We start from the raw sequence: 50,071 nt of genomic DNA on the forward strand, positions 1-50,071 counted from the left end.
AATTAGACAATTAGACAATTAGACAATTAGACAATTAGACAATTAGACAATTAGACAATTAGACAATTAGACAATTAGACAATTATTAACATTTGAAAGAATGCATAATTATTTGAAGCTCAGGACTAAATAAAGCCTAAATACAATGTTAAAATATGCGGACGTTTCAGGTAAATATCTTTACCTCTAATCACTATGCTTCACTACCTCTGTTTCATAATAAAAGATATATTATGTAGCGGTGAATATATAACCTTTAAAATGGATTTTATAAAATGAAAAACATAATAACTTACACTGAAAATTTAAAAGAAAATAAGTGGGGTGATTTTCACTTTGATTTAATAAAAATAAATACACTGCCTGAGTTTGAAAGTTTAGATGGCTTTGATGCTATGGATATTTTTAGCGAATCTATTTTTAAAGAAATATATAATCTAACAGCAAAGAGTACGTTAAAGTTACTCATTATTACTCCAGATACAACGTCTGAAAAAGCGTATGGTATTGCTTTTTTACAGGACAAAGAAATTTTAACCATGGAAGTAGAAGCAACGCCTCTATTTAATCAGTGGTTTAGCTCAATTAATGACGATGCCTCTACACCTAAAGTATATACGTTTACAAGTAATAGCAGCTCAAGTCGCTCACTTTTTAACAACGAAAAAGAGCTCACTCATAAAGGTATGGGAGAGTTTATTTGTAGCCAAGTTCCAAATAGCTTTATTGCTGAAAAGTTAACTAAAGAAAAAGCTGACTTTTTAACGCCTTTTATACAGCTCAATGCATCTGATAACTTTGAATTAATTGAACAGTATTTTAAAGCGTTGGTAAAACAAAATAACCTCAATGTTATTGAGCCCAAAAACAACGATGCTATTTATGCTGAATTTGAAAACGAAGCCGGCTTTGCATTCCCAGCTATACTAAAATCGTTTTTAACACTTCATAATGGTGTCGAAAATACAGCATTTATGGGCGTTCAACGTATTTTAAAAGAATGGCGCGACTGGCAGTCTATTTATAATGAATGGACTCAAGAAGAGTTATTCGACACCGATAATGAAAGTAATATAAAAACCGTACCTATGTACGTTACTCCGTATTGGGTGCCATTTTTTAATTTGGGAGGTGGTAATTTTATAGCGCTAGATTTTGCACCAAACAGCCAAGGCACAGCTGGGCAAGTAATATCATTTGGCGCGGATGAACAAAGTGCCATTTACGAAGCTAAAACATTAAGTGAGTTTCTAAAAGGCTTTATTACTGCCGATAGCTCTGAATAACTCCAATAACTAAATAACTCTAACAATTAAAGTATTTACCTTATAGCACCTCCCCTTAAATAAACGCTCTTATAGTTACTTTAAGAGCGCTTACTTAATTTATTAAACACTTAAATTACGCTCAAAGTTTACAATATCAACGCCTGCTTTTACTTTGTACAGCTGAGCTAAGCGTCCGCCCGATTTAACTTTTTCATCGAGTATTTCAAACATATCAGCAGCTTCAATACGTCTAATAATACTTTTACGCTGAACAGGCTTGCCTATAATGGTTTCAATTACGGACTTAAACTGTCCTACGGTAAAATGCTCTGGCAAACAATATACCGGCGCCATTGAGTACAATGCTTTTTGTTTTAAACGCGCTTTAGCTTGCTCAATAATATACTTGTGATCAAAAGCCACTGGCAAATTATTTACTTCATCTATATCTATCCATTTTGCATCATCAACCGTTTCTATATGGGTTGATACTTGCGCCTCTGCAATTAAAGCAAAATAAACTAAAGTGACACTAAACCCTCTAGGATCTCTATTAATACCTGAGTATGTTTGCAACTGCTCTAAATATTGAGGTGCCACACTGGTTTTTTCTTTAAGCTTTCTAAGCGCAGTCATACTTACGCTATCATCAATATCTACGTCAACAAACCCACCTGGCAGCCCCCACCGACCTGCAAATGGCTCGCTCGCACGCTTAACCATCAGTACTTTTAGGGCACCGTTTTTAACAGTAAATAACACACTGTCGACTGTAAATAATGGATTTTTGTATTCGGTAATATCGTAATGGTTAATCACAGCGTGCTCACATTAAGTTAAGGTCTTAGTGACACAATAAATTAAACACATCTCAATTTCAACCTACAGTAAAATTACAGACAATTTATAAGTTCAGCTAGTTAGTTTAAAAAATAACTTGATTACTATAGGAACATTTGATAATTTAATTGTGTCGCTAGGACACAAACATTTAAAGGACAAAAAATGAAAGTATTTAGCTATGACTCAACAGGAAGTAAATCGTTAGTTGATTATGAAAATTTTACTTTTTCAGGTGGTGAAGAGCATATCAGGTTTAACGCCGCTAATTTTTCAGACTCTATAAAAATAGAGATTTTTGAACGCCTAACCAATTCATCAAAAATGGTTAGATTAATGATTGCTGTCGATGCCTTAAAAAGATTAACAAATGAAAATGCGCCTATCGAACTTGTTATTCCTTATTTTCCTTATGCACGCCAAGACCGAGTATGTGTTGAAGGAGAAGCGTTAGGCGCAGCTGTTATGGCAAATTTCATTAATAGCTTAAACTTCTCAAAAGTGACTATTTGGGATGCGCATAGCGATGTATCCCCTGCTTTAATTAATAGAGTCACCAATATTGAACAAATTTCGTTACTTGCACGCTGCGAAGAGCTAAGCCAACGCTTAGCAAAAGGCGAACTAACTCTTATTTCTCCAGATGCTGGGGCGAGTAAAAAAACCATTAAAATTTCAGAAAAATTCAATGGTGTACCTGAAGTTATTCAAGCTCAAAAAGTAAGAAACTTAAAAACAGGCGAAATAGTAAAAACAGAAATTATTGGCGATGTTAAAGGTAAAAGCGTACTTATTGCTGATGATATTTGTGACGGAGGCAGAACCTTTATCGAACTAGCCAAGGTACTAAAAAGTAATGGCGCTGTTGAAATTTCTCTTTTTATAACTCATGGCATTTTTTCAAAAGGGCTTGATGTTTTTGAAGGTCTAATTGATAAAATTTACACAACAGATTCGTTTAAACCGGCTAATGCGTTTAAAAATAGTAACAACATTAGTTTACAAATAATTGAGATGTAAGGAAAACACCATGACTATTACAGCTGCAAGTATGCAAAAAGACGTTTATAAAGAATTTCATAGCCGCGCTTATCACCCTGACGTAACAGAGGTATATGCAAATTACACCTCTCGTAGTGGCAAACTAAGTAACATAGAAAATAACGATAAAGTCGCGTTTGTTGGTCTTCAATACTTTATTAAAAGTTACCTTCAAGAAGAATGGGATGAGTTTTTTAAAGTAGATAAAGCGACGGCTGTTGCTAACCATAAACGTATTATGAGCTCAATGCTTGGCTATACTGTTGATGTAAAGTACTTAGAAGATTTACATGACTTAGGTTACTTACCATTAAAAATAAAAGCATTGCCTGAGGGGACATTGGTTCCTTACTTAGTACCGCCAGTGACTATAGTGAATACAAAAGCGGGTTTTCAATGGCTCACTAATATGATTGAAACGGTATTAAGCTGTGAAAACTGGCCAATTCAGACAAGCACTACAACGGCTGTCGCTTATTTAAAAGTATTTAAAGAATTTGCAATTAAAACTGGCTTAGATATGGATTTTGTACCATTTCAAGGTCATGACTTTAGCTTTAGAGGCATGTTTGGTAAACATGCTGCAGCAATGAGTGGCTTTGGTCACTTAGCATCGGGACTTGTTGGTACCGATGTTATTACTGCGGTTTTATTTGCTGAAAAATATTACGGTGCAAATGTAGATAACGAACTTGTTGGTTGCTCAGTAGATGCAACAGAGCACTCGGTTACGTGTTCTTGGATATTGGAAGGCGAAATTGAGTTTTTTAAATACTTAATGCAAGAGCAGTCACCTAAAGGAATTTTAAGTGTTGTTTCTGATACTTGGGATTTTTGGACTCTAGTAACTGATTATTTACCGCAGTTAAAAAGCGAAATAATGGCACGTGATGGCACGCTAGTTATTCGCCCCGATTCAGGGGATCCTGTTAAAATGTTAACCGGATATAATGTTTCGCCTGTATCTGATTACAGTGAGTTATTTACAACTCAAAATGAAGCTGAAGCCGACGTTATTAATAAAGGTTATGAAGCGTATTACTTTAACGGTCAATATTTTGGGTTTGAAGACAACAACACTATCGAACTCATGGAATGCGAAGTTAAAGGGCTTATTGAATGTCTATGGGACATATTTGGTGGTACAACAACACCTAAAGGTTACAAGTTACTTGATGAGCATATTGGTGCTATTTACGGTGATGCAATTACTTTAACGCGCCAACGCCAAATTTTACAAAGACTTATGGATAAGGGTTTTGCATCAAAAGTGGTTTTAGGTATGGGTTCATACAGCTATCAATATGTTACACGTGATACTCACGGCTCAGCAGTAAAAGCAACTAGCATAGTAAAAAGTGGTAAGCGTGTTGCTATATTTAAAGACCCAAAAACTGATTCAAAGAAAAAGTCAGCTAAAGGGCTTTTAAAGGTTGAACGCGTAAACGGCGAGTTAACTTTATTTGATGACGTAACCGAGCAAGAAGAAGCACAAGGCCTATTAGAAGTTGTTTTTGAAGATGGTAAAATAACAAAAGAAACCACGCTAAATGAAATAAGAAGCTTAATAGATCAACAAATTTAAAGCTTATTCGCTCTAAACAAAAAGCCGCTGTAGCAATACAACGGCTTTTTGTTTGGTAATAAATTTAATGAGAATACTGGTCTATAACAGATTTTGGGTATTAACTATTTACAGCCGTGTATTTGGTTTTTAGGCAAAGCAGATCCTATTTAGTGGGGTTATTCCCCATAAATAGGCGATAAAAAGGCACAAAGAGCATACACGCGCTAATTATGCGTCTTGCTCTTGATTTGTTATATCCCCAATTCGATTATTTAACTCTTCGTCACTAACATCTTCTTTGTGTGTACCAATGATCCATATATGACCAAATGGGTCTTGTAGAGTGCCGGTCCTATCCCCATAAAACTGGTCATGTACGGGTCTTATTAGTGTTGCACCAAGCTCAATTGCTTTTTTAAATACGGTATCAACATCTTCAACATAAAGCATAAGGCTTAGCGCAGTACCACCGAGTTCTTTTGGACTTTTTAAATACTCTTCAGAACCAATATCTGAAAGCATAATATGCGAATCACCAATTATTATTTCTGCATGGGCTATTCCACCATCAGGTAAAGGCATTTGCATTACGTGTTCTGCACTAAATGCATCACAATAAAAATCTATCGCTTTTTGTGCGTCATTCATAGTTAAATAAGGTGTAACTGAATGAAACCCTTTTGGTATTGCTGAGACTGCCATAATATTCTCCTTTACTTACGCGGTGATTTTTAATATTTAATTAACTAAATATGCGTTTAATTGCCCCTAAATTTAAGCTTAGCTCATACAAAAAATTGCGTTACTTTTCGAGGTTTAAACGCTTATGCCAAGCAGCAATACTTTCATCAGGGTACTCTTCAAATTGCTTGTCACCTTCATTAATTGGCGCATTTACCCAATTTGCTTTACTACCAAGCATTAAATGAGTGCGCTCTGGCGGTATGGGTAACTCACTATCTATTGCACCTGCAAAGGGGTGAACTTGCTCAGGCCAACGTGCATCGTATAACCACAAGTTAGCGCTACAATGCTTACAAAAATGACGCTCTGCTGGGCTGATTTTATCGCCTATTTTTGCATGATAAATAGTTATGTGTTCACGCCCTGTGACTTCAAGCGTGCTGTATTGCGCGTTCAAGTTAATAGCAAACCCGCCGCTCCCTGCGGTTTTACGACAAATAGAGCAGTAACATAAATTGTAAGGATAAGGGTGTTTTGAGTTGACCGTAAATACCACTTTGCCACAGTGACAAGCGCCATTAAGCTTCATAATATATCCAATTTTTTTGTTGGCTTGAACTAATACCTTAGCTAGGTGAGCTTAAAAAAACCACAACACTTACATGCTGTGGTTTTATTTATCACTAACCCATATCGACTAGCGCTTCCAATATCTTAAATTACGCAATGTATTTATAAATTTATCGGCTGAATGTGCCTCTAAATCTATCCAACCATCATCTGCTTTTCCATCAAGACCTGCCGCTTTAAATAATGGCTTAGCCTCATTTGTAAAGCCTATAAATTTCATGTGTGCATATGCATCACTTACAAAGTCTTTGGCTTCTGCAATGGCAGCTAGTTTTTTAGCTCCCTCTTCGGTGGTTAGTACAAGTACCGCATCATATAAAACCGATGGACCACCATTAATAACCTGATCTGCTTTAAAGTGCTTACCTTTACTGCATTTAGCACCGCCGACTTGTGGGGCAATAATTTCAAAGTTTGCGCCTTCACTTTCAAGTGCATTAGTAACCGATTCAAAAATATCAGCATCAAACCCGTCACTCACTAAAATACCTAACTTACGCCCTTTAAATGTATTTGGCGCATTTTTTAAAATACTTAACGCATCAGACACAGGTAAGTCTTTACGTGTTGGCATAGCAGCTTCTGCTGGGTCTGGCATTTCTTGCAAGCCAAGTCCTTCGGCCACTTTATTTGCGAGGGTTTCGTCAATATTTAACAAGTGCGATACCAAGCGTTCTCGTATTGGTAAATGCTCAACTTTAGAAAGCTCAAACACGTACGCAGATTGAATATGCGCCTGCTCTACCTCTGTTTGGCTTAAGTAAAATTGGCGAGCTTGACTGTAGTGATCGCTGAATGTTTCTGAGCGATAACGCAGTTTATCACCGCCGCTTACTTCAGGTTCGCTTGAGCTCTTAAAGCCATGTACTGGGCATTCGCGCGGGTTATTTTCGTCGCCGCTCCACGAGTTTGGCTCGTAATTAACACGCCCTTTTGGATTGTGCATTGCCATGTGGCCATCTTGCTGAAAATGACGCATTGGGCATTTAGGCGCATTCACCGGAATATGCGTAAAGTTAGGACCACCTAAACGCTTAGTTTGAGTATCTAAGTATGAAAAGTTACGACCTTGCAGTAGCGGGTCGGGAGTAAAATCGAGCCCTGGTACAATGTTTTGAGTACAAAATGCAACTTGCTCTGTTTCTGCAAAAAAGTTGTCGACAACACGGTCAAGCACCATACGGCCAACAATTTGTACTGGTACTTGTTCCTCTGGTATAAGCTTGGTGGCATCAAAAATATCAAATTCAAATTCATCAGCAAACTGCTGATCAAACACTTGCACACCTAACTCCCATTCAGGGAAGTCGCCGTTACCAATTGATTCCCACATGTCTCTGCGATGAAAATCAGGATCGGCGCCGTTAAGCTTAAGTGCTTCGTTCCATACTACCGATTGCATACCGCCTTTTGGTTTCCAATGAAATTTAACGAATTTTTCATCGCCTTTGGCATTAATAAATTTAAAGGTATGAACGCCAAAACCTTCCATAAAGCGTAAAGAGCGCGGAATAGCTCTATCAGACATTGCCCACATAACCATGTGCATTGACTCAGGTGACAAGCTCACAAAGTCCCAAAAGTTATCGTGTGCGGTTTGCGCTTGCGGAAAACCTCGGTCGGGCTCTGCTTTAGCTGAATGAACTAAGTCTGGAAACTTCATTGCATCCTGAATAAAAAATACCGGTATATTGTTACCCACTAAATCCCAGTTTCCCTCTTGGGTATAAAACTTAACCGCAAAACCGCGTACATCACGGGCTAAATCTGGCGATCCTTTATTACCTGCAACCGTAGAGAAACGAGTAAACACTGGCGTTTTTTCACCTTTTCGCTGAAAAATATCTGCACAGGTTAAATCTTCAAGTGTGTCGTAAGTTTCAAAATATCCGTGTGCACCATAACCTCTAGCGTGCACTACTCGCTCAGGAATGCGTTCGTGATCAAAATGAAAGATCTTCTCGCGCATTATATGATCTTCTAATAATCCTGGGCCACGCTTACCTGCACGTAATGAGTTTTGATCGTCGCTTACAGGGCAGCCCTGCGCGGTGGTCATGGTAGGGTATTCGTCCGACGCCTTTTGATGCAATTCGCCGCCATGCCCTTTATTACCTGAGTATTTAAATGATTCAGCCATGTTTAGTCCTTCATACAGTTTGATTTAATGGGTCAATAGTTTTTATGAGCTTTAAAGCTAAAAGCGACTATGCAAATGCAAAATAAAGACCAGCCATCCAACCTAGTAAGAAAGGGCTGTACAGATAACAATGTAGTATTTGAGGTGGTTTATAAAAGAAAAAGTTACACAGGTATGTAACTTTTTCAGACAAAAAAAGAGCACTTAAAAGTGCTCTTAGATTTAAATCATTTTAAATTTAGTTAATCTTTGCTTTCGTTAACTAAAATAACTTTACGATGTGGGAAAGGTATTTCGATGTTGTTTTCATCTAGTGCTTTTTTAATTAACTCTGGCACTGTGTAAAGAATATCGAAGTAATGCTCGCCCTTACAAAAAGGTCTTACTAAAAAGTCTACTGAGCTGTTGTTAAGTGTTTCTACTTCAACAAAAGGAGCTGGGTCTTTTAGTATGTGTGGATGCGCTTCAAGTACGGCATCTATAACTTTACGTACAGCCGTTGTATCTTCACCGTAAGCAACACCAAAATGCATATCCACACCACGAATTGGATGATGTGAATGGTTTATAATTTGCGCGCCCCAAATTTGACTATTTGGAATAATAACCTGTTGGTTATCGAACGTTTGTAAAATAGTAGTAAACATATCGACCTCAGTTACTTTACCAAAGCGCCCTGCTGCCTCAATAAAGTCATTCACTTTATAAGGTCTAAATATTAGCAACATAACGCCTGCTGCAAGGTTCGACATTGCACCTTGTAACGCCAAGCCTATAGCAAGTCCCGCGGCACCGAGTAAAGCAATAATAGAAGCTGTTTGTACACCAAAGCGATTTAACACAGCAATAATAACGAACGCTAATATGATGTATCGAGCCATGCTGCCTAAAAAGCGAAAAAGCGTGTCATCAAGGTGAGTGTATTTGTGGCATAAGCCAATAATTAAATTGCGTACTTTGCCTGCCAACCACAAGCCCGCAAGTAAAATTGCAATCGCCAGTAATATGTTGGTTGCCCACGTAATTGCAGCGGGTAAATATTGATTAATATCAATGTTGTTTATTATGTCTTCCATTGTTTTTCCTGTTTTAAAAACTTTTAACTAGCTTCAATCCATACCAAACGCAACAGTTTAACAAAAAATTAACTAAAGTACGACTATAGGAGTAATTTAAAACATAAAGAAAGAGCGTTACCCTCAATACATGTTATCGCTCACGTAAATCTTTCACCCATAATTTTGCTTTCAATCCTTGGTTTATAGCTTAAATAATTAAACTTCAACTAGTTCATAAACAAAGCTAATACCCGAGATAAATCTCGGTTAACTCTCTTAATTTTCTAATTATTACTGGCACTCATCTATAAATTTACCGATAATCTCACCTAAGCGCGCATATATTGGCGAGACAACACAATTGGATGAAATTAAAAACAAAGGATTATTATGAAAAAGTACTCAATTTTACTTACAGCGGCAGCACTTATTGTACTTGCTGGTTGTTCAACATCTGTTGCAGTAAGAGACTTTGAACAAAACCCTATTCCGCAAACATCAACAATTACCAACAGTGAAGCTGACGTAGAAAAAGGTATTCTAAAAGCATGTATTCAGCTTGGTTGGAAGTGTACGCCTATGAGTGAAGGTAAAATAAAAGGTGTACTGGATATTCGCACACACCAATTAACAATCGATATTGCGTATGACAAAACGGCATACTCAATCAACTATAAAGACTCAATTAACTTAAACTACAACGGCAAAAAAATTCACCGTCAGTATGTTAATTGGGTAACAAACCTTATACGCCATATAGACGCTGAAATGATTTAGCAGCGCGTTAATCTGCTTTAAACATTATAAAAAGCACTAAATATGAATAATAAAAATGGAGAAGCTACCTATAGCTTCTCCATTTTTTAGTTGAGTTTTAAACAGTAATAATTACGTCAAAAATATTACTAACGTTCAACTAGCTAAAAGGCAAAAAAGCACCAAACCTAACACTATTAGTAAAAGTACTCTCCCGTATTTTCACTCTATGATGAATGAGTGATTTTTTACTTATCCCCCTTCGTAAAAACATATTTTATATCTTGCTATAACGCAGCTTCGCTCATATAGTCAGCAAATTATCACACCTTTATTTTGAACACCTTTGTTTATGAAATCTTCTGCTCCTGCTAGTGATTTTGGTACCTTATTAGGTTACGCACCTGGTAATGTTGCTGTGTATTCATCTGATTATGATACGGCTGACGAAAGTATTTATCCTAATCGTAGCGCCTTTCGTAGTTACCTTGATGGCATTTACATGGGCTATAAATGGCAATGCGTTGAGTTTGCACGTCGATGGATGTATCTCAACCATAGTTATATTTTTGATGATATTGCTATGGCTTACGATATTTTTGAGCTGCGTTCTGTGCGCGATGTAAATAGTCAAAACAGACTGCCACTAAACGCGTTTAAAAACGGTGCTAAACATCATCCTCAGGTAGGTAGCTTACTTATTTGGGAAGAAGGCGGCGAGTTTGAAGAAACAGGCCATGTTGCTGTCGTTGTTGAAGTATATGAAGATAAAATACGCCTTGCTGAGCAAAATGTAGGACACCAAATATGGCCAAAAGATCAAAGCTGGTGTCGTGAACTAAAAGCAAAAGTAACTAAAGATGGCGACTATTGGATTGAGTGCTCTTACAGCGACGCCACTATTTTAGGCTGGATGACACAAACTGATGAAACAGAATATGCTGAGCCAACGTCAGAGCTAAACACCGACTTATTTATTATAGAAGCCCATAAAGCAGTAGATACAGGCCAAGCAAACAAGTCATGGTTAAATATTGCGAATGACGATGAAGCTGCCTACGTAGAAATGATGCAAGGCCATAAACTTACATCAGTAGCTGAGGATCAACATAATTACTTTGCGATATCTCAAACGGCGCAGCAAAGCATTGAGCATGCTACAAATGAGCTACATGGCTTATTTATGCATGCAACCGACTATGTACTGCAGCACCCTGAGTTATTAAAAAAGTTCAATTTACCCGATGTTGTGCTTAATAAAATTCGCCAATCGTGGGATAACCGCTTAAACCAATTAATTACCAGTCGGTTTGACTTTGCTCTAACCACAGCAGGTTTAAAAGTTTACGAATACAATTGCGATTCGGCATCGTGTTATATGGAAAGCGGTAAGGTTCAGGGTAAATGGGCAAAACACTTTGGTGTTAAAACAGGTGTAGATGCAGGCCAAAATTTATTTAAAGACCTAGTAAAGGCATGGCGTAAAAGTGAGGTAAAAGGTCTTGTTCATATTCTGCAAGATGATGAACCAGAAGAGCATTACCATGCATTATTTATGAAAGAAGCCATTGAAGCAGCTGGTTTTGAGTGTAAGTTAGTAATTGGCTTAAGCACACTTCGCTGGAATGAATCGGGCAACATAATAGATGCAGATGGCGCACAACTGAGTTATGTATGGAAAACGTGGTCGTGGGAAACCGCACTTGATCAAATCCGTGAAGAATGCGAAGCCGATCAATCATTAGGTGATAACTTTGAACCACAATTCAAAATTGGTGAAACGCCACGCTTAGTTGATGTATTACTGCGTAAAAATGTCATGGTGTTTGAACCGCTGTGGACATTAATTCCTAGTAACAAAGCTATTTTGCCAATACTGTGGAGCTTATTCCCTAATCATAAATATTTACTTAATACCGCGTTTGATCTTAACGACGAGTTATTACAAACCGGATATGTAGTTAAACCAATAGTAGGACGCTGTGGCGCTAATATTCAACTTGTTGATGAACAGCAGCAAGTTATAGAAAAAACAACTGGGCACTTTGCAGAGCAAGACCAAATATATCAACAGTTATTTGCACTGCCCAAAGTAGATGATTACTTTGTACAAATATGTAGTTTTACAGCTGCCGGAAAATACTCTGGTGGTGGCGTACGCGTTGATAAAAGCATGATCATAAACGGCCATAGCGATTGTATGGCACTGCGTATTAAATAATACTAAGCCCGCAATTTTGCTGCGGGCTTAAGTTTGTGTAACCCCCTTCCCTCTTTTAAGTTTTATAGCTATCTCAAGCGAGTTACTCCTGATAGAGTAAATTTATCAAACACCACAAATTAAGGTATTTCATGGCGAATCAATTTAATGTGCTTGGCACACGTTTAAAACTATGTTGCGGTAATGGTGGTTACACACGTGAAGGGTTTTGTTATGTACCAGAATCAGATCTTGGCAATCACAGTGTATGTGCAATTATGACTGATGAGTTTTTACAATTTTCAAAATCGCAAGGTAACGACTTAATAAGCCCAAACCCTCTTTACGATTTTGAAGGTTTAAAAGCCGGTGATAAATGGTGCTTATGTGCAGTAAGGTGGCTGCATGCAATTTCGGCTAATGTCGCGCCGCCAGTGGTACTTGAAGCCACAAATAAAAAAGCGCTAGAAATAGTACCGTTCGATGTTTTAAAAGCGAATGAATATATAGCCAAAACTTAAATTCACTTAAGCGTTATTAAAATAAAGTCTGCAGATTTTACAAATGTATGCAGGCTTTTCAAAAATCAAATGCTCCCTTCATCACCTAAAACCTCAAAAAAAACATAAAATCATGTTTTTAAAGTGATTTTTAAAAAGTTCACTTACGGCATAGCAGTTGCTTCATTAAGTTTAAGTCACGCTCATAACGCAACATTTTATATGAGCAACACATTACTTAAGTAGGAGAAATTATGAGTAACAATAACGAATCAAACAAAACAACTAAATTTACCGCGCCAGGTATGAGTGACGAATCAGCTCAAAAAACAATAGCAAAGCTCGATAACCGCATGGTTGCATTGATAGACTTACAGCTTACTTTAAAGCACATTCACTGGAACGTAGTGGGACCAAACTTTATTGGCGTACACGAAATGATAGACCCACAGGTAGACATTGTCCGCGAAATGACAGATACCATTGCAGAGCGAATTGCGACTCTTGGGGGAGTACCTGTCGGTACGCCTAAATCTATTGTAGATCGTCGTACATGGAACGAATACTCAGTAGGTAAAGGGTTAGTAACCGAGCATTTAGCCGCACTTGACGCCGTATACAACGGCGTTAATGCCGATCATCGCAAAGCAATTGAGACTCTTTCTGAGCTAGATCCAGTGTCTGAAGATATGATCACCAGCCAATTAGCTGACCTAGAGCAATTTCAGTGGTTTATTAGAGCCCATTTAGAATCATCTACAGGCGAGCTAAAAAGCTAATATATTAAATCTAAGAAAGCCCAGCATTAATATGCTGGGCTTTTTTTTGCGTAAAAATCATTCTATTTATTATCATATATAGATATGTATCAGTAAGCTCTAATACAAAATTAATATAAAAACAATAGAAAATTGGTATTACCAAAACAAATAACCAATAGAAAATTGAATGATTTTATACTCCTCACTATTTCGTAAATTTATAAGCCATACCCAACCTTCAATGAACATATTATTATTTTAACATCACTTAAAAAACAAACTAAATACGTATAAAAGTACGACATAAAATTTAAAAACAGTACTAAAAAATGTATTTAATAGTACAAATAATATAAAAAAACGCCTTTGGTAAACATACTTCAATAAAATTCACTCAAAATATAAAAAATAAAAATACAGCATAAGCCATTAAATTTATTAAATATAAGCAAAATAAAAGAACACTTTGTAATACACCTTGTGAATTTCTGGTAAACAAAGGTTGTAATAAAAGCTGAATTGGACTAATTTCAACCATACCACCTGTATGACACACTACAGGGAAACAGCAGTTAAATTGGTTAACCAAACCAAGTAACAACACACACAATGACGTAAGTCGTACCCAAACGGGAGAGATACATGAAACTCAATCAAATTACTTCAACATTAATTAATAAACATAAAAGAAGTAGCTCTACAACAATCAGTGCAGCAGCCCTTTTATTAATGGCTTCTTCTACTATTGCAGCGCAAGAGGCTCCGACAGCTTCAGAAACAGCAGCTGCAGATATTGAAGTTATTGAAGTAAAAGGCATGCTAGGTAGTATGAAAGCCGCCGCTATGCTTAAGCGTACTGACGGACGTATTGTAGATGCGATTGTTGCTGAAGACATTGGTAAGTTACCTGATAATAATATTGCAGAAGCACTGCAACGTATTACTGGTGTATCTATTAATACCGATTTTGGTGTGGGTGACAGTGTTTCGATTCGTGGCTTACCTCAAAACCGTGTTGAATTAAATGGTCGCTCTACTATTGGTGACTCTCGTGACGGTATTAGCTTACAGGATTACCCATCAAGCTTCTTAAAAACGGTAGAGGTTGTTAAGTCCCCTACTGCCGATATGATTGAAGGCGCATTAGGCGGAACAGTTAGTCTAAAAACGGTTCGCCCATTAGAGTTAGATAAACTAACTGGTGCTGTTTCATTAGATGGTGAGTACGCTGATAAAACAGAAAAAGTAGCGCCTATTTTTAGCGGTTCACTTGGTAACAATTGGGATTTTGATGAAATGGGTACCTTTGGTGCCATTGCTATGTTTTCGTTTCAAGATCGCGAAATTCGTCAAGATGAAACGTCTAGCCGTGTTAAACCTCAAGACATCGAAATTAATGGCCAAGAAGGTAATACACCAAGTGGCAACGCTATCGTACGAGACGAGCACAGTGTTGAGCAATACGTAGAACAACGTAAACGTACTGCTGTAAATTTATCACTTCAATGGGCACCGCAATCTGGTAATGGCATGGTGTATCTAGATTTAAGTGGCACTAAACGCTCTGGTGAGCAAAGTGGTAACTCTATATTAGGTGTTGCAGGTTCACTATCAACAGATGCAAATACAACTCAAGATGCTAACGGCGTAAATAATTACACGTTAACCAACGAATTTGGTATCCCTAAAACATACAGTGACTTTCGTGAAACCGACTCGTTTTCAAATGCACTTGGCGCAGAGTGGAACCTTACTGACAGTATAAAAATCTCTGGTGAAATTGCGGTAGCATCATCAGAAAGTGTAAGACCAGATTCTGAATTTACACTTCGCCCAATCGAAAAATCAACATTTGAAGCAAGCGGCGGTGTTGATTTAGTAAACCATTTATATGATGGTGCATTTTCTCAAAACGGTAATAAATTACCAAGCATCATTCATTCAGATCCAAATGCATTTACTGACCCACAAAACTTAGCACTACGTACGTTTAAAAGTGAAGATAGAAGAACTGATAATGACGAAACAGCTATTCGTTTTGATGTTGAAATGTTTGAGCCACTCAGCAGCTTGAGCTGGGTGTCTAAAGTAAAAGCAGGTGTACGTGTTACTAACCGTGATTACGAATACGAGCAATACAAAGTAGAAATTAAAGACATTTACAAAAATGCATTTAACGACTCAGATGGTTCATTAGCTACTTTATGGGTTGATGACTACAACGCCGCTTTTTCAAATAGCTTCACAACAGTTAGCCACGACAACTCATTTGACCAATTAGGTCATTCAGGGCAAAACGACCTACTAACGTTTTTAAGCTACAACGGTTTGTCTAACCCAGCAAATACCTATGCTCAACTTCAGCAGTTACTTGCAGGCACAAACCTAGCGTCAACAGGCAGTCTTTCAGATAACCAAGAGTTCCAAGAAAGCGCATACCGTAACGTAGTTGAAGATACAGCTGCCGTGTATATATCAGCGTACTTAGACTTTGATAACATTACTGCGATTGTGGGTGGTCGTTATGTGACTACAGATTTAGAATCAAGCGTGTTCCTTAACGGCGAAAAAGTAACTGGCGACAATGACTACAGCGACTTTTTACCAAGCTTAAACGTTACGTATAACTACTCAGACGAAACATTATTCCGCTTTGCTGCTGCAAAAGTTATGCGACGCGCTGACTTTAGCGAGCTAAGCCCTGCGTTTGACGTTAATAACGACATTACAGGTGCAACGCAAGGCTCTATTGATTTAGAACCATACCGCGCAACACAATACGACTTATCTGTAGAGCATTACTTTGATGAAGGTAATGTACTTTCTTTCGCTGTATTTTATAAAGATGTTGAGTCTTTCTTAAGTAACGAGAGTAGCTGTCAAGCTGCATCAAGCACTTCAACAGGTCAAAACGTAACTCAGTGGAACCAAGTATGTCAGCTTGACGTTGCAGGTGTATCACAAGACAACCTAGTTTACTCAGATGCAACTGACTTCCCAGTAGATGCTGATGGCTTTAACCATGTTGCAGGCTTGCGTGATGCAGGACTAACGGGTATCGATACAGTTAAAAATGTAAATGGCGAAAACGGCTCAGTACAAGGTTTTGAAGTTGGTTACCAACAGTTCTTCACAAGCTTACCTGGTGCATTTTCTGGCTTAGGTATTAATGCAAACTACACGTATGCAGACAGCGAACAACCAAACGGCAACCCGTTATTAGATATTTCTAAAAATACGTACAACTTACAAGTATTTTGGGAATACGAAGGGTTCTCTACTCGTATCGCTTATAACTACCGTGACAGTTTCTTAGATACTGAAAACGAGAAACGTGTAGAAAACATTAACTCAGACGGCAGTATTTCAGCAGAAGGCACTGTTTACGGTAATAACTACCGTGACGACAGAGGTCAGTTAGATTTCTCTGCAAGCTGGGATATTAACGAAAACATTACGCTAGTAGGTAATGCGACTAACTTAACGGGTGAGCCTTCTATCTACCTATCTGAACTAGGTGGTGCTTGGAAGTACACTGAAGCGGATCGCCGTTACAGCTTTGGTATTCGCGCTAAATTTTAATTTTCCCTAGAAACTAAAGCCTGCTTTTATGCAGGCTTTTTTACGTCTATAAAAAAATGACACTTTTGTTAAAACACAACACAATTTTTATAACTGAATATTTATTTAAAGCAATAAAATTATCATTGAATAATACTCCAAACTAAAATTTAGCTACCGTGTAAACAATATCAACCTCCTGCACATCACCTTTAGCGCACACCATAAAAATTCCACCAAAACCAAGTAACCTTGCGACTTGGTTATAAAGTGTCTAGTATTCTAAATGCCGTACTCATAATTGGTACGAAAAAGGATTAACAATGTCTCTAAAATATATAACAACAATATCAATCACATTATCATTACTATTATTAACAGCATGTGGCTCTGGGGGAAGTGAAACAAAAGTGGCTGTAAATACTGAAATAATAAAATCAACAGCAATCATTAACAACAGTCCCCTAAATGACTACAAAATAATTATCTATGGAAATAGCCATAGTTCGCAGTTAGGGGGATTATTAAATACGATTATTACAGCGCAATTACCTAACACTTCAGTTAAAACGATGACTGTCAGTGGCAGATTTTTAGATGAAATAGTCGCCGTAGATGCGAATGTCGATAAATTAAAAAGTGATAATTGGAGTCATGCTATTTTTCAAGGACAAAAGTACTCACAATCAGGTTCGACTGACTACCCTACGAGTGCAACTGAGCGATTAATCTCGAACGCAAAAGAGCATAAAATCACACCAATTTTATTTCCGGAGCATCCTCAAAAAGGGGATCCCACAGAAGCAAAGCTGGTTTACGACATCCATTTATCAATCAGTAAAAAACAACCTAGCTGCATAGCGCCTGTTGGCTTTGTATGGAATCGAGTATTAGAAATAATGCCTAGTATAAACCTTCATAGTGCCGACGGTAATCACGCATCCTATGCAGGCAATGTCCTTACAGCGATGACCTTTTATCAAATCATTACCTCAGAATTAACAGACACAATGCCATTTATACCTGCTATAGATTTAACACAGCAAGAACAAGCCTTATTTGCACAAGTAGTAACAGAAGTACTTGAGTTATATCCGGCATGTGGAGCTAAATAACCTTAAAAAATTTAAAAACTAGATTTTAGATTTGGTTATTTCCAGAGGCGTTCGATATCAGTAGATTAATACCATGCACATAATCTGACTAAAAAGACAAACTCCTCAGGAGCATTAACTCTTATAATTAACTTTTCTGCCAAATTATAAATTTAATATCTTGATAAATAATCACCTGCAATTTACTAAAATAACCACCGTCCTAGCTATACTTATTTTGTTATTAAATTTACTATCGAAGCGTTACCACCAACAGGAAAATTGCAGTGCTGTCGCGTTTATATAATTTTATGCCGGGTTTAGATACATTGCTGCACTACGAGCGACAATGGTTTGCTGATGATGTAAGAGCGGCGCTATCGGTAGCTGCCGTAGCTTTACCTGTTGCCATTGCTTACGCACAACTAACCGGTGTTAACGCCGCTGTAGGGTTATATTCTTGCATACTGCCAATGATGCTATATGCTCTTTTTGGGACTTCCAAACAACTAATAGTTGGCCCTGATGCCGCAACCTGCGCCGTTATTGCAGCCGTAGTAACCCCTCTTGCTGCAGGTGACAGCTTTAAACATTGGCAACTTGTTGTCACCATGACCGCTATGACCGGCTTTTGGTGTTTTATAGCTAGTAAATTTAAGCTAGGCGTATTAGCCGACTTTTTATCTAAACCTATTTTAATGGGCTTATTAAATGGCGTAGCCATCACTATTATTGTTGGTCAATTTTCTAAAGTATTCGGTTTTACCTTTGACGAGCGCTACCTACTTGAACGCCTAGGTGGTGTACCCACATACCTAGCGCAAACACATGTTCCCACCTTGTTAATGGCCTTGTTCACATTGGCGGTTTACTTTGCCATGAAACGCATAAAACCCACGTGGCCGGCATCAATGTTTGCCATTGCATTTGGTGCGATTTTGGTATGGATTTTTGATTTAAAACAACTTGATATAAAAACTATTGGCACCGTAACTGGCGGACTTCCCGTTTTTAATACTCCTGTTTTTGATTTAGGAATTATTCGTGAGCTAGTGGTACCCGCACTTAACTTAGCCATCGTGAGCTTTGTAAGTATGATGCTAACTGCCCGCAGCTTTGCTGCTAAAAATGGCTACGACATAGACGCCGATAAGGAATTTAGAGCGCTAGGTATTGCCAATATAGCGTCAGCTCTTTCGCAAGGTTTTGCAGTTAGTGGCGCCGACTCACGCACCGCAGTTAACGATGCAACGGGTGGTAAAACGCAGTTAGTATCAATAATTGCAGCAGCTATTATTGCGGTCATAGCCGTTTTTTTAACAGCCCCGCTTGAGTTTATTCCAAGCGCAGCGCTGGGTGTTGTACTTATTACTGCTTCTGTTCATTTACTCGATTTAAAAGCTGTTTGGCAATTAAAACGAAAAGATAAACAGGCATTTTATCTCGCCTCAGCCACCTTACTTGCGGTGTTATTTATTGGCGTTATACCAGGGATCACACTTGCTGTATTACTGGGGTTATTTCAATTTATTCGCACTGTTATGCGCCCAACCGACAATATACTCGGCGTAGATGTTAACGGTGTAGTAAGAAGCTTAGACGCCACAGATAAAGCAAAGGCAGTGCAAGGCGTGTTTATTTATCGCTTTAATTCACCTTTAACTTACTTTAATGCCAGCTACTTTAAACGCAGATTACTTGAGCAATACGCAAGGCAAAAAGGCGACACCCAATGTGTAATAATTGACGCTGTGCCCTGCTTTACTCACTTAGATTTAAGCGTAATGGCCATGCTTGCCGACCTCGACGTTATATTTAAAAAGCGCGATATAAGGCTTGAACTTGCAGGTAGAAAACGCCAACTACTTTCGTGGTTTGATATTGCAGGAATGAAGTCGGGAAAAGAAGGTATATATATTCACTCAGACCTATACATCGCCCTAAAAAGAAATAGCGTAAGCCAGCATACAGAGGAAGTTAATTTATTCGTGGCAGATGAAAATAAAGAGGCGCTCACACATCCATAAAATACTAAACAGCAGATCAGCTAGCTGGCTCTGCTGTTTGTATTAAGTACTTTTTATACTTTTGGGTAATTTGAAGGGAAAAACGCTTTTTTAGCGTCTTCATCAAACTCTTTTTTAAATGCTACATCAGTACCAATTACGCGTGCACGTGCAACCGCTGGGCGGCTATCAATGCTTTCAAACCAACGCTTAAGATTTGGATACGGTGCTAAACCTTCTTCACCTAATACAACCGGTGCTTTATCAATCCAGCCCCAAGCAGAAACATCAGCAATAGTGTATGTATCACCCACAATAAAGTCGCGACCTTCAAGATGTGTATCAAGTACTTCGTAGTGGCGCTGCGCTTCACGTAAATAACGATTAACCGCGTAATCAAGCCCTTCTGGCGCCATATGTCTAAAGTGAACACTTTGCCCTGAATACGGGCCGAGGCCAGATGCGATAAACATTAACCACGACAGCATTTCAGCGCGATCATCGCTCTTACCTTCTAGCTTTCCATATTTTTCAGACAAGTACATTAAAATAGCATTCGAATCGAACACACGCGTTTCACCATCAACAATTGCTGGCGCTTTTGCGTTTGGGTTAATTGCTTTAAATTCAGGTGTATGTTGCTCACCTTTTAAAGTATCAAGAGGAACAAGTTCAAACGGCAAGCCTGTTTCTTCTAAAAAGAGTGCAACCTTCATTGGGTTAGGAGTATGGTGAAAATAAAATTTAATCATGTAAAGTTCCTCAATAATTGAGCAACGATTAAAGCACAGCTTGAGCGAGTGTTCAAATTAAGTTTTCAATAAGTTAAATATGGAGTTAAAACGTGATTCAATTGTGAGTATTTCGTGATACTTCATTCGTAAATATCATTTAGGCTGAATGCAATATCAACCTTTGCGAGAAGTAACATGCCTTTTAAAGCACTATCCCGTCCATTTTTTATCTCACTTGTTGGGTTAATAACTTTTTGCTTTCAAAGCCAAGCTGATGAGCAAGTAACTATTTCAAGTACAGTTAATCCGACTACCTTTTTAGAGCTTTACACATCGCAAGGTTGCAGTAGTTGCCCACCAGCAGAGCGCTGGATTTCAACGTTTACAGATGATGAAAAGCTATGGACTGATTTAATCCCTATTAATTTTCATGTTACTTATTGGGATTACTTAGGATGGAAAGACCCGTTTGCCTCTGCTATTTTTAGTAAAAGACAACGTACTTATAAGGCACTCGGTAAAAGTAGGATTGTAGCAACCCCAGGGTTTATGGTTAACGGCAGCGGGTGGCAAGGTTGGTTTTATAAGCAAGCTATTCCTGTAGCTAAAGCCCCTTATTTGGGTAATTTAAAAGCGACTATAAACAACAGTAAAATTAATCTCGAATACAATACTGTTAATACCAAAGATAATACTAACCAAAACTTAATAGCCCATGTAGCTCTGTTAGGCTTTGGCATAGAAACACAAATACACAGCGGCGAAAACGCAGGCCATAAGCTAAAACACGACTTTGTGGTTATTGGTTACGAGCAAAGTAACATGCAAACTAAGCAGCAATTATCATTAACTGACTTAACCCTGCCTCGCGCTAATAATGTATCGCCAACAAAGCAAGCCTTAGTATTTTGGGTATCTGAAAAAAGCGACCCTACCCCACTACAAGTTGCAGCAGGTTGGTTTTAATATGGATAAATAAACAGCTGAAGTTTAAAAATAGGCCACCATTACACCTTTAACTATACAGCTTGCTAGTAGTCCGCTCATACCCATATACGTAAACATAAAGCGTTGTTCAGAATCTGTTTTAAACACGAAAGCGACTAAATAAAGAGAAGTAATAATAGCGACGCTTAGCATAAGCCCATAAATAAATGAGCCGCAATAGTGTGGTAATACAGCTAAAGCGAGTGCGATTAAATTAGTGCCAAAGAATGCTACGGGCTTTTTAATACCGCGTAAAATGGCAAATAGCGGTATAACAAAAGTAAGACAATACAACCAAATAATATGAGTAGACCATTCGTAACTTAAGGGAGCTTTAACTTCAAAAGTAGAAAGCTTAAAATTACTCGAAAAGGTTAATCCTGTATTAATAATTACACTTACAATAAAAGCCCCAATAAATAGAGCGACTAACACCGCAATTGCACCGCCTGCGGTAGCCCCTGCTTTCTCTTTTTCTATAATTAAAATAATGACACTTAACAGCCCACTTAATTGTAACCACTGCCAATAGTCGCCCGTAAAGAGAGGGATAGCAGCTAAAACGATCGTAGTTATAATTAACTTACTTCCATCATTTGAGCGCAATAAATAAAAAGCCATAATAGCAATATAAAATAGAGCAGTTACATCAGGCATATCAACAACTTCCTTGTAAGAATTTAATAACAACCAATAAACGCAGCAATTATACCTATTACTGAGCCCCTATAAAATCCGATAATTGTGTTTACTTTTTAGCTGTGCAATATTAACTCATTATAAAACACAAGGATCGCTAAACCTATCTACAGGTTCGGTATAAAAACTAAAAGGGATGAATATGATTAAGCCATTTTACGCTAGCTGTTTGTTAGCCCTCACGCTATTAACACCCAGCCTTGTAAAAGCAAACCCAACGGCCTCGCAATATCAGCAAATTCTTAACGAAAACCTTGCTGAAAATGAGCCTGGGGTATCTGTAATTATAAGCAAAAATGGCAAAGTACTTTTCAAAGGAACGCGCGGGCTTGCCAACCTTGAGCATAACATTGCACTTAACGAGCAAAGCGTTTTACGTTTAGGTTCTATTTCAAAACAATTTACTGCAGCTGCAATTATGATGTTGCAAGAGCAAGGTAAGCTAGCGGTTACCGATGATATTCATAAGTATGTTGCAAGCTTCCCCACCGAGGGCAACCTCGTCACAATCGAAAACTTATTAACCCACACTTCAGGCATCGCCAACTACACAGATGATGACGATCTCTTTGATAAAGAAATACAAGTGCCCACCAGCGTTGACGATACGTTAGCGCGATTTGCCAAACACCCAATGGTGTTTAAACCCGGCGAAGCAAAGGCTTATTCGAACACTGGCTATTCACTGCTTGGTAAAATAATCGAGGTAGCAAGTGGCCAGTCTTATAAAGACTTTATTGAACAAAACATATTTAAAAAGCTAGAAATGAACCAGAGTAGTTATGAAGGCCAAGAAATTGTTGCTCACCGTGCAGCCGGATATGAGCAAACAGAGCAAGGATTTATCAACACCAGCTACATTAATATGGATTGGCCCTATGCCGCAGGTGCGCTTATATCTACTCCAACTGACTTAAACATTTGGTTTAGTGCGTTATCGTCTGGCAAGCTTATTAGTAAAGCAAGTTATGAGAAGATGGTCAGCCCTTTTAAACTTAACGACGGCAGCTTTTCATCCTACGGTTACGGATTAATTATTAAGCCTTTGAATGAATACACCGTAATTAAACACACTGGAGGAATAAATGGCTTTTTAGCGCACGCACGCTATATTCCAGAGCAAAAGCTATATGTGGCAGTACTAGCTAATTCAAACCACATAAACCCTATTTTTATTAACGAAAAACTCACAGCCAGAGCACTAGGTATTGCACTTCCCGAGTTTAAAAAAGCAGATGTAACAGAGCAGCAATTAGCGCCCGTATTGGGTGATTACCGAATTGATGAAAACACCTTACGCAGCCTAATTTTTGAAAATAACGTTTTGTATTCCAAGCGCTCTGGTGGCGATAAAACAAAACTTATTACGATGTCTAAAAATAGCTTTTACTACCCTAATTCAAACAATTACTTAGTAATAGAGCAAAACAGCCAAGGCCAATTGGTAATGAAGTATTTTAGTGGATTATCAACAACGCCTACTGAAGCGATTAAGATTTAACTTCATAACTCTCCCAAAAAACAATGCCCGCAGCTTTCGCTACTTATAAGCTCGGGTGTTTTTATTTTTAATCCTCGTTAACGCAACAATATATTATAAAATTAGTATGTAATGTGTGAAAGGTAATAAATATGTTACTTTCTATATGCTAATTTTATACTTGACCTCTTTAGAATAATTTATAAACCGAAAATAAGGAATAAGCATGCTTTTTCACCCTCACGGTAAATCCTATATTTTCGCGCCTTTGCTCATTATTTTGCTATCTGCCTGTACTTCAAATCCAGCTTTAATGCCTACACCCAATTTATATGTAAGTACGCCTTATTCAGAAGCCCAAGTACCTAAAAACCTGCTTACTACAAGTATGGAGTTACTCTATGTTACAGACCGAGCAGTTTCTGAGAAAGAAGGCGTTATGTATAACGCAAGTCGCTCGCCATCAATTGCATACGGTGTGGCAAAAGTAAATTTTGGTGATAAATCCTTGCTGTGGGGGGAGTTATTAGAGCAAAGTAATCTTAAAAATCGCTCCGCAAATTTAACTTACGTAATGGAAAAAGCGGATGAATTAGGTCGCTTTCCTTTATCGCCTTATAAATTTAGACGGGTAAAAAATAAACTCCAAATTGATGAAGATATTTTAGAACGCAAAATTTTTCACGAAACCCAATTAAACAAAAACATTAATCAGCGTTTAAAAAGCAGTAATAATAAAGACGTTATTTTGTTCGTGCATGGTTTTAATAATACCTTTAACGAATCGGTGTTTACCCTTGCCGGTATTTGGCATTTTTTGAACCGACAAGGCGTACCTATTGTTTACTCTTGGCCAGCTGCCGCCACAGGATTAACCGGCTATTTTGAAGATAAAGAGTCTGGTCAATTTACTATTTTTCATTTAAAAGAAACCTTACGACTACTTTTTAAAAATCCTGAAATAGAAAATATTCATATTATTGCGCATAGCCGTGGCACAGATGTAGTAACCACAACTCTTAGAGAGCTTATAATTGAAAACAGAGCTAGTGGCGGAAATCCCCGAGAAGACCTGCGTATTGAAAACTTAATTTTAGCCGCCCCCGATCTCGATTTTGGTATTATTAAACAAAGACTCATGGCTGAGCAATTTGGACCTGCATTTGGACAAATCACCATTTACACCTCTCAAGAAGATAGCGCATTGGGTATTTCACAGTGGCTAACAAACAGCTTAAGCTTTGGTCGATTAAACACAAAAGATGTAAACATAAACGAGCAAGACATATTTACTTCTGTAGGTAACGTAAGCCTAATTAAAGTACCTAAATCTGGCAGCTTAATAGGTCATGATTACTTTCATAGTGATCCTGCGGTCAGTTCAGATCTTATTAATTTGATACTGCATAAGGCATCGCCTGGTTCTAGAAAGCGACCTTTGCAAAAACTCGAAAATAATTTTTGGTCACTCGATTCAAACTACCTAATTACAACGGATGCAGCTAACTTACAAAATTGAACGTTTACTGCTGGCTCAATAACCACTCTTTTGGCGCTTGCCCTGTTTTTTTTCTAAATACACGGGCAAGTGCAGAGCCATTTTCGTAACCAACCTGATTAGCCACTAAATCCATATTTTGATTTTTTAAAATAAGCTTTTTAGCGACCGATAAGCGCCAACCAGCTAAATAATCAGCCGGTGTTTGCTCAATTACACGCTTAAACGTGTCGGCAAATTTAGAGCGTGACATGCAGCATTCCTCAGCCATAGCGCTAAGCGACCAGCTTTGCTCTGGGGTTTGATGTATTTTTATTAATACCTTAGCCAATTGAGGATGAGCAAGCCCTGCCATCATCCCGCTTTTAATTGTGCCCTCTTTCAATACCTTACGCAGCACACTAATTAAAAATACATCGCATAAGCGATCTATAATTAAATCCTTACCACTGGCGTCTTTAAATGCCTCTTCAAAAATCCAAAGAGCGCTCTGCTCTAATAATCCATTACCCGTTAATTCGTAATTTAAGCAAAAAGGCAGCGCCTGCAATAAAGGGCTATGCCCTCCACTTTGATAGCTAATTTGTGCACACACTAAATCAGCACCATCGCTTTTATCCGAAAATAAACAGTGCCCTGTAGAATGAGGAAAAAATATAACCGAAGGCGTAGATAAAACCACTTCAAAGCCACTGTTACTGCGCACTTTTAGAGTACCTGAGCGCAATAAATGTAAATGCCCAACACCTTGATCGTCACTAAAGTCGCTCGTACCACACATGTTTCCACTAAAAAACACATTGGCGTTAAGTGAAAAGTGACTCAGTACACTCGAAAGTACGTCCATAAGCGCCTCTTTGGATTATTGGTATGAAAACACAGACTAATAGACGCATATTAACCAAGCAATAACGATAAAGTACAGCTGAGTTTAAACAAACATACTAATTAAATTACCCTTTGGAGATACACATGAAATTTTCGACACTCACTAAATCAGCTTTTTTTGCAGCATCTGTACTTGCCAGTTCACTAAGCTTTGCAGCAGACATAGACGCAAATGCCGACGTTAACGACATTGCAATTAGTGGTTACGATACCGTTGCTTACTTTACCCAAAACAAAGCAGTAACAGGCAGCTCTGAATATACTGCAACACATAAAAATGCCATTTATAAGTTCAGCTCAGCTAAGCACCGCGACTTATTTAGAGCGAATCCAGAAAAATACGCACCACAATTTGGTGGCTTTTGTGCGTTTGGTGTATCAATGGAGAAAAAGTTTGACGTAGATCCAGAAGCGTTCAAAATTGTTGAAAACAAACTTTATTTAAATCTTGATAAATCAGTTCAAAAACAATGGCTAAAAGACGTACCAGGCTTTATTAATTCAGCCGACTCAAACTGGTTTGACATAAAAGACAAAACAGCAAAAGAGCTTTAATAAACAAAGTTTCATTTAAATATAATATTGTGAGGCTGCTTTAGTTTACACCAGCAGCCTTAAATTTAGTGCGTTGTTCATTATTAGTAGTAAGAGAGTTTTATGTTGAAATCATTGTTAGTTATTATAAGTGTTACCTTTTTATCGTTTAGTACATTGGCTGATCAAGCCTCTGATAAAGTAGCGATAAAAGCCGCAGTAAACGACTACTTTCAAGGTCAAGGGGAGGCGAGTAAGGCGCGTTTATTTCGCGCATTTGCAGCAGAGCATGCAACAATGGTTGGCGTAGTAAAAAACGACGACGGTAAAGAAGTTATTAAGTCGTATAAAGATATGACCAGTGTACTTAACCAATGGGCATCAAATAAAAACCCAGCGGGTGGAAACCTCGATGGTGAAGTTATCAGTATGGACATAGTTGACGATCGTTTAGCTGTTGTTTTATTTCGCTCTACCAACCGTTTTTACGATGCACTAACATTAGCTAAACTAGATAATGAATGGAAAATAGTCGCTAAAGCTTATATTTTACAATAACTATTAAACCAATAATCGCTGTTATAAAATTTTAACCAGTTCATTTGACCATTAACGTGGCTCAACTATTACTTTGATTTATTTAACAGCGCTTTTAAATCGGCAAATGGGGAATGCGTTGCAGCCTCAACTTTTCGCTCTGTAGTCGACCCGCCATACATAATATGTTCGTGGTATTTATTGTGCTCATTATCGTGGCAATAAATACACAATAACTCCCAATTACTGCCATCTTCAGGGTTATTACTGTGGTTATGGTCAACATGATGCACTGTTAACTCTCGCAAATTAGAGTACTCAAACTCACGAGCACAACGCCCGCATACCCAAGGGTATAATCTTAAGGCTTTTATTCTATAACCTTCCTCTTGCTTCACATAAGCCTGAGGTACTGCGTTATTATTACTCATAGTATTCCTGGTAAATTCACTATTTCGGTGCTCAATACTAAAAAAACTTAATTACTGACAAATCACCAAAAGAAGTATCTATGTGCCGGCCTGTTTGCTCCCATGCACGAAGTACAACCATAAGTTTTTTATTGTCAGAAGTCCAAGACATTCCACCGCCGTATGCTTCAACTTTTTCACCGCCCGAATCTTTTAACCCCAGCCCAGGGTCTGTATTTCGAATATTTCCCTTACCTACTTTGTATTCAGCAAATACGTGAACATTATGCGGTAACGAAAATGATAAAAGCGAGCCAATACTCGCTCCATACGAATTAGAAATTAACTTAGTGATCTGTGGTGCAGACGAATTTAAAAAATCAGCCTGGAATACAATATTATCTTTATTCTCAAGGGATACATGCTTGAAAGACCACGCGCCAACAACACTTAACGACAAATCAAATTTGTTACTTAGCTTTGGCCTATTAAGAAAAAAATGCTCAAACAAAGACTCTTTATTATTAAAGGTATAAAAGTTGTGTTGGCCAGATAGCTCAAACTTGGTTGAACGTGTATTTTGCGAGAAAATTTGATCCGTTTGATTGCCGCTTAAATTGCTAGCCGTGCTTTGCAGTCCTTCAAGCGTTTGATAATTAAAAGTGATTTTAGAATTTTTAAACTTTCTATATGAAAGCAGTATATCTTGTGTTTTTGTTTCAACATCATCTTCAAAAGTATCGGCAGAGTAGCCAATTTCAATGTCGTTAATATCAAAAAACACACCCACACGTTGGTTGTTTATGGGCTCTAACGAAAACAGTGTTTTTTGACTACTCCCAGCCAAGTCATCGTATATTAATGCGTGGCTAGTGTTAGGGTTTGAAATAGTTGTTCGTACAGACTTTAAGTCAAAGTCGAAAGCCAATACAGCACCAGATTGAAATGCCGCTAAAACGGCAAAGCTCACAATAGCCAAGTAATTGCGAATCATTAAAAACACTCAAAAATTAATTTGTATTAGAATAGCGTTTTTTTCACCTTAAATTATCACAAAAGGTTAACAATTGATAAAAACTTTAAATAATGCGCTTTATGCCATTTTTGGGGTGCTTTCAAGGTCAAACTCACTTACATGCTTAATTAGCTCTGGAAAGAACGCTAAAAACACGGCTTCTAATTCATCGTAATTCCGTGCTATATCATCAGCCGCGCCCGCAAAAGTGTTAGTAAAGCGAATACGCTTGGCAATATTATCAAGTGCTAGCCCTATTCCATCTATGGTTTCGTATTCTTTAAACCAATCGTTTTTAGTCATACTTGTTACAACATGCTGCATACGCGTTGGCATAACAGGTATGCGATTATTTAAAAGCTGATAGCTGGTGTACTTAAAGTCACTTAAAGATTGCTCGCTAAAGCGCTGCCAATGCACAATTAAAAAATGATCAAACACCACATCAATAGCTACACCAGCAAAACGTTTACGCTCGGGTGAAAAGTACTGTTTAGCGTGTTTTACTACTGGGTGAGAGTCGGTAAATTTATCGACTAAATAGTGGTTATCGAGCCCGTTTATAACCGTATTTGGTAAGTGTTCTACATGCCTTTTACCACCAAAGTCGCCCAACAAGTTCCCAAAGTGAGAATCGGCTGTAGGCTGTGCTAAATAAAGGTGAGCTAAATAATTCAAAGTGTTCTCGGGCTTAGTATTAATACAGTTAAAATAATAACTTAATTGTAAGCGCTACTTAAAGTTAGATTTTATGCCTAATCAAAAAATAGCATAAAAAAGGTGAAACTAAGTTTCACCTTTCATATTAATTTTGAAACTAATTAGCTAGCATTACGCTGTAGAAACGTTACTTGCGCCTGCATTGTTAAGTATTTCTTCAATAGCGTTTTTGTTGTCACTATCGTACTTAATACCAATTAATATAGAGCCTTTTTCAATGGCATCTTCGTAATACTTAATTTCGTGCTCGGGGATAAACGCACCAACTGCGGCACCTAAAGTACCACCTACTGCAGCGCCTGCGCCACCAGCGGCAAATGCAGCGACTAATGGACCGGCAACTAATAAGCCTGTACCACCTGTTGCTACAGTCCCTACGGCAGTGAAACCACCAATAATTGCAGCAAGAATACCACCCGAAGCCGCGCCAATAAGGCCGCCTTCAGAAGCTTTAGTACCTTCGTCTACAGCAAAATCTTCCTTTGCGTATGAGTCGTTGGCTACAATACTAATATCAGCTTCATTAATACCTAAAGCTTCTAATCTATAAATTGCGAGTGTTGCTTGTGATGCACTTTCGAATAACCCAGTAATAACGGTACTCATAATAACTCCTTTATTTATTTAAGAAAATACACTTACTACCAAGCAAAACTCAAACCAATTAAATTGTCATTTAAAATCAACAAGATAAAACAAAATCCAGTACTAACACTCTTATTATTAGAGTAAAAATTGCTAAATTTTGTAAAAAACTCCTATCTACATAAACAAAATCCCTTGCGAAATAAAGAGAGGTTTTTATCACTCTCTTGTTTATGGTTATTACCGTGCTTACCAATAAAATTAAAAACACCAACAGAGCATTATTTTTCATGCGATTTGAAGGTTAAAACAAAGACGTTTATCCTCTTCAAATCCCCTACCCAGTTACAATTGTGTTTTATTAATTCAGTAAAGAGTCAGTCTAATTTTGTTATCACTGTGGTTCATTTTTCGGTGCGCATGAATCGTAAAATACTGTGCTAAATCTTCTTTTTATATTGCCCTGCTATCAGCAGATATAGGCCACCCATGGATTACGAAAACAACTTTTTATGTCAATCACAGCAAGCTGCACTGCAACAAGCGCTAATTAATACCAAGCTTTTAAGTCGCCTTTCAATAAATAGTGAAGATGTACCTTCGCTTGAGCAACAAGCTTATGGGGCTATTGCAGTTATGCTTTATCGCTTTAATTTGCAAAAAGTAAAATGGTCATCATTTTTAAAAACAGCAATAAACACAGCTAGCAACGCCTGCCAATGGTTATCCATCGAGCTTGCAAGATGCCAGCAAGAATACAAAGCCCAACCTAATGACGCTGTAATAATTGATCAAAATGCTCTTTTGAATGGTATTTTTAGCGAAGAACTCGCCTACATTGGCGCCTTACTAGGAAATGAAGCACACGCTTAATATAGCAAGTAACAAAGCCCACCAACCAATAACGCCCAAGTATACTTTTAAAGAAAAAGGTTATGGCTAAAAATAAATATATAAGAGAGGTTCAAATATAAAGTCAGCAATCTTGCTCGTATTATAAAAAATCAATTTCAGTATTACAATCATTACAGCCCTTGTGGTATGCATTTTAAAGTTGAAGCATGAATTATTCCTTCATTGCTTCAACATTCAAAAGTTCGAGTTGATATCGTTGCTTTTCAAATCTTGTTTTACTGCTTTTTGATAAAACGTCAAAAAATACAAACCAGCCTAAAGCAACCTGACTACCATCGTGCGATAAGCTAGCGCTCAAATAACTAAGATAGGCTGTATTAGATGGAGAATTTGATTGGTTGATTGGATCATAAGTTTTGTCTAGTTCAGCTGCTAACAAAAACTCATTTTCTAAAAAGTTTAGTTTAAAAATAGAAGCCTTCGCTTTTATGTAATCTCGCCTTTTGCTTGCTGTGATCCCTGAAAGTAAAACATCGCCTGATTTGCTCAACATAAATTGTCGGTTAAACCTCAGGTCGCCCATTACCTTAGAGTCAGAACTGAAATTCGCCACAAGTACAGACCTACTAATATTTGCTGCTACTTTAGTTACCACTTTATCTGGACTTAGTTCATTTTGTTTTAACGTGACTATTTGGTCATTTGGCAAGCGGACAGCCTGCCAGCCTTGCGCTGTTTTTTTCCATAATTTAATAACCGGATGAGCAATGGTTACCTCTACAGGCGTATTAAGTATATGGAACCTTGTGTTATTTTGCTCAGGTTGAATGTATTCACCTATCGCTAATACATCGCCTTTAAGATTAGTTGCAATATCAACCCCTGACATTTTATTAGAGTCAGGCAACGTAGCAAAATTAGTAGTGACTTGATAAGTGTTGTTAACTAACAAAAGCTCTGTCACAAAACCCTGATAATTTTTTCCATATTGCTCACTTTTAGCCAAAGCGACAAATAGCCTTTGTCCATTATTAACACTCAGCAAGCGGGTTACATTCCACTCATCCCACTCCTTAGGAAGCCTTTGTTTTATTATCGGTTTACTTGGGTTGGCAATATCGTAAACAACTAATTCAAAATTGCTGAGCATGACAATTTTTTTACCATTTTCAGTGATGTTAAAACGCCAAGGTCGATAACTATCTGCCGAAACACCTGTATTCTCATCGGGGAAACTTTTTTCTGCTTTAAAATCATTAAATTTAAAACTAACTTTTTTTTGCATACCTATTTGCGTTACGTGCGTGCAAATATTGGGATCGTATTTACAGTTATAAACATAACCTTGCTCACTATTACTGTCATACTGCCAATCATCTAAGTGGTAAACTCTATCGCTTCGATATTCAAGTTGCCCAACTTTTTTACCTGCCATTTCAAAATCAATTTTACTTAAACTAACTTGAGGTGAATCACTAGGGAATATTCTACCAAAGGGAGAGTGTTTAATGAGCGGAAAAGCGTCAGACGATTTAAAACCAGTTAACTGATAAAAAGGGATTTCAACTAATTCTCTCGACTTATTTAGCAAAACCATATCATGTTTATAATAAGTCACATTACCTAATAATGAGTTGGCCGTTTTTGCTTTGTGAACGGTTTTATGTTCAAACTTAACCCCTTTGTTTTCTACTGGTTTAGTTTGTATATGAGAAGGCGTTGCTTGCGGCTGGCTATAAGTTGATACAGAGCTAAAACAGCCACGTAAATTAGCCGCAATAATCACAATCAATACAATCGTAATAAGTACGATATATTTCCCTACACCACTATTAGTTTGATTACTAGATGACTGACTTGAATTATTTATAGGGGCACTGCGCTTTACTGCAGACTTAATATTCGGTTTTATATTTTTTTTAACTTGCGCTTTTTTTTGATTAAGCTGGCAATGTGGACAAGCTTTTTGCCAATAGGCATGATCTGAATTTTGTTTACATACTTTGAGCTTTAAACTTTGTTCTTGTAGTAACTTTTGCCATATATTAGCTTTAGTTCGAACTCTACTCGTTAAACTTTGAGTAAATGCTTTTGACAAAACGTCAGGGAAATCAGCGTGCATACTCCACGGAGAAGGCTTTATTTTTGCATGAACTTTTATTGCATATGGATAAAGGCCCTCAGTAATTTTAGTTTGGTTGTCGCTTGGTAAAGAATATCCATCTTTAGATACGCCTTGGAATGGGTGTAAACCGTTATTTAACAGCTGAAAAAGTATTGTAGTCAACGCGAATAAATCTTGACCGACTCCTAATTTTTCAGGTGGTATTTTACCGCCAAAAGCTTCGGGGGCAATATAACCAGACGTATATTGATGCCCCTTAAATCTCTTTTTATCACCTTTAATCGAAAAGCCGTCGCAATCTAAAACCATTACATCACCAGTGTGCTTATCAAAAGATAAGTTTGCTGGTTTTAAATCAATAATATAATGACCCAAACGGTGAAGCTCTGCGACCTTGCTCGCTAAACTAATCGCAACGGTAACCCTAAACTTATAACTGTCGGTTATTTTTAATGACTCACGCAAGCGTTTAGAAAGTAACATTTCAATAGTGTAGCAACGACTTAAATCAAGTAGAGGCATTGCATAACCAATAAAGTTATTTTTTTTATCACTTATAACGGCAACAGGCCAACAAATTCCCTCTGCTGTCGGCGCATTCGACAACATCTGCCACAATTTATCTTGCCGTTGCATATCTTTGTTTGGATCATGATAAATTTTTAAAGCTAACTTGTTGTCAATAGTAGCGTAAATAGTGCCATCAGCACCGCTATTAATCGGCTTTTTTTTGTACTGTACTTGCGCTGTTTTTCCATCAAGATAAATTAGGTTTACGCTATTACTCATTCAATAACCAAACTAAGGTTTTATCATCGTTTGTAATACTATTGGTACGAGGATCATTTAAAGTGTTTTTTAGTGCGTGGCGTCCTGTTGCGTCATCTACACTAGCTAAGTAATTGTGTATCGGTAACAAAAAGTTAGTTGTGGGTCTATAAGGATTTGTTAATGCAGCAAAACTAGCCGCGCCATCAGACATTAAAAACCAGAGTTTATAACGTTCTGGAGCACACATAATACGTAAGTGAGATTGCCAATCAGGTAAAGTAAAAAAATAAGTGGTTTCGGCAAATTCGCCATTTTCAGGTTCGCTGACAATAAAATCAGACCAATCTTCAGGGTTAATACCAATAACAATCCCATCACCAATATGAAACACTAAACTTCCCTCATGAGAAGTTGCCACGCCACATAAGGTGGCATGATAATCCGATATTTCACCTTGCAGGGCAACGCACTTTCGAGCTTCACTAATTGCAGTTTTTAAGCTTACTATTGCGCTTTCGCCAATCGTTTTTTCTTGAGCTAATGCTTCACATACTTTATCAATTAATTGCTTTGAGCCTAGATGTGAATATTGCGCAGAGCCTGCTCCATCAGATACACAAGCGACAAGTCCCATTGCCGTTTTTTTTACTTGCCAAGCGTCTTGGCAAGGTATCTTGCCATCAATATGCGATGAACCAGTAACTGAGCAGCCAAGAAATCGCCCAGCCATTAAATCTCAACCTCAGCCCACTCATCGGCTGAAGGAAGGCGCACTTTTTGACCAGGAACACTTGCTGATACTGTTGCCATAGAACGACTAAGCCAAACAAAAAGTTCTGTAAAATTTAATCCTTTCAATTTTTTTGCTGATTTATTAGAAAACTGCCCCAGCGCTGCAAAATCTGCGCCTTCAGTACCGACTGGAAAAATAACAACTTTTTTATCTTCTTCAGCTTTACGGCACGCATCAGCTGATTGTTCCCAATCCAAATCTGTCGGACAGCCATCAGATAATACGATGATCCAAGGTCGAGTACTTGAAATACCATTCTCGTCATATACTAACTTTTGTTGTTGTACCTCATTAAGTGCCGTCGTCATTCCTGCACCTAATGGGGTTAAGCCTCCGGCTTCAATTGTTGGTGCTTTAAAATCTACAGCATCTACCCATGGCTGTATTACCTCTACATCATCATGACCTCCAACAGCTAATACAAGAACCTGCACTTTTAATGCGGCAGACAAATCACTTTTTAATTGTTCTTCAAAAACTTTAAGACCAAGGTTGAGCTGCTTTAGAGGCTCACCAGCCATTGAGCCAGAAGCATCTAGCACCAACACACATGGAGTTCTTTGATTAGCGTTATCGATAAATTCAACGCCTGGAATTGCATCATTATGCATAACTAATTAAGTCCTTTTAAATGGGAGGTTTTTAATCAATAATTTAGAGTTCACTAAATTTTTATTGACTCAAATATATTATAAAAATTAATTATATTAAAGGTTTAAAGAAAACTAAAAACAACAGGTTATTTATTCTTTAATATTAAAACTAAAATAAAGATTACGTCGATACTTGCAAATACAGCTGCAAATAGACTTTCCATCAATACCTACTTAGTAAGAGCACCTTACCCTTGCTTAGTTCATTATTTGGCTTTTTAGGCTTAGTTAAATCTAGTTTTAGCGTGAGAATATTAAAGTGTAGGTTTTAAAATAACCCAATTTAAAAGCTTTACGATCCTATCGGTATGTAAATTGCTGGTACTACTGTTCTTACTTAAAGAGTTACATATTGATAACTCACGCTACAACTAAATAATCGAGGGTAATATGAGTAATAAACAGCTAATTACGACGATAGGTATAGGTCTGGCCGCAGCATCAGCAGGTATGTTAACAAGGAAAACTTTACAAAAATCGTGGGAAAAGGTTACCAATGAACCAGCCCCAAAAGATAGACCAAGCGAAGAAACAGATCTAAAAGAGGCCGTTACATGGGCAGTAGTCTCAGGTATTGGTGCGGGGGTTGCACGAATGGCCGTACGTTATGTACTAGACAAGCGCCGATCCAAATAAACCGACTCAATTAATACCTCTTATAAGTATTAAGCGCGTAATGCGTTGAGGCTCTAAAAGCGGCTTGCGACAACCACTCCCTAGTTGTTGCAAGCAACTTGGCAAAACCTTGAATAAGGCTTTTAATCATTGAGTTAAAACACGCGTTAAAATTAATACCCAAATTAGGGTTCTATGATGAAACTTTAAATGTCGGATGGTACGGCTGCGCCGCTTATCCGACCTACGTAGGTTGGAAAAGCCGAAGGCGCCTTCCGACATGCACTCCTAAATTTTAAGCTGATACACTCTATTAAACATTAACTCCCTTTCAAAGTTGTTGCCTGCCTACAAGCTTGCGTATAATGGCCGCATTCCGGCTGCATTTTTTAGCCGCTAACTTGGATTTTATTAATGAAAAAACTCTCTGCAGTGCAAATAAAGCAGCAAGCACTTGTGCTTAATACAGCTGAAAAATTAGAAGAACAAGGCCGCGCTGAGCTCCCAGGTATGCTGCAATGCTGGTTTGATGTGGAATATCACTTATTTCCAAGTTCACTACTGCTGTGCTTTCAGTTTGAAAACGAGCAAGCCTTAGCTGCCGCAGAGCCTGACTTATTAAAGTGGCAAAAACGCTTAAGCGGCGCAATGCTTAAAAAGGGCGTGATTTTAAAAGATATGCGTAAACATTTAGTGTTTACCTTAAAAGGACCTGACGATTAATAGAGGGTTTTAAAGGGATATAAGGCCTTTCGCTCGTGTAGCCGAAGCGCATAAAACCATAATGAAAAGCCGCTGCATTACTGCAGCGGCTTTTTACTTTTGATTAAAACTTAAAGTAAAACCCACAAAGATCAATTTTGACTCAAGGATTTTTATTAGCCGATGATGCCAATTGGCCATTAAAAAATACGAATGCACTGCAAAAGCAAATATCAGTCGATTCAACGTTAATTGGTTGCGCTTAGTTAGCAATCGTAGGATAGTAAATTACACATAAAACAATCGCTTTATCTTAGGAGTATCATGATCAAAGTATTACTAGCGACCAGCTTAATTGCCTCTTCATTCGCTGTTTTAAGTAACCCTTTAACTGTTGAAGAACAGCGTATCAACAAAGCCCAAACAGCTATGCCAAGTGTTTTAAATGCATTTACCCCACAAGTATCAAGTTTTGAGCAACAATTTAAAGAGTTAAACGACTTTAAAAGTGCAAAAATATTAGTGCAAAGCTTTAGCTTTGAACTGTGGGAAAACGCCAAGCAACGCATAGTAAAAACCAATAATTACGACGACCGAGAGCTTTACTGGGCACGCCTGCTTTCAAGCAAAGTAATACGCACAGCATCGCCTAAATTTTCAATTACGCAGGCTCAACTAAATACTTTACTAACCCTACTTGAGGAAGGCAGCAGAGGCCGTACCGACCTTGCTTTTTCATCAGGCAGTACTAAAAAAATATTACTTACAGGCTTTGACCCATTTTTACTCGATAGAAATATAAACCAAAGTAACCCCTCAGGTGTTGCGGCGTTATTACTCGACGGCCAAGTTATTAATTACAACGGCGTGAGTGCAGAAATTAACACCGTTATGGTGCCTGTACGCTACGAAGACTTTGATCAAGGTATAATAGAATCACTACTTGCCCCCTACTACGCACTTAATAATGTAGACATGGTAGTAACCGTAAGCATGGGCAGAACAGAATTTGATTTAGAGCACTTTCCGGGTAAACGCCGCAGTGTAACTGCCCCAGATAATGCCAATATTGTGTATGGCGGAACGCAAACAAGCCCAGTAATACCAAAGCTTAATGGCCGACCACTCCCTGGCAACGAGTTTGTAAAATTTAGCTTGCCTGTAAGTTACATGCAACAAGCTAAAGGCCCTTATAAGGTTATCGACAATCACGAAGTCACCACGCTTGAAAAAACCTATAAAGCGCCTTCGTACGGCGAGCTCAAAAATAGTATTGCGGTTAATGGTGGCGGCGGTGGTTACCTGTCTAACGAAATATCGTACCGAAGTATTCGCCTGCGCGATGCGCTTAATTCAAGTATACCTACAGGGCATATTCACACCCCTCGTATACAACAATTCGAACCAGAAACAGAAGCTAAAATAGTAAAACAAATAAAGGCAATGCTAGAGCAAAGCTTAATTGCGCTATAGTTTATAACTACCAATTTAAGGGCGTAAAAAAGGGCAATAACATTGCCCTTTATTTTAACCAGCTGTAAAGAAGTAGTAATAGGGTTTCTTCTGCTCTAAGCTTTGTTAGTTTAGATATAAGAACTTTTGTAGGATCAGCTCCCATAATAGGCGAATTTTACTAGAGGTTTATAAAGTTGAATGAAAGCAAGCGGAAAAGCAGTATTCAATCTCAAACAATGAATTAATAGCCGAGCTCGCCGGCCAAGTTGAAACAACAACACTGAAATTTGTGATATTTCCGGCCTTAATTACCGTGTTAACAAGTGGAGTCCGTACAATGACCTTAGTTTGTGAAGAGAAAAATTTAAATGAGCTATATCTTATAAGTATTAGCGAGCCAAAATGATAGGGCTTATTATATTAGGCTTAGTTACATTAATTTATTATGGGAAAATTAAATTCACTAAGCCTACAAACATCGCCTCTGAAAACGGAATAAGTAAACTATTTATCTTATATACAATCCACTGCGGTACAGCGCTAGGGCTAGGTATAGCTTTGCCTGTAGTTGCTCTTTTTACAGTGCCAGATCTTTTGCTGCTACTTATTCTATCACTGGCTATTCTAGCTGAGTTTATCGTTTCATATTTCTATATTTCATCCAAGGAAGTTGAGTGAGTTTAGGGTCAAAGGGCTTGTGGTCTGTGAAGGTTTGCAAGGCTAGGCTTGGAGTCGGTAGGCTCGGGGTCAGGTAAAGGCTAGGCTTGGGGTCGCTAGGCTTGGGGTCATATCTTGACTTCATATATCAAACTATCTCGAAGTTTTTCGAACTGTAAGTTGACCTTATCATCTTTAATTATTAACTTATTTAGCCTACATACCGTTTGAGAAATGGCTGAATAATGTTGAACATTAAAAACAACGGCTAACACTTTCAAATTTTGCCCTGTTAAATCTTGGCACAACTTTATGGCAAACATACGAGGTAAGTTTTTCTCTTTACGCCCTTTTTTAACCGTTACAATATCATGTGCATCTATATAAAAATATTTAGCTAAGTACGCAATAACATCATCAGTTGAACGCCTCTGAAAAACAACGCTTTTTTCGTTGTCTGATTTTGCAATATACTCCTTAATATTCTGAATAAATTCATCGCCGCCCAACACCGAAAATAACTTTTTAGCACCATAAAAAGCACTTATTTCTTTATTGTTTTCATATTCAACAAACTGTTTATACGCAGCATATTTACGACTTTTTCCTTGAAGCGAAAATATAAAGTCTCGAACTAGCCATTTCGGTGTCACCGCTTTTTTGATGAAGGCTGAGTAGCTAGACCATTTATAGTCAATGAGTTCATCTACTAACGGTGTACTTGTTTCTATTGGGTTACGATGTATGTAACGACTAACGTGTAGTAAGTAATTATCAGCATCCACCAGCACAGCCTTATAGCGACCTCTAAACAGTGCACCGTCTGTATTGTGTGTTCTATTAAAATATTGCGTATAGAGACCATTAATATGTTTCATGGCCCTGCCTAAATTTGCATCAGGAGTTTTTATAAGTAGGTGATAATGATTGGTCATTAAGCAATACGAATGCACTTCAATATTAAAACGAAGGCTTGCTTGCTCAATGCAGTATAAAAAATGCTTAAAATCGTCATCACTCAAAAAGGGATTTTCACGCCCTCTTCCGCGATTCATTACATGATAAAACGCATTTTCATACTCTATTCGCAGCGGTCTAGACATAATAATAAACTCAATGAGCAATAAACTATAAATCTAGACCACTGATGTATGAAGTCAAGATTTGACCCCTTTGGTTTCTCCTTTGGTTTCTCCTGATGTATGAAGTCAAGATTTGACCCCTTTGGTTTCTCTTGAAGTCAAGATTTGACCCCTTTGGTTTCTCCTGATGTATGAAGTCAAGATTTGACCCCTTTGGTTTCTCTACTTTGGTTTCTACTGATGTATGAAGTCAAGATTTGACCCCTTTGGTTTCAGAGAGGGACCAGCGGCAGCCCCTCTTTGGCTGTCGTCGCCAGCGCGACAAAACCTTGAATAAGGTTTCTAATTTCAGAAGTACCAAACGCATTCACATTATCGGTGATGGTAACCTCAAACACCTATTCAAATACTTATTCAGGTTGCCGCCCGCGCGTCAGCAAGCTAAACGCCTACAATAAATAACACATACTCTTGGCTTTTAAGCGAGTAAGTATATTTGTGATTCGTTGGGTTTCGTTTCACTCAATCCAGCTTATGCAACTTGTGTTGTAAGGCGAAAGTTAAGTGCTTTCATCACTTTAAAAATAGTTTCCCAACGTGGCTTGGTTTTACCGTTAACGGCTTTATATAAGCTTTCACGGTTTAACCCCGTTGCTTTAGCAATATCACTCACGCCATGTTTTTTTACTAATAAGCCAAGTGCTTCAATAAAGGTATTTGGATCATCATCAGCTAAACACTCTTCTAAAAATGTATTAATTTCTTGCTGTGTTTCCATATAGTCAAACGGGTTAAAATCTGATGTTTGTAGCGTCATAGTAATTACTCCAATTCACTTAAAAGAGCTTTTGCTTTGGTAATGTCTTTACCTTGTGTGCCTTTGTGTCCACCATTGAGTAGTAAAATAACTTCACCGCCTCTAATTATGTAATAAACACGATAGCCTTTCCCTACGAAAATTCGCATTTCAGATATGCCACCACCAACAGATTCACTATCGCCAAAGTTTCCATTTATGGCACGTGTAATACGTTTAGCTATTGCCATAAAAGCTTGACGATCTTTGAGCTTTTTAAGCCATTTATCGAACTCGTCGGTTTTCTTAATACGATATTTCATTAAACAATTGTAGCCCAAAGGCTACATGCGTGCAATTTTATTTAAGGGATACCGAATTTTGATTTAACAATCAACGCGTCAGCAAGCTAAACGCCTACAATAAATAACACATACTCTTGGCTTTTGAGCGAGTAAGTATATTTGTGATTTGTTGGGTTTCGTTTCACTATTCCCAACCTACGCGCATATTATTTATGACGAATTACTATGCACAAAAAAGCCGTTGCATTGCTGCAACGGCTTTTATAATTTTGACAAATTCCCAAACTATAATGGAACTCACTACCCATTAAAGGTCAAAAAATTAGCCTCGGTTCTTAGTCACGATAAGTCTCAACCGCTGGGCATGAACATACTAAGTTACGGTCGCCGTATACGTCGTCTATACGTGTAACGGTTGGCCAGAACTTGTTTTTAGACACTGCAGGCACTGGGAATGCAGCGTAAAAACGGTCGTATGCGCGGTCCCATTCGTTACCTAACACATCAGCTTGTGTATGCGGTGCAAACACTAGCGGGTTGTTTTCGATTGACCATTCGCCAGAGATTACTTTTTCAATTTCGCCTTTAATCGACACCATTGCTTCGATAAAGCGGTCAATTTCGCCTTTTGACTCAGACTCAGTTGGCTCAATCATTAATGTGCCAGCTACTGGGAACGACATAGTGGGTGAATGGAAGCCGTAATCTTGCAAGCGCTTAGCTACGTCCATTTCAGTAATGCCTGATTGCTCTTTAAGCGGGCGCAGGTCAACAATACATTCGTGAGCAACACGGTTGTTACGACCACGGTATAAAATTGGGAAGTGCTTGCTTAGCTCATGCGTTAAGTAGTTAGCATTAACAATTGCCATTTCAGTGGCTTGTTTTAAGCCCTCGCTCCCCATCATGGTGATGTAAGCCCATGAAATAGGTAAAATAGCGGCTGAGCCATAAGGCGCTGCCGATACCGCACCGTTACCGATGTTAGTACCTGGTACGTTAATTACGCTGTGGTTTGGCATAAACGGCGCAAGGTGCGATTTAACACCAATTGGGCCAACACCTGGACCACCGCCACCATGTGGAATACAAAACGTTTTGTGCAAGTTTAAGTGCGATACGTCTGAGCCAATAAAGCCTGGGCTTGTTACGCCAACTTGCGCGTTCATGTTTGCGCCGTCCATGTAAACTTGGCCGCCGTGCTCATGAATAATGTCACAAATCTCGCGAATTGTTTCTTCGTATACGCCGTGCGTAGACGGGTATGTGATCATGATACACGACAGGTTTTCAGACACTTCCTCAGCTTTCGCTTTAAGGTCGGCCATGTCTACGTTACCGTTTTTGTCGCAGTTAACTACCACAATTTTCATGCTCGCCATTTGCGCTGATGCAGGGTTAGTACCGTGCGCAGAGCTTGGGATTAAACATACATTACGGTGTGCATCCCCTCGTGACTCGTGGTATTTACGAATCGCGATTAAGCCTGCGTATTCACCTTGCGCGCCAGAGTTTGGCTGAAGTGATACTGCATCGTAACCGGTAATGTTTACTAGCCAGTCGTGTAGCTCGCCAATCATTATTTGGTAACCCTCTGCCTGATCTAGCGGGCAGAATGGGTGAAGGTTTGCAAACTCAGGCCACGTAATTGGGATCATCTCTGCGGTCGCGTTTAGTTTCATGGTACATGAGCCTAACGAGATCATTGAGTGATTAAGCGATAAGTCTTTGCTTTCTAGTCGCTTAATGTAGCGAAGCATATCTGTTTCACTGTGGTAGCTGTTAAAGTTTGGATGCGTTAGTATTTCGTCATCACGTACTAAACTTGCAGGAATTGACTCGCTGCCATTTGCTTCAACGTCGGCTGCAATAGCGTCAACACTTAGGCCATGGCTTTCGCCTAAAATAATATCGAATAACTCAGCTACATCGGCACGTGTTGTTGTCTCTGATACCGAAATTGAGTACTCGCCTTCGTGGTTTGTTGCAAAGTTTACGCCTTTTGCAATTGCACGTGCTATTACGTCGTCTTTACTGTCATCTGCAATTGTTAGCGTATCAAACCACGTGCTGTGCTTAAGTGCGATGCCTTTAGCTTTTAGGCCAGTTGCTAAAATATCAGCAAAGCGATGTATACGCTGCGCGATAGTTTTTAAGCCTTGTGGGCCGTGGTACACCGCGTAAAACGCTGCCATGTTGGCAAGTAATACCTGCGCTGTACAAATGTTTGAATTGGCTTTGTCGCGGCGAATGTGTTGTTCGCGCGTTTGCATTGCCATACGTAGTGCGTCGTTACCTAAACGGTCTTTAGATACACCAATAATACGACCTGGTAATGAACGTTTGTATGCATCACGTGTTGCAAAAAATGCAGCATGAGGACCGCCGTAACCCATAGGTACGCCAAAACGCTGAGCCGAACCAAGTACTACGTCTGCGCCTAGTTTACCCGGTGCTTTTAATAGTAATAAACTCATTATGTCGGCAGCAACACAGGCAATGGCCTTTTTGCTTTGTACGCCAGCAATTAGGTCCGTTATGTCTACCACTTCGCCTGATGTGGTTGGGTATTGGAACAATGCGCCAAAAATGTCGTGGTTTACGGCATCTTCTGCTTTACCTACAATTATTTCAAAACCAAACTGCTCGGCACGCGTTGTTACTACGTCGATTGTTTGTGTGTGTACGTCGTCTGCGATAAAAAAGGCATTGGCTTTTTTAGCTTTTGATACGCGTTTTGCAAGGCCCATAGCCTCTGCAGCGGCTGTTGATTCGTCAAGTAATGACGCGCTTGCTAAATCAAGACCGGTTAAATCTAGGGTCATAGTTTGGAAGTTTAATAATGATTCTAAACGCCCTTGTGCAATCTCTGGCTGATACGGTGTGTACGCTGTATACCAACCTGGATTTTCTAGTACGTTACGTAAAATTACGTGCGGTACGTTAGTTGGGTGGTAGCCTTGGCCAATGTACGATTTGAAAACTTTATTTTTGCTTGCTACTGATTTTAGGTAGCTTAGTGTTTCAACTTCAGTACGGCTTTGTCCAACTGTTAATGGCTGCTCTAAGCGAATGCTAGCCGGTACAGTTTGGTCAATGAGCTCTTGCACACTCGATACTTCTAAAGCACTTAGCATATCGCTTACTTGTGCTGGGCTTGGCCCAATATGGCGGCGAATAAAATCTTGCTTTTGCTCTAGTTCTTCAAGAGATTTGGCGTTTGACATGAATCCAGATTCCTATGATCCTAAATGCTAATGGGTAACTAGCATTAATTAAAATATTTGACGATTTAACAGCTCACTCAGTATGGGGTTGTGCGCTGTAAAATCATAAAAGCCCCATTTTTATACATTAAACGGGGCTTTTAGTTATCTTCAAAAAATTATTATTCTTCGTCGATAGTGTGCGAGTAACCTTCAGCGTCTAATAAGTTGTCTAGCTCAGACTCGTCAGATGCTTTAATACGGAATAACCAACCGTCGCCGTAAGCGTCGTTGTTTACTGTTTCAGGTGAATCTTCAAGCTCTTCGTTAATAGCAACAATTTCGCCACTGATAGGTGCGTAAATGTCTGATGCTGCTTTAACCGACTCTGCTACTGCACAGTCTTCGCCAGCGTCTACTTCGTCGCCAACTTCTGGTAATTCAACAAATACCATGTCGCCAAGAAGTTCTTGTGCATGCTCAGAAATACCAACAGTAAATGTACCGTCACCTTCGTTGCGAACCCACTCGTGTGAAGGTGCGTATTTTAACTCGCTAGGAATGTTGCTCATTTTATTTGTCCTTTGGTTTATATTGGGAGGATACCAATCGCAATAATTATTGTGATTGGTATAACCAAATTATTTAAATTATTGATTTACCGTTACGTACAAAGCTAGGCTTTACTACTTTAACGTTTACTAATTTTTTACGCATTTCTACTTGAGCTGTATCCCCTGTTGAACGTGGTACACGTGCAAGGGCTACACTAAAACCAAGTGTTGGTGAGAAAGTACCTGAGGTAATAACACCCTCCCCACCGTCAACAATTACTTTAGAACCGCTACGCAACACGCCTTTTTCTTCAAACACTAAGCCAACTAGTTTGTCAGTGCTTTTTTCTGCGCGTTGCTTAACAAGTACGTCACGACCAATAAAGTCGCGATCTTCTGGTTCCCATGCAATGGTCCATGCCATGTTAGCTGCAAGTGGTGATACGCTTTCGTCCATATCTAGGCCGTAAAGGTTCATACCTGCTTCTAAACGTAGCGTGTCGCGTGCACCTAAACCAGCAGGCTTAACCCCTGCGTCTAGCAGTTGTTGCCATAAATCGGCTGCTTGGTCGTTCGGTACTACTATTTCGTAACCGTCTTCGCCAGTATAACCCGTTGTGGCAATAAATAAATCACCTACTTGAACACCAAAAAACGGCTTCATACCTTCAACAGCTGCTTGTTGCTCAGCATTTAAAAGCGTGGCTGTTTTTGCTTTAGCGTTAGGGCCTTGTACTGCAATCATTGCAAACTCTGGGCGCTCTGTAACGGTTACGTCAAAGTCGCTCGATACGTTAGCTAAATGCGCTAGATCTTTTTCGCGTGTTGCTGAGTTAACAACTAGGCGGTAAAACGTTTCGCTAAAGAAATAAATAATTAAGTCGTCTATTACACCGCCTTGCTCGTTAAGCATGCCTGTGTAAAGCGCTTTGCCTGGTACGGTTAATTTTGCAACGTCGTTAGCTACTAGCTTACGTAAAAATGCTTGTGCTTGAGGCCCTTCAATATCAACAATGGTCATGTGTGATACGTCAAACATGCCTGCGTCGGTACGCACGCTATTGTGTTCTTCTATTTGTGAGCCGTAGTTGATTGGCATTTCCCAGCCATGAAAATCAACCATTTTAGCGCCCGCTTCTAGGTGCTTAGCATGTAGTACAGTTTTAGAAGTCATAACATTCCTTCACGTTTAAATTAACCCTGTTTAGGGCGTGGCTTAAATAGACTTTAATTGCTTAATCGCAATTAAAAACAGGCAAACATTGTTATGTTCACCTGTTGTTTGTATTCGTTATGCGGCTTCACTATGCATAAGTGCAAAACCTTGCGCTTGCATGTAGCTTTGCCATTTTTGTAATTCTTGTTGTTTAGCGACTAATACAAAGTGTTGTTCGTCGTTTTTATCAATGGCGGTAATAAATACATCACCACTTTGCGCACCGTAGCATAGTTGCGCATTTGATAAGCGCAAACCTGGTGTTAATTTAAAAGCATTAACTAGGGTATCAAAGGCGTTGTCGCCACTTAAAATAAAACTTGCTAGGTCGGTGCGTACTACATAATCAATATCAAAACGTAGTTGTTGCTCGTTTATAAGTGCTTGTAGTTGAAGGCTTGCGTTGTGTGGCAGTACGAATCTAAAAGCGGTTTCGCTAAAGTAATAAACAGCAAAGCTGTAGTCAGAATTATAGTCGCCATCTAGTGTGCCTTTTAAGCCTAAACCGCTGGCGGTAAGCATTGTTAAATCAAGGCCTAAAATGGTACTTAAAAATACACTGGTTTCGGTGCCGCTAAAATCCATTACAACGTGATTGTTGTTAGTTTGCAAAGCGTTAGTAACCGCACTACTTGCGTTGCTGTGGCGGGCAAACATTATTGGGTTAAAAGTCATAACAAATACCTGTGTATTTTCGATTATAAAAGTATATTGCCCACGCCTACCAACAACAAATTGTAATTTTTTATCAATTGATAAATAATACTTATATGTATTGCTATATAAATTGTAATTTTAAATATGAAAAACATATCAACCGATGCTTTACGTACTTTTGTAATGGTAGTTGAAATAGGTGGTTTTGCTAAAGCAGGCGATTTACTTGGCCTGTCGCAACCAGCTGTTAGTTTGCAAATAAAGCGCCTAGAAGACGTGCTTGGCTATAAACTATTTAAAAAACAAGGACAGCGCCAAGTATTAAACCAGTACGGCGAGCTATTATTGCCTATGGCAAAACAAATGATGCAACACAACGATGCTATTTTGCAGCAGTTCACCTCAGAAAATATCGCGGGTAAAGTGCGCTTGGGTATTCCGAGCGAATTTGCAGCGCGCATTTTACCTTCTATCATTGGCGACTTTGTGGCGCTCTACCCTGAGGTATCGTTAGAGGTTAAATCGCGTTTAAGTAAACATTTACTTTCGGCCTCAAGGCAAGATCAGTTCGATTTAGTACTTGCGCTCAATGAGCGACTTAACTCTGATAAGTTTCCTATTTTTATGCAAGACGAACTGGTGTGGGTGGGCGACCTGTCACTTGCGCAAAACGACGTGGTTACGCTAGTTACTGCCCCAGAGGGGTGTATTTATCGTCGCCGTGCAATTGATGCATTAAAAAATGCGGGCATAAAATACCGTATTGTCTATAGCAACGCAGATTTAACCGGCCTTATTGCTGCATTAAAAGAAGGCTTAGGCATTACCGTACTTGCTAAAAGCACAGTACCGAGTGAGCTTAACTATCAAGTTCAAACCAAACATTTACCGGCTCTTGGCAATATTGGTATTAGTTTAATTAAAAGTTCGGGTGAATCTGATCATGCCGTAGATAAGCTCGCGGAGTTTATAGCGCTACGTTTAGGTTATAGCTAATCAAAACTTTATAATTAGTTTATGAGTTGTGAAGTAATACAAAAGAAACAATTTAGTTAACTAAGTTGCATAAGTAGGTGTTTTTAGTTCTATTAAACTGAATAATTAAATAGTTAATAACATTGATTCGTATTCGTTAACGTGTTCAAATTACGCCAATTAAGATAATTGACATGATTAGGAACAGAATGAACCCTAAGTTTTTAGTATCTACTTTGGCAACTGCGGTTGCTTTGTCTTTTAGTGCTACTGCAATAGCAAAAGACACCAGCGATAAAGAACAACGCTTTGAACAAATTACTGTTATTGGCTCAGAACAAGCAATTAACGACATTCCTGGTTCGGCTACGTTTATTTCTGATGAAGAACTTCAAAAATTCAAATTTACTGATATTTCTCGCGTTTTAGCGTCTGTTCCGGGCGTTTACGTACAAGAAGAAGACGGCTACGGCCTTCGCCCTAATATTGGTATGCGCGGCACAGGTACTGGCCGTAACGATAAAATATCAGTAATGGAAGACGGTGTATTAGTTGCACCAGCACCATACTCTGCACCTTCTGCTTACTACTTCCCTACTATGGGTCGTATGGAGTCTATTGAAGTATTAAAAGGCGCGGCATCAGTTAAGTATGGCCCGCGTACTACGGGTGGTGTTTTAAACTTACTTTCGCGCAGCTTACCTACTGAGCCAAATAGCTCAAAAGGTATGGTAGATGCAGCCCTTGGTGGTGATGGTTACTACAAAGGTCACGCTTACTTCGGTAAAGAAAAAAACAACACAGCAGGCTTAATTGAAGTATTTACTTACGGCGCAGATGGTTTTAAAGAGCTGCCAGTAGGCAATGACAACACCGGCTTTGAAAAAACAGATTTACTATTAAAGTTTGGCCATACGTTTGGTCAAAACGATGCGCATAATTTAGAGCTAAAAATTAAGTACTCTGACGAAACATCAGACGAAACATATATGGGCTTAACAGACGAAGACTACCAAAAAAGTCCTTACCGTCGTTATGCTGCATCGCAAAACGATGAAATGAATACTCGCCACAACGCATACCAACTTAACTACGCGTACCGTTTTGGTGATGGTTATGAACTTTTAGCTACGGCTTACTTAAACGATTTTCATCGTAACTGGTATAAAGCCAGCAGCGTAGGTTTAAGTACTCTTGAGCAGTACAGCGATTTTGAAGCAAACCCAACAAGCGAAGGCATTGAAGGTATTGGTGTTAAAGCTAATAACCGCGATTACCAAGCTAAAGGTATTCAGTCTGAATTACATATTCCTGCAGGCGATCATTATGTGACTGTTGGCGTACGTTACCACGAAGACGAAATGGATCGTTTTCAGTGGCAAGATACCTACACTCTTAATCAAGACTTGAGCTTAACGCTTACAGAGCAAGGCGTTCCCGGCTCAGACAGCAACCGTGTAGATAGCGCAGAAGCAAGCACCTTGTTTATTCAAGACGAGTGGACAATTGATGCATTAGTAGTAAGTGCAGGTCTTCGCTATGAAGACATTACCATTACGCGTGAAGAGTGGTCTAAATCAGATCCAACACGCAGTAACGGTTTAACTAAAGATGTGTCGAACGACACTGAAATTTTAGTTCCGTCGTTAGGTGCTACTTACACGCTTAACGAAAACGTAACGCTACTTGCGGGCATTCAAAAAGGTTATGCACCAGCAGCACCAGGTAATGCAGACCAAGAAGAAGAAGAAAGTGTAAACATTGAGTTTGGCTCTCGCTTTAATATGGATGGCTTTAGCGGTGAAGTAATTGCCTTTTACTCAGACTACGACAACATGCACGGTAACTGTACTGCAGCGGTTGGTTGTAGCGACGACAACATTGGCGACCAATACAACTACGGTGAAGTAGAAGTAGCAGGCTTTGAATTTAGTGCAGCACGTACGTTTGCAACTGATACAGCTATGTTCCCAGTTAAATTAACGTATACCTACACAGACTCTGAGTTTAAAAACGATTTTGATTCAGAAATTTGGGGCGCGGTAGAAAAAGGCGATGCAATGCCTTACGTACCAGAAAACCAAGTAGCGTTATCATTAGGCGCTGAGTTTTCTACGTTTGTAGTTAACAGCCAAATACGTTACGTATCTGATGCGCATGCTAACTTAACTGAGTCGGGCTTAAACGCAATTGATAGCCGCGTAGTATGGGATTTAGCTGCTAAATACTTAATCGATGAAAATCAAAAAGTATACCTAAGCGTTGATAACTTGTTTGATAAAACATACGTTGCTAACCGTTCAAACGGTGGCATTCAGCCAGGTAAGCCACGTACAGTACAGATGGGCTACACTTATAGCTTTTAAGCTTAAAGCTGGTTAAACGGTTCTCTAGCTGCGTTAATAATTTTTTATGTAAAAGCACTACACATCTAAATTATTGCCTTGTTATTAAACCGTTT

At 38.7% G+C, this 50,071-nt stretch carries 43 protein-coding genes; 21 read left to right on the forward strand and 22 right to left on the reverse strand.

The genetic code is table 11. The features are described from left to right. Positions 1-275 precede the first annotated feature (275 nt). The gene (locus WNY79_RS18900) at positions 276-1,286 is read left to right on the forward strand and encodes an SMI1/KNR4 family protein (RefSeq protein WP_342876610.1); all 1,011 of its coding nucleotides are present in this window, start codon (positions 276-278) and stop codon (positions 1,284-1,286) included. A gap of 102 nt (positions 1,287-1,388) precedes the next feature. On the opposite strand, the gene WNY79_RS18905 is transcribed toward WNY79_RS18900, so the two are convergent. Further along, positions 1,389-2,087, reverse strand: coding sequence for an NUDIX domain-containing protein (locus tag WNY79_RS18905; RefSeq protein ID WP_342876611.1), 699 nt, complete (start codon positions 2,085-2,087; stop codon positions 1,389-1,391). 186 nt (positions 2,088-2,273) lie between these two features. Between WNY79_RS18905 and prs the strand changes: the two genes are divergently transcribed. Both prs and WNY79_RS18915 read left to right on the forward strand, forming a co-directional pair. Continuing rightward, entirely contained in the window at positions 2,274-3,128 is an 855-nt protein-coding gene (gene prs / locus WNY79_RS18910) for a ribose-phosphate diphosphokinase (RefSeq protein ID WP_342876612.1), read from the forward strand. 10 nt (positions 3,129-3,138) lie between these two features. Then, positions 3,139-4,734 (forward strand): nicotinate phosphoribosyltransferase, encoded by a 1,596-nt coding sequence (locus WNY79_RS18915; protein WP_342876613.1) that lies wholly within the window; start codon positions 3,139-3,141, stop codon positions 4,732-4,734. 210 nt (positions 4,735-4,944) lie between these two features. On the opposite strand, the gene WNY79_RS18920 is transcribed toward WNY79_RS18915, so the two are convergent. From WNY79_RS18920 to WNY79_RS18935, 4 genes are all read right to left on the reverse strand, one after another. Beyond that, entirely contained in the window at positions 4,945-5,418 is a 474-nt protein-coding gene (locus tag WNY79_RS18920; protein WP_342876614.1) for a VOC family protein, read from the reverse strand. Positions 5,419-5,518: 100 nt separating this feature from the next. Continuing rightward, a complete protein-coding gene (locus WNY79_RS18925; protein ID WP_342876615.1) occupies positions 5,519-5,989 on the reverse strand; it encodes a GFA family protein in 471 nt (156 codons plus the stop codon). 108 nt (positions 5,990-6,097) lie between these two features. Beyond that, entirely contained in the window at positions 6,098-8,170 is a 2,073-nt protein-coding gene (locus tag WNY79_RS18930) for a catalase (protein ID WP_342876616.1), read from the reverse strand. A 242-nt stretch (positions 8,171-8,412) separates the two neighbouring features. Further along, positions 8,413-9,246: a mechanosensitive ion channel domain-containing protein gene (locus WNY79_RS18935; protein ID WP_076923657.1), complete on the reverse strand. Its 834-nt coding sequence runs from the start codon at positions 9,244-9,246 to the stop codon at positions 8,413-8,415. A 372-nt stretch (positions 9,247-9,618) separates the two neighbouring features. Here WNY79_RS18935 and WNY79_RS18940 point away from each other — a divergent pair, with 372 nt between their 5' ends. From WNY79_RS18940 to WNY79_RS18970, 7 genes are all read left to right on the forward strand, one after another. Next, a complete protein-coding gene (locus tag WNY79_RS18940; protein WP_024598848.1) occupies positions 9,619-10,005 on the forward strand; it encodes a hypothetical protein in 387 nt (128 codons plus the stop codon). 331 nt (positions 10,006-10,336) lie between these two features. After that, positions 10,337-12,205: a bifunctional glutathionylspermidine amidase/synthase gene (gene gss / locus WNY79_RS18945; RefSeq protein ID WP_170071728.1), complete on the forward strand. Its 1,869-nt coding sequence runs from the start codon at positions 10,337-10,339 to the stop codon at positions 12,203-12,205. Between the two features lie 131 nt (positions 12,206-12,336). Further along, positions 12,337-12,705: a DUF2237 domain-containing protein gene (locus WNY79_RS18950; RefSeq protein ID WP_024598846.1), complete on the forward strand. Its 369-nt coding sequence runs from the start codon at positions 12,337-12,339 to the stop codon at positions 12,703-12,705. A gap of 233 nt (positions 12,706-12,938) precedes the next feature. Further along, positions 12,939-13,463 (forward strand): DNA starvation/stationary phase protection protein Dps, encoded by a 525-nt coding sequence (dps, locus tag WNY79_RS18955; RefSeq protein ID WP_342876617.1) that lies wholly within the window; start codon positions 12,939-12,941, stop codon positions 13,461-13,463. 624 nt (positions 13,464-14,087) lie between these two features. Next, a complete protein-coding gene (locus tag WNY79_RS18960; RefSeq protein ID WP_024598844.1) occupies positions 14,088-17,027 on the forward strand; it encodes a TonB-dependent receptor in 2,940 nt (979 codons plus the stop codon). 302 nt (positions 17,028-17,329) lie between these two features. Beyond that, entirely contained in the window at positions 17,330-18,121 is a 792-nt protein-coding gene (locus tag WNY79_RS18965; RefSeq protein WP_182197141.1) for a hypothetical protein, read from the forward strand. A gap of 266 nt (positions 18,122-18,387) precedes the next feature. Then, entirely contained in the window at positions 18,388-20,127 is a 1,740-nt protein-coding gene (locus WNY79_RS18970) for a SulP family inorganic anion transporter (RefSeq protein WP_342876618.1), read from the forward strand. A gap of 53 nt (positions 20,128-20,180) precedes the next feature. Here the strand turns inward: WNY79_RS18970 and WNY79_RS18975 are convergent, their stop codons facing one another. Next, the gene (locus tag WNY79_RS18975; protein WP_024590248.1) at positions 20,181-20,858 is read right to left on the reverse strand and encodes a glutathione S-transferase family protein; all 678 of its coding nucleotides are present in this window, start codon (positions 20,856-20,858) and stop codon (positions 20,181-20,183) included. Positions 20,859-21,035: 177 nt separating this feature from the next. On the opposite strand from WNY79_RS18975, the gene WNY79_RS18980 reads away from it, so the two are divergent. Next, entirely contained in the window at positions 21,036-21,806 is a 771-nt protein-coding gene (locus WNY79_RS18980; RefSeq protein WP_342876619.1) for a DUF1223 domain-containing protein, read from the forward strand. Between the two features lie 24 nt (positions 21,807-21,830). On the opposite strand, the gene WNY79_RS18985 is transcribed toward WNY79_RS18980, so the two are convergent. After that, positions 21,831-22,484 carry a hypothetical protein gene (locus WNY79_RS18985; RefSeq protein WP_342876620.1) on the reverse strand — a complete coding sequence of 218 codons (654 nt, stop codon included), beginning with the start codon at positions 22,482-22,484 and terminating at the stop codon, positions 21,831-21,833. A 184-nt stretch (positions 22,485-22,668) separates the two neighbouring features. Here WNY79_RS18985 and WNY79_RS18990 point away from each other — a divergent pair, with 184 nt between their 5' ends. Beyond that, positions 22,669-24,027, forward strand: coding sequence for a serine hydrolase domain-containing protein (locus WNY79_RS18990; RefSeq protein WP_342876621.1), 1,359 nt, complete (start codon positions 22,669-22,671; stop codon positions 24,025-24,027). Positions 24,028-24,232: 205 nt separating this feature from the next. Beyond that, positions 24,233-25,525, forward strand: coding sequence for an alpha/beta hydrolase (locus WNY79_RS18995; RefSeq protein ID WP_342876622.1), 1,293 nt, complete (start codon positions 24,233-24,235; stop codon positions 25,523-25,525). 4 nt (positions 25,526-25,529) lie between these two features. On the opposite strand, the gene WNY79_RS19000 is transcribed toward WNY79_RS18995, so the two are convergent. Continuing rightward, on the reverse strand, positions 25,530-26,351 hold the full coding sequence (locus WNY79_RS19000) for an AraC family transcriptional regulator (protein ID WP_342876623.1): 822 nt from the start codon (positions 26,349-26,351) through the stop codon (positions 25,530-25,532). Positions 26,352-26,476: 125 nt separating this feature from the next. Here WNY79_RS19000 and WNY79_RS19005 point away from each other — a divergent pair, with 125 nt between their 5' ends. Together WNY79_RS19005 and WNY79_RS19010 are read left to right on the forward strand one after the other, a co-directional pair. Continuing rightward, on the forward strand, positions 26,477-26,947 hold the full coding sequence (locus tag WNY79_RS19005) for a YHS domain-containing (seleno)protein (RefSeq protein WP_024611663.1): 471 nt from the start codon (positions 26,477-26,479) through the stop codon (positions 26,945-26,947). Between the two features lie 102 nt (positions 26,948-27,049). Beyond that, positions 27,050-27,484 (forward strand): nuclear transport factor 2 family protein, encoded by a 435-nt coding sequence (locus tag WNY79_RS19010; protein ID WP_342876624.1) that lies wholly within the window; start codon positions 27,050-27,052, stop codon positions 27,482-27,484. A gap of 68 nt (positions 27,485-27,552) precedes the next feature. Here WNY79_RS19010 and WNY79_RS19015 read toward each other — a convergent pair whose 3' ends face one another. The 4 genes from WNY79_RS19015 to WNY79_RS19030 form a co-directional block, all read right to left on the reverse strand. Next, a complete protein-coding gene (locus WNY79_RS19015) occupies positions 27,553-27,894 on the reverse strand; it encodes a YajD family HNH nuclease (RefSeq protein WP_024599512.1) in 342 nt (113 codons plus the stop codon). Between the two features lie 37 nt (positions 27,895-27,931). After that, a complete protein-coding gene (locus tag WNY79_RS19020) occupies positions 27,932-28,867 on the reverse strand; it encodes a hypothetical protein (RefSeq protein ID WP_342876625.1) in 936 nt (311 codons plus the stop codon). Between the two features lie 99 nt (positions 28,868-28,966). Beyond that, a complete protein-coding gene (locus WNY79_RS19025) occupies positions 28,967-29,566 on the reverse strand; it encodes an ACP phosphodiesterase (protein WP_342876626.1) in 600 nt (199 codons plus the stop codon). Between the two features lie 153 nt (positions 29,567-29,719). Next, positions 29,720-30,214 (reverse strand): hypothetical protein, encoded by a 495-nt coding sequence (locus WNY79_RS19030; RefSeq protein ID WP_342876627.1) that lies wholly within the window; start codon positions 30,212-30,214, stop codon positions 29,720-29,722. A 468-nt stretch (positions 30,215-30,682) separates the two neighbouring features. Here WNY79_RS19030 and WNY79_RS19035 point away from each other — a divergent pair, with 468 nt between their 5' ends. Beyond that, positions 30,683-31,066: a hypothetical protein gene (locus WNY79_RS19035; RefSeq protein ID WP_342876628.1), complete on the forward strand. Its 384-nt coding sequence runs from the start codon at positions 30,683-30,685 to the stop codon at positions 31,064-31,066. 193 nt (positions 31,067-31,259) lie between these two features. Here WNY79_RS19035 and WNY79_RS19040 read toward each other — a convergent pair whose 3' ends face one another. The 3 genes from WNY79_RS19040 to WNY79_RS19050 all read right to left on the reverse strand — a co-directional run bounded on the left by WNY79_RS19040 (position 31,260) and on the right by WNY79_RS19050 (position 35,348). Beyond that, on the reverse strand, positions 31,260-33,548 hold the full coding sequence (locus tag WNY79_RS19040; protein ID WP_342876629.1) for a hypothetical protein: 2,289 nt from the start codon (positions 33,546-33,548) through the stop codon (positions 31,260-31,262). A 406-nt stretch (positions 33,549-33,954) separates the two neighbouring features. Next, a complete protein-coding gene (locus WNY79_RS19045; protein ID WP_282115210.1) occupies positions 33,955-34,674 on the reverse strand; it encodes a PP2C family serine/threonine-protein phosphatase in 720 nt (239 codons plus the stop codon). Continuing rightward, a complete protein-coding gene (locus WNY79_RS19050) occupies positions 34,674-35,348 on the reverse strand; it encodes a VWA domain-containing protein (RefSeq protein ID WP_342876630.1) in 675 nt (224 codons plus the stop codon). The genes WNY79_RS19045 and WNY79_RS19050 overlap by 1 nt, the downstream gene beginning before the upstream one ends. A 432-nt stretch (positions 35,349-35,780) precedes the next feature. On the opposite strand from WNY79_RS19050, the gene WNY79_RS19055 reads away from it, so the two are divergent. The 3 genes from WNY79_RS19055 to WNY79_RS19065 all read left to right on the forward strand — a co-directional run bounded on the left by WNY79_RS19055 (position 35,781) and on the right by WNY79_RS19065 (position 38,180). Beyond that, the gene (locus WNY79_RS19055; protein WP_002958040.1) at positions 35,781-36,026 is read left to right on the forward strand and encodes a DUF4235 domain-containing protein; all 246 of its coding nucleotides are present in this window, start codon (positions 35,781-35,783) and stop codon (positions 36,024-36,026) included. A gap of 393 nt (positions 36,027-36,419) precedes the next feature. After that, positions 36,420-36,728: a hypothetical protein gene (locus WNY79_RS19060; protein WP_024596321.1), complete on the forward strand. Its 309-nt coding sequence runs from the start codon at positions 36,420-36,422 to the stop codon at positions 36,726-36,728. Between the two features lie 303 nt (positions 36,729-37,031). After that, on the forward strand, positions 37,032-38,180 hold the full coding sequence (locus tag WNY79_RS19065) for a hypothetical protein (RefSeq protein ID WP_342876631.1): 1,149 nt from the start codon (positions 37,032-37,034) through the stop codon (positions 38,178-38,180). A gap of 767 nt (positions 38,181-38,947) precedes the next feature. On the opposite strand, the gene WNY79_RS19070 is transcribed toward WNY79_RS19065, so the two are convergent. The 7 genes from WNY79_RS19070 to WNY79_RS19100 form a co-directional block, all read right to left on the reverse strand. Beyond that, positions 38,948-39,922 carry a transposase gene (locus WNY79_RS19070; protein ID WP_342876632.1) on the reverse strand — a complete coding sequence of 325 codons (975 nt, stop codon included), beginning with the start codon at positions 39,920-39,922 and terminating at the stop codon, positions 38,948-38,950. A 511-nt stretch (positions 39,923-40,433) separates the two neighbouring features. Beyond that, entirely contained in the window at positions 40,434-40,718 is a 285-nt protein-coding gene (locus tag WNY79_RS19075) for an addiction module antidote protein (protein ID WP_096793685.1), read from the reverse strand. Between the two features lie 5 nt (positions 40,719-40,723). Continuing rightward, positions 40,724-41,020, reverse strand: a complete 297-nt coding sequence (locus tag WNY79_RS19080; protein WP_165743130.1) for a type II toxin-antitoxin system RelE/ParE family toxin — start codon at positions 41,018-41,020, stop codon at positions 40,724-40,726. Between the two features lie 317 nt (positions 41,021-41,337). Beyond that, on the reverse strand, positions 41,338-44,229 hold the full coding sequence (gene gcvP / locus WNY79_RS19085) for an aminomethyl-transferring glycine dehydrogenase (protein ID WP_342876633.1): 2,892 nt from the start codon (positions 44,227-44,229) through the stop codon (positions 41,338-41,340). Between the two features lie 161 nt (positions 44,230-44,390). Then, positions 44,391-44,780 (reverse strand): glycine cleavage system protein GcvH, encoded by a 390-nt coding sequence (gcvH, locus tag WNY79_RS19090; RefSeq protein ID WP_002958029.1) that lies wholly within the window; start codon positions 44,778-44,780, stop codon positions 44,391-44,393. A gap of 73 nt (positions 44,781-44,853) precedes the next feature. Further along, entirely contained in the window at positions 44,854-45,936 is a 1,083-nt protein-coding gene (gcvT, locus tag WNY79_RS19095; RefSeq protein WP_024599316.1) for a glycine cleavage system aminomethyltransferase GcvT, read from the reverse strand. A gap of 117 nt (positions 45,937-46,053) precedes the next feature. Next, positions 46,054-46,653: a hypothetical protein gene (locus WNY79_RS19100; protein ID WP_024599315.1), complete on the reverse strand. Its 600-nt coding sequence runs from the start codon at positions 46,651-46,653 to the stop codon at positions 46,054-46,056. 126 nt (positions 46,654-46,779) lie between these two features. Between WNY79_RS19100 and WNY79_RS19105 the strand changes: the two genes are divergently transcribed. Next, positions 46,780-47,631 (forward strand): LysR family transcriptional regulator, encoded by an 852-nt coding sequence (locus tag WNY79_RS19105; protein ID WP_024599314.1) that lies wholly within the window; start codon positions 46,780-46,782, stop codon positions 47,629-47,631. A gap of 188 nt (positions 47,632-47,819) precedes the next feature. Further along, positions 47,820-49,976, forward strand: coding sequence for a TonB-dependent receptor (locus WNY79_RS19110; RefSeq protein WP_342876634.1), 2,157 nt, complete (start codon positions 47,820-47,822; stop codon positions 49,974-49,976). Positions 49,977-50,071: the final 95 nt, after the last annotated feature.

Source organism: Pseudoalteromonas sp. AS84, assembly GCF_038900255.1.
Classification (GTDB): domain Bacteria; phylum Pseudomonadota; class Gammaproteobacteria; order Enterobacterales; family Alteromonadaceae; genus Pseudoalteromonas.

What these genes read in the sequence shown, in the direction of transcription:
- WNY79_RS18960 (WP_024598844.1), top strand. Translation starts at nt 14,088, where the DNA reads ATGAAACTCAATCAAATTACTTCAACATTAATTAATAAACATAAAAGA.
- WNY79_RS19065 (WP_342876631.1), top strand. Translation starts at nt 37,032, where the DNA reads ATGATCAAAGTATTACTAGCGACCAGCTTAATTGCCTCTTCATTCGCT.
- WNY79_RS19050 (WP_342876630.1), bottom strand. Translation starts at nt 35,348, where the DNA reads ATGCATAATGATGCAATTCCAGGCGTTGAATTTATCGATAACGCTAAT.
- dps (WP_342876617.1), top strand. Translation starts at nt 12,939, where the DNA reads ATGAGTAACAATAACGAATCAAACAAAACAACTAAATTTACCGCGCCA.
- WNY79_RS18985 (WP_342876620.1), bottom strand. Translation starts at nt 22,484, where the DNA reads ATGCCTGATGTAACTGCTCTATTTTATATTGCTATTATGGCTTTTTAT.
- WNY79_RS18980 (WP_342876619.1), top strand. Translation starts at nt 21,036, where the DNA reads ATGCCTTTTAAAGCACTATCCCGTCCATTTTTTATCTCACTTGTTGGG.
- WNY79_RS19020 (WP_342876625.1), bottom strand. Translation starts at nt 28,867, where the DNA reads ATGATTCGCAATTACTTGGCTATTGTGAGCTTTGCCGTTTTAGCGGCA.
- WNY79_RS19015 (WP_024599512.1), bottom strand. Translation starts at nt 27,894, where the DNA reads ATGAGTAATAATAACGCAGTACCTCAGGCTTATGTGAAGCAAGAGGAA.
- WNY79_RS18965 (WP_182197141.1), top strand. Translation starts at nt 17,330, where the DNA reads ATGTCTCTAAAATATATAACAACAATATCAATCACATTATCATTACTA.
- gcvP (WP_342876633.1), bottom strand. Translation starts at nt 44,229, where the DNA reads ATGTCAAACGCCAAATCTCTTGAAGAACTAGAGCAAAAGCAAGATTTT.
- WNY79_RS19045 (WP_282115210.1), bottom strand. Translation starts at nt 34,674, where the DNA reads ATGGCTGGGCGATTTCTTGGCTGCTCAGTTACTGGTTCATCGCATATT.
- WNY79_RS18950 (WP_024598846.1), top strand. Translation starts at nt 12,337, where the DNA reads ATGGCGAATCAATTTAATGTGCTTGGCACACGTTTAAAACTATGTTGC.
- WNY79_RS19070 (WP_342876632.1), bottom strand. Translation starts at nt 39,922, where the DNA reads ATGTCTAGACCGCTGCGAATAGAGTATGAAAATGCGTTTTATCATGTA.
- gcvH (WP_002958029.1), bottom strand. Translation starts at nt 44,780, where the DNA reads ATGAGCAACATTCCTAGCGAGTTAAAATACGCACCTTCACACGAGTGG.
- WNY79_RS19080 (WP_165743130.1), bottom strand. Translation starts at nt 41,020, where the DNA reads ATGAAATATCGTATTAAGAAAACCGACGAGTTCGATAAATGGCTTAAA.
- WNY79_RS18930 (WP_342876616.1), bottom strand. Translation starts at nt 8,170, where the DNA reads ATGGCTGAATCATTTAAATACTCAGGTAATAAAGGGCATGGCGGCGAA.
- WNY79_RS18920 (WP_342876614.1), bottom strand. Translation starts at nt 5,418, where the DNA reads ATGGCAGTCTCAGCAATACCAAAAGGGTTTCATTCAGTTACACCTTAT.
- WNY79_RS18995 (WP_342876622.1), top strand. Translation starts at nt 24,233, where the DNA reads ATGCTTTTTCACCCTCACGGTAAATCCTATATTTTCGCGCCTTTGCTC.
- WNY79_RS18935 (WP_076923657.1), bottom strand. Translation starts at nt 9,246, where the DNA reads ATGGAAGACATAATAAACAACATTGATATTAATCAATATTTACCCGCT.
- WNY79_RS18900 (WP_342876610.1), top strand. Translation starts at nt 276, where the DNA reads ATGAAAAACATAATAACTTACACTGAAAATTTAAAAGAAAATAAGTGG.
- WNY79_RS18915 (WP_342876613.1), top strand. Translation starts at nt 3,139, where the DNA reads ATGACTATTACAGCTGCAAGTATGCAAAAAGACGTTTATAAAGAATTT.
- WNY79_RS18990 (WP_342876621.1), top strand. Translation starts at nt 22,669, where the DNA reads ATGATTAAGCCATTTTACGCTAGCTGTTTGTTAGCCCTCACGCTATTA.
- WNY79_RS19075 (WP_096793685.1), bottom strand. Translation starts at nt 40,718, where the DNA reads ATGACGCTACAAACATCAGATTTTAACCCGTTTGACTATATGGAAACA.
- WNY79_RS19110 (WP_342876634.1), top strand. Translation starts at nt 47,820, where the DNA reads ATGAACCCTAAGTTTTTAGTATCTACTTTGGCAACTGCGGTTGCTTTG.
- WNY79_RS19005 (WP_024611663.1), top strand. Translation starts at nt 26,477, where the DNA reads ATGAAATTTTCGACACTCACTAAATCAGCTTTTTTTGCAGCATCTGTA.
- WNY79_RS18940 (WP_024598848.1), top strand. Translation starts at nt 9,619, where the DNA reads ATGAAAAAGTACTCAATTTTACTTACAGCGGCAGCACTTATTGTACTT.
- WNY79_RS18975 (WP_024590248.1), bottom strand. Translation starts at nt 20,858, where the DNA reads ATGATTAAATTTTATTTTCACCATACTCCTAACCCAATGAAGGTTGCA.
- gss (WP_170071728.1), top strand. Translation starts at nt 10,337, where the DNA reads ATGAAATCTTCTGCTCCTGCTAGTGATTTTGGTACCTTATTAGGTTAC.
- gcvT (WP_024599316.1), bottom strand. Translation starts at nt 45,936, where the DNA reads ATGACTTCTAAAACTGTACTACATGCTAAGCACCTAGAAGCGGGCGCT.
- WNY79_RS19100 (WP_024599315.1), bottom strand. Translation starts at nt 46,653, where the DNA reads ATGACTTTTAACCCAATAATGTTTGCCCGCCACAGCAACGCAAGTAGT.
- WNY79_RS18925 (WP_342876615.1), bottom strand. Translation starts at nt 5,989, where the DNA reads ATGAAGCTTAATGGCGCTTGTCACTGTGGCAAAGTGGTATTTACGGTC.
- WNY79_RS19035 (WP_342876628.1), top strand. Translation starts at nt 30,683, where the DNA reads ATGGATTACGAAAACAACTTTTTATGTCAATCACAGCAAGCTGCACTG.
- WNY79_RS19030 (WP_342876627.1), bottom strand. Translation starts at nt 30,214, where the DNA reads ATGAGTACCGTTATTACTGGGTTATTCGAAAGTGCATCACAAGCAACA.
- WNY79_RS19105 (WP_024599314.1), top strand. Translation starts at nt 46,780, where the DNA reads ATGAAAAACATATCAACCGATGCTTTACGTACTTTTGTAATGGTAGTT.
- WNY79_RS19060 (WP_024596321.1), top strand. Translation starts at nt 36,420, where the DNA reads ATGAAAAAACTCTCTGCAGTGCAAATAAAGCAGCAAGCACTTGTGCTT.
- WNY79_RS19055 (WP_002958040.1), top strand. Translation starts at nt 35,781, where the DNA reads ATGAGTAATAAACAGCTAATTACGACGATAGGTATAGGTCTGGCCGCA.
- WNY79_RS19010 (WP_342876624.1), top strand. Translation starts at nt 27,050, where the DNA reads ATGTTGAAATCATTGTTAGTTATTATAAGTGTTACCTTTTTATCGTTT.
- WNY79_RS19000 (WP_342876623.1), bottom strand. Translation starts at nt 26,351, where the DNA reads ATGGACGTACTTTCGAGTGTACTGAGTCACTTTTCACTTAACGCCAAT.
- prs (WP_342876612.1), top strand. Translation starts at nt 2,274, where the DNA reads ATGAAAGTATTTAGCTATGACTCAACAGGAAGTAAATCGTTAGTTGAT.